Raw genomic sequence first — 57,671 nt, 5'->3', positions numbered from 1 at the left:
TATATAAATATATCTTTATCGATTCCTTTTTTAATATCTCTAACTAGTTTTAGTTTATAACTACCATTAATTTTTTTATGACTTATTAGAAGATATTTATATAAAGGTACTCTTCTAAATACATTTGTTCTACCTTCACGCTTAGTATAACTTCCTCTATTTCTAATAATAAAAAATACTAACTCATAGAGCTCTTTTGTATTAAACACATGCTCTTTAAAATTAAAAAGCAATGTATATAATGATGATTCCTCTCCTGTTTTTTCAATCTCTAATATATATGCTGATCTATTATTAACATACTCAACTTTGGCCAATATAAATTTCCTAGCTCGACCATTTCTAATTGCCCAATGAACTTTTTTACCATGGTTTGTAGTTGGAAAATCTATAGCTTTAAAATCTAATGAAGATTTCCCATCTTTATTAATACAGCAAACAGACAAAATTTCTTCACCATCCACAGTATCTTGTAAAGTTTTGTAAAAAGTTTCTAAATTAGTTTCATCTTCACAAGCTTCAGAATCTCTTAATTTTGCTAAATTTTCACTAGCCTTATCATTACTTTCATCACCAGTACCAACTCCCAAAGCTTCATTTTCTTTTAAAGGCTTTCTAGGCTGATTATTTTCTGATTCAACTAACTTTACATTTCGTATAATATTAACTGGTTTTCCTATATTATTTGATACTTCATTAGCCATATAAACAGTTCCTGCATTCATTCCTGGATTATCATTAGTTATAGGCAAGTTTTCTTTTATCTCACTGTTCTTTATTGCCCCAAAAGGTTTTTCATTTTGAAACTTTCCTTTCGAAACATGCAAAGTATCTTCATGATATATATCTTTTTCTGAAGGTAGTGAACAACCCGTGACTTGAAGAACCAAAAAATCATTATCATATGCTATTCCTCGAACACGTAATTCAACTTTTTGTGGGTGATATGGAAGTATTCCTACCATTACAGGGTCGAAAGTATATTCTTCTGACTTTACTAAATAACTATATATCTTAGAGATTTTTCTTTTAGTCTCAGAATTTAATGCTAAATAAGCTAACAAAACAAGATTACTATGCCTCTTCCTTTCTTTAAGTTTAATATGATAGCCTTTATGAGATCTCTTATAATATAGCAAATACTCCTTTAGAATATCATCTATAGACTTTTGCAATAACTTTGTCCTTAAAGTTTTATCTTTAGGACAAATCATTGAAGTCAACACCTCTAAACTCGGAATATGTATATTAACTCCATTTGTTGCACTCATGGAGACTATTTTACTTTTAGTAACTTTATTATAAGGCTTACTCGTATCTCCAAAAATAAATGAATATACACTATTATCAATATTTTTTTCTAATTTAGAAATGGTCCCATTCTCTTCTTGTGAGAAGTTTATTTCAAAGGATTTTTCAACGATTTCATTAAAACTATTATTACCAGTACGAATTTCATCCAAACACCTATATATCCTTTCTTGATTTTGCCATATAGAAGCTATACGACACTCATCAAGCACTCGTATAGGTACTCTTATTATTTCTGTTGATCTTAAATCAATCACTCCATCAATAATCTTTCTTATTAACACATATGTTTCTGGGTTTGTTATAGTATCCTTACAAATTCCTGTATACCAGCAGACCACTCTTGGAACATCATCTTTAGGGAAAGTTTCAATAGCCAAATAAATATATCCAATCACTAATTTCTATAAAAATATTAGCATTAATTATTGGAATTTAGAAATACAAAGGCTTTATTAGCTTACATTTGTTAAAATGGTAAAAAACAACTTTAGCAAAAATAATCATGAAAAAAGAAAAAACATGGGATGACTTATTTGAAAATATTTCTAAAGTTGGAGAAGACTTCGAGGACAAAAAAGATCTTCCTATTCAACAACGCGAAAATATTGATATAAATCTTGAGGAAATATTAAAAAATCAATATTCTGAAGCAAGTGAAGAAATTGATGAAAAGTTAGAGGACTTCAATTTAGATGGCATTGATGATCAAATCAAGAATTAACCCATTCCTTATCTTCTTCCGTTAACTTAAAACTTTCTTTTTCACTTTCGAGTAACAGCAACTCTAACAGAAAGATATCGTCCATGTCATATAAATCTCCATAATATGTATATAATTATTCTATCACATATTGCTTAAAATAGCATATCCTGGTAACCTGGAAGAAAAAATTACGAACAATTAATTCAATGACAGAAATCATAGATCTCTTTGCAGGACCTGGCGGGCTTGGAGAAGGCTTTTCATCATTTACCAACGATAATGAGAAACCTTTCAAAATAAAGATTTCCATTGAAAAAGAATCTTTTGCATATAAGACTTTAAGTCTTAGAGCATTTTATCGACAGTTTAAAACTGTACCTAAAGAATACTATCAGTATGTTAGAGGTGAGATATCAATTGATGATCTTTTTTCTAAGTATCCTGAGCAAGCAGCTTGTATAAAAAATGAGGTGCACCAAATAGAATTAGGATCAGAAGACTTTCCTCATAATGAAGTCATGAAAAAAATAAATCAGCAAGTGGTCAATCCTAAAAATTCAATCATTATAGGAGGACCTCCATGTCAAGCTTACTCACTTGCTGGACGAGCAAAAATGGCAAAAAATGAAAACTTTGAATCTGACCCTAGACATACACTCTATTTAGAATATTTAAAGATAATAGCGGATATAAATCCTGCTGTTTTTGTTATGGAGAATGTAAAAGGTATACTCTCATCAAAGCTAAATGGTGAATATATTTTTGATAAAATACTTGATGATATAAAAATACCTAGCAAGGTGAAAAAACCTACGAAGAAAAAATTTAATAAGAATGAAACATACTCTATCTATTCATTAGCTATTGATAAAGATCCTAGTGAACTTAAAAGGGAAGATTTTATTATCAAAAGTGAAGAGTATGGTATCCCTCAATGTAGGCATAGAGTAATACTACTTGGTATTCGTAATGATATTAATATCAAACCAAACACTTTAGAAAAGCAAGCAAAAATAATATCATGCAAAGATGTTATAAATGATTTGCCTAAAATCAGATCTGGTTTATCCAAAGGAGAAGACACTCTCAAAATTTGGAGAGAAAAAATTCTATCTAAATTCCCTACGGCTAAAATAGGAAATAACTTATCTAGAGGTAGTGAGTTCTTAAAATACAATACGGTTCGTACTCCAACAATTTATAAAGAATGGTTTTTTGATGAGAAATTAAATGGCGTGTTAAACCATGTATCCAAATCTCACATGGACTCAGACCTACATCGCTATTACTACATGTCTTCTTTAGCTAAAAAGAACAATATCAGTCCCAAGCTACATGATTTACCAACTGAATTATTACCAAAACATAAAAATGTAATGAATGCCGTAAAGTCTAGAGCATTATTTAATGATCGATTTAAAGTTCAAATAGCAGATAAACCAGCCACCACAATAACATCACACATAGCAAAAGATGGTCATTATTTTATACATTATGACCCATCTCAGTGTAGAAGTTTAACAGTAAGAGAAGCTGCAAGAATACAAACATTTCCAGACAACTATAAATTTGAAGGCCCTAAAACATCACAGTATCAACAAGTAGGGAATGCAGTACCTCCATTACTTGCTTATCAAATTGCTAATATCGTTCATGAGCTACTTAGAACATCTATCATATAGTCAATATAAGCATCTGCCATGACTGAAGGTTGGCCTACTCTAGATACATAAGCTCCGTATCTTTGCATTATATATGGCAAAATATGAGAGCTCACAGCAGCTACTCTTGATTTCTGAATATCTTTTCTTTTACTCTCAGAGAATTCAATTGTTCTTATTTTTTTAAACATAATATTTTGTGGACCCAGCTTATCATCCCAAGCAGGAAGATAGTGCTTTGATACTTCAGGAGCCGTAAATAATTTTATTATCTTCTCTTTTTTTTCTAATCTTTTTGCATCTGTAGTCGCACTACTAAAAGCACCTATCCTATTCTTTGTATCACTACCATCACCTTCACACTTTAATAAGGTTAAGTTTTCGGGATAGCAACCATTAGATAAGTCACATGGTGGTGTTACTACTATCCAAAAAGAGTCTTCATATTCAATAATATCTCCGGTATAAATACTTTCTCGAATTAATGGATATGTATAAAATTCAGTATGATGTATCTCTCCAAAAATATCATTCGCTAACCAGCTTTCCATCATATGAGCACAAAGATATCTTTTGAGAACTAATTTTTCTTTTTCTGAAGAGATTTTAAATCTCTTTTCTAGTACTTTCCAATTTGACCATAACTCCCAAAATCCTGTTGTGAAATCCTTACCTATATCCTCAATTGCTTCTGGTATTATAGTAGTTATATCTAATAGACCATTTATAGTATCAAATTTATTAAAAACCTCTTCATACACATTTGACTCTTTTATAAGAGGCTCTACATGTGGTGGAAGTTTGGTTTTATCTAAAGATTCTGCATTCCCAGATACTACAAATATTGGAAAACGCTTTTCTTCCAATATTTCTATTAATAAATCTTCTCCATTTTTAATCATTGTTTGCTCATCTTTATTTAAAGGAATTTCCAAATCTAAAATAGATGCATGAATAGTTGTGTTTGAAATTATCGTTTTTGCTTCTTCAACTGTTTTGGCATTGATTAAAGAATACTTATTACTTAAATCATCATCATAATCTAATACTTCTTTATAACGCTCAAATTGTTCCATTTGATCCTCTATAATTAAGATATTATATTTTTTCATATATCTTCCTTAGCTCCTATTTTAAAAACAGATCCACTTAGAGTATTCTCATGTGTTATATACGCTCCCATTCTCCCTAATGACTCTCGAGCAATACTTAATCCCAAACCAGAACCATTTTCCTTAGATGTGAATCCAACATTAAAAATTGAATCTTTAAATTTATCTGAAACGCCTCCTGCATTATCTTCAATAGTAATAAATATTAATTCCTCTACTTTTTGAATAAATATTTTAATAATAGGTTCCTTTATCTTCCTTGCTTCAAACCAGTATAGAGAATTATCAATAAGATTTATGATAGCTGTTGTCAAATCGCCCTCTAAGCCATTTATTACATATTGTTCGTCAGAGGTTTGTAAGTCGATATTCACACCTAATTCATTTAATTTATGCTCATATACTAAAATAGCTTTTTTTATAACCTCTCCTACAAAAAAGTCATATTTCTTACCATTTCTAACCCTAATTAACGGATTAAGCCTACGATAAAGATTTTCTAACCCACGAATATTATTTATCCCATCATTAATACTATTCTGTAATTCATCTAGAACTTCTGGTGTTATATCATTACTCCACTTCTTTTTTAATCTTTTAGATAATGAATTTAATCTACCACCTAATGAAGATGTATGATGTCTAGCTTCATGTAATACTTCTGCCATTATAAAACCTAGGGTTGAACGCCCCTCTAACATTGCTTGACGTTCTTTTATTATCTTTATCAAACTCTCTAAAGTAGTTTTATGTTCATATACAACTTTATTAAACTCTTCTTTCTTATCATCTGTCAGGTAATCAGAGAAGTTTTCAATCTTTTTAAGGCTGACTTCATGCTGTAATTTATTAAATGCGGAACTAACTTTATCACCTTGTGAATCTCTATTTTTTCCTACCTTTTGATTATAGTTATATCTAATCTCTTCTATTTTTTTTAATAATTTGAGAAGAAGCAATTTTAAAGATAAGTAACTATCATTATGTTCGAACCCTTCTCTACTACTTCTTTCTATAAGTCCAGAACTTTCTTCGTCATCAATAAGTATTATTCCAGATATTTGAGCTTGTTCTAAACGTAAAGATGGATTTTGCACACGCCTTTTATCCAAATTTAACCAATCAGCATCCTTATCCCCATATGGACGAACTCTAAAATCATCCCTATATATAGCTATTCCTGACAATTCATTTAAAAAGTTTCTAGCATCTCTCAGCCCTATTTCTTTTTTATCTGATAAATTTATCCCAGATTTACCAAAAGTATTTCTTATAGAATCTGCATCACGATCAAAAATACTTAATTTAATACTACCTTTCCCACAGCATACTGGTCTATCTATTGTAGCTACTAACTCATGCTTCACTCCCTCATCACTAATAATAAAAACGCCTTTAATAGCATTATCAGTAAAAACTCCATCAAAAGTATAATCACAAGAATCCAATATAGGAAAAGCTTCTATTAAATTTTCTTCTCCCTTTTTTGAATCCAAAACATCTAATAAACTTCTTTCTCCATTAATCAACTCGTGCCCACAAAAACCATACTCATCAACATTAAAAGCATCTAAATTTAAAAAAACTTTAAACTCACATTCTTTATCATTAACTTTGATTTTAATTGGTGATACTAGCTTTCTTAACTCTCTAATTAAATTAGTTAAGTTTTCCTTTGTCCAATCATTGCATAATTTCCGTATTTCAAGACGTGTGCCACTACTTTTTACACCATTTGTGAAACTATCTAGGTAAAACTTTATATCACTTATTTTTTCAACATCATCTGAGAATAAATCCCAATCAATATCACTTAAATGTATTGATTCACTTGAATTCAAACCAGTGTTAATAGTGCTATATATATCAAGTCTTGAGCCCAGCTTAGCGGCGGCCACACGTCCTATTCCTTTATTTCCTAGAACTTTTCTTTTACCTGATTGTGAAAATTTACTCTTGAGCTTATTAGTTGTCCCTAATTGAATCCATTTAGTTTTAATATCTTCTTTAGACATTCCATGTCCATTATCTTCAATAACTATAAGATCTTGTTTTGGATCAATGTTTATAAGACACTTAGAGGCATCCGCATCATAAGCATTTTTAACTAGCTCTACTATAGCGGCTATTTCATTACTTATAAGCTTATCTCCTAATGTCCTTATTATTCTGGCTTTAGATGTAAAATTAATTTCTTCTTTCATAGTCAAGATCCGAGTGATATTTGAGGATATACCTATATTTTATTTTAGACAAACAAAAATAGTAAGAACTATTTTATACTCTCTTTTAGAGCATATTATTATAATTTTTTATACTCATTTTTATGTTTCAAATAGTAATCCTTATATTCTTGATACCATGCCTGACCTCTATTACTACAGAATTTTTCTCCTAATTTTGTATTTGGTTGCTCCACTTTTATTTTATCTATAATTGATGCTCTATAATAAGCTCTTAAAGAGTTACAATATAATTCTTTTAATTGATTCTTTTTAAAAGAATCAACGACATCTTTAATTGATTCTTTGTTTTTATCTTTAATTTCAAACTCTAATTCAATAATAGGATTATCTACGGCTTGTATTTCAAAATGATATGTTCCATAAGTCTCCCAATTTATCCAAAAAAATGAGTATTCATAATGTGTTTCATATTTATATTCAAAATTCTCAAGCTTGAATGGCTGTTTATATTCCTCTTCAAGTAGTTTCATTACTTGACTTTTAACCTCTTGCTGCTCTTTATAACTTGCTCCTCCAAATAATGAACAGCTAGATAAATAAAAAGCCAAAACTAGCAACATAAATAATCTAATCATCATTTAATCCCTTAATCCAAAGCCCTAAATACCAGCTTATATCTTGCTATTTCAACTGCATCTTGAGTTTCATATAGTTTATCTACATTTGTCTGATTTATCTGAGTTGGTAATAAACTACCACTATCTCCATTATAGCCTTGATACTTATAATTCTTCATTGTATGTAGATTATAAAACTTATCTTTAGCAACAGTTATTGTTGCAGATGATACTCCTCTAAATATTGAATTACTCAATATACCTATAGAACTTAAATCATTTACCATATTATTAACTATAGATTTCGCAAATACTTCGCTCACACTATAATCAGTTTCTATTTTTTGTACATTTCCTAATATTGATTTTAATTCTTGTTCAGCAACAGCATCTCCTACACGATAAAAACTTGATATATATTGGTTATAATAACTATTACTTACATATCTTTCTCTTAGAAACATATTTGTTTCTTCCAAAGCATTTACATTTGTACTTGCTGATAGTGCCATACTATCAAAATTTAATGCTCCCATAGGTGGAGGATTTTTAAGCATTTGTGCTTGTCTATATTGTATAATCAAATTATTTAATATTGCACTTATACCAAAAGGCTCAAAGGCTTTTGACATACTTAACTTGTATTTTTTCTTTTTCTCTCCTTCAAAATATACAACTTGAGCTTGTGTTATAGAGCCTCCTAAACTATGACCACTAAAACCTATAAAACTAATATCTTCGTTTATGACTCTATCTTTAACAAAATTTATTGCTATTTTAAATATTTCTGGAGATTGACTAAGTGCCATACTAATATCTGATACAAATAAATTATGTTTACTATCTGTTCCCCTATTAATAACATAAACACCACTATTACTTTTATCTTTTGCATGAGCAATCACAATAGAATAATAATCAACACTATTACTTAATTGGCTATTACTTGTTGTTATTAATTTATATTTCTTCAGGACATTATAATAATAAACACGATAATTTTCTAAAGCATATTTAAAGTCATCAGATAAATTAAAGCCCTTATCATCTCTAACAGGATATATAACTTGCCCTTTATCATTTTTATATTTTTTTGTCACATCATAAAAAATATTAGCCAAAGAAACTTTTTTCATAAGTGGATCTTTAAAAGCATACTCCAAAGCACTCTTCTCATACACCAGCTCACAAAGTACAGAGGCATCTTTATCTGGTAAGTCAGTTAGTGGTTGATTTGTATCTTCTTGGTCTTCCTCTTTAAGATCATGTACTATGTCATCTGCTTCTCTTATGGCTGCTATTTCTACTGGTACAAAATCTAAGTACTCATGCTTGTAGAAAAGATCCTCATCCTTTCTAAGTCTAAGTACCATATCTTCACTATTAAGCTTATTATATGCTCCATTGATTAGTCTAGCTGTTTTATCATCACTTGAAGCAAATAGCATATCATCATTATGCCAAAGAGCATCTACACTATCTTCTGCTTTTACTTGGTCATATTCTGTCAGTGGTTGATAATGTTGTAGTGCTATCAGATAGCCTTTTCTAGTGTTAAATGTAGCTACTAATTTTAGTGCTAACTTAACTCTTCTTTCTGCTAAGTCTTGATTTGTTTGTACTAACTTTTGATCTTCCTCATTTAGATTATTAAGTAAGTATAGTAACTTACCTACAGAGTCAGGGACTAAAGCTAATATTAGCTCATCAGATGCTTTCTCTAACCCTTCTATTACTGCTTGTATACTTACTGTCTTACCATCTTCTTGTAAGCTTTCTAAATAGCTTTTCATTTTCTCATCTGATGATTGCTCATAAGTATCTAATAAGGATTCATAACACCCTCTACGACTTAGCTTTTGTTTTGTGTCTTTAGCAACTATATCTTCATCTAACTCAAATTGATGTCTAGCCTCTTGATAATAATAAAACTTCTCTAATATGTAATGTTCATCTACAGTAGCTTCAAATATCAAAGCATCTCCAATTGGATAGTCCAAATCATGATTATGTGTAGACAATAGATACTTCGAATCAGCATATACTAACCATTTATCATCTTTATAATCTATCTGATAAGGTTTTATTAGTTGCTTTGATTCTAAATCTTTGATTTTTAACCTGCCTAGATTTAGCTTTTCTATCTTTTTATCATGCTTTGTACTAACAGTCCTACTCCACAATAATAATCCATCTTTTATTTGATTATCTTTGTCAGTAGGATATTTACTATGATTATCTCCCTCTAAAGTATACTTATTACCCTTTATAGCTACTTTGACTGTCTGTGATAATAGTATCTCACTATCTACATATTCCTCTGTAGTAACCAAATCAAACACTCCATAATCTTCATCTATTTCATGCTGATATGATTTATATGCTATAGCTGTCTCATTATCATAGTCAATATCTGCTATCACATCTGGTTTATACGGTAGTCTTGCTTGTTTCTCTGATATCTGTTTGAAATTATATCTACCTGCCATTAGTAAGCCCATATATAGCAAACTAGCTTGATATGTCTTGCCTATATCCAACCATCTATTTATATTATTCTCTGATAAGCTCTGTAAATACTTAACTCCATCATCTACTGCATCTTGATTTGCAAACTTATATCCTGCCTTATATCCCAAGCCTTTTACTTTAGAGTCCAAATCTGAGTTTATAGTTCCCCAATTTATTAATGATGTATTACCATCTAATTTAGCCTTACTAAAATCTAGTGATACTATATTTGGATTACTAACTACCGACTGATCTAACATACACATACTAGCTCTTACAAAGCTTATATGAATATAATCCCTATTTGATAATAATACTTGTTCTAAATCCGGACTTGTATCAAATCTATTTGCTACTTGGCGTTTACCATAGTTATATTTATATACTGAGTTTGTCTTTGATTTATTTAAATACTTTTGTTGTGAGCTAAATACTTCTCTAACCAAATTTGTAGGTACAAAATATAGCTTTGATAACTTAGGGCTATATATAACCTCACCTATATAATAAACATCATCTGCAACATCATCAGGATGTTTGTATTCTGCTTGTTTGGTTTGATAATTTTGTAGCTTAAATGATGACTTACTGATATCAGCATCCATCATTAGCTTTTCGCTTACATTATATTTAACATCTCCTGCTTTGACATGCTTAAATGGTGCTTTCTCTGTATGCTTTTTTGCACTCATGCCAAAACTAGCACCTTTAACATCTAATTTCTCTGCTGATATCTTGGCTTGATTTGATTTGATATTAATATTCTTAGTGGCCGTGATAGCATGTTTACCGTGGCTAGTCTCTGTTAGCTTATTAGTACTAATAGTAGTACTATCTGCTATTATGCTTTCTGTTTTATTAGCAGTCTTTGTTACTATTGTTTCTTTTTTGATTTCACTTTTAAAATCATTTGAATGATAAGATTCTTTGGCTGTCTTTGATTGTTGGGTTAGCTTAGTATCATCTTCATAGGTTGTTGTAATATTACCCTTACTAGTCTCTCGAACTTCACTTGATGATAGTAGTTTCTTCTTTTGAGATTCTGCATAGTCCTCTTGAACTATACTATTATCATTGACTACATTCTTTTGGACTTTGCCACTTTTATACTCTGATACACTACTTTGGCTCTTCGCTCCTGATTCATCCTTATCATCCCAATCAACTGGGCGATTATCATATATTTTGGCCATAACTCACTTATTACCTCTATAATTTCTATTAGCAATAATTATTGGAAAAGAATGCATTTTAATTCCCATTAGCAATAATTACTGGAAATTAGCATTAATTGTTGGAATTGACAACCACCTCCAACCAAAGAAACACCTGAAGAAGTATGATGAGGATGACGAAATGGTCTTTTATAAAAACTTTCTGCTATCCCTGATTCACCTTTAATTGAAGCAATCATCGCTGATGAAAGGGCTTCTTTCTTGTCTAATGGTGGCAAAATAGAATTAAGCCTACTAGCAAGCATAGTCTTACCAGTTCCCGGTGGACCAACTAAAAGAATATTATGACCACCTGCTGCTGCAATTTCCAAAGCGCGTCTAGCCTGATATTGTCCTTTTACATCTTCTAAATCAGAATACAGTCTCTCAAAGTCAATTTCTTGTAATTGTTCTACCGAAGCTTTATCGTCACCAGATAAAAAATCTACGATTTCTTTTAGAGTCTCAAAAGAATAAGCACAAACATCTTCAACTAAAGCAATCTCTTTTTCATTATGAATAGGTATCACAAGCTTTTTGTTATTCGCAACACACTTAATAGCCATCGGTATCGCACTAGAAATTTTCCTAAGCTCACCACCTAGAGACAACTCTCCAGCAAACTCGAAATCTTCAACATCTCTAACAATATTTATTTGGCCCGATGCATATAAAATACCTAATGCTATAGGCAAATCAAATCTTCCACTACTCTTAGGTAAGTCTGCAGGGGCAAGATTAATTGTGATACGTTTATTTGGAAAATTAAATCCCGAGTTTATGATAGCACTTCTAACACGATCTTTGCTCTCTTTGACAGCTGCCTCTGGTAAGCCTACTATTGATAAGCCAGGCAGAGCATTTGACAAATGAACTTCTATCGAGACAAGCGGTGCTTCAATACCCAATTGAGCTCGACTTTTTAGAATTGCTAAAGACATCTCACTCTTTCTCAGCTATTAATTTATCCAACTTAGCTTCGATCTGCTCTAATTTTTGACGTGTTTTCAAAAGAATTTTTTTCTGTATTTCAAACTCTTCTCTACTCACCACATCAAGTTTTTTTAAACTTTTATTAATAATATTATCTTTCGAGTTTTTGATTACATCATTAATTGGACCTAAAATTTCTTTCATAGAAAAATAGCATTAAATTATCTTTACATAAAAGTATAAAAGTTATGACAAGAATAGGCAATAAACTATTGAAACTTAAATAACGTTAGTAACTTGAGTAAGAACACCAAGAAGAAGCATTGGCATAATACCTAAGAATAAAAGAACTAAACCATTGATACTTAGTGCTATAAGAGATGTCATTGGAGGCTTAACTGTCTCATTATTCTCTGGCTCATCAAAATACATAGTTCTAATAACTCTTACATAATAGAATGACGCCACAACAGCCATAAATAGCACAAAACATGCCAATACATAACTGCCATCATTAATTAAGCCCATAATAACAAATAATTTTGCTATGAAACCACCGAATGGAGGAATCCCTGCCATAGAGAACAAAACTATCAGCAGTATAAATGCTAACCAAGAGTCTTTTGTATTGAAACCTTTTAGATCTTTAAGATCTTGAACTTCATAACCGCCAACAGAGATTGTAGTTAACACCCCAAATGCTGCTAGAGTAGTAAAAACATAAACTATTACATAGAAGCTAGCTGCTGTTAAAGCATAGCCCTGTGGATTAAGTGTAGTAGCTAATAAAACAAAACCTATTTGTGATACTGTAGAATAACCCAAAAGTCTTTTAACGTTTGTTTGCGATAAAGCCACTAAACTACCAAAGAATATCGACAATATACCTATAACTCTAAATAAATATATCCAAGAATCTTTAAGCGATGGAAAGCCTACGAATAGAATATTAACAAGCATAGCAAATGCTGCTACCTTTGGAATAGTCGCAACAATATTGGCAACGGCATTTGGCGCCCCCTGATAAACATCCGGCAACCACATATGAAATGGGAAGGCTCCTAGTTTGAACAAAAATGTTGCTATCATCATGACTAAACATACAAGTAAGAACTGCTGCTCTAAGCCTGTAAAATTCCCTTGTGAAAGTGCAGTTGCAATATCAGTAATATCAAGTTGACCTGTCATACCGTATACAAATGACATACCAAATAACAATAAAGCTGAAGCAATAGCCCCTAATACGAAATATTTAATAGCAGCTTCAAGGCCTGTACTAGAATTTCTATAAATTGCTATTAGTGCATACATTGGTAATGACAATAACTCTAAACCAATATAGATTGTAACCAAACTATGTGCAGCTGTGAGAACCATCGCACCTAAAACACACAGCATCAAAAGTGTATAAAAATCACCGTCTGATATTTTTCTATCTTTCACATACTCTCTTGAATATAATGCCACGAATACTGCCAATACAAGTATCACTAACTGTAACGTGTAAGCAAAACCACTGAATACAACTTGCCCCTCAAAAACAGAGCTACTATTTTGGATTAAGTATTCTTTGGCAAAAGTAGCAACAAGAGCAAGTAGTGTAAATACTTGAAAGAATATGTAGTTAATATTCCTAATTTTACCGTGTAAAAAAAGTCCAGAAAACATTACAACTATCACACCTAGTGCTAATAGTATTTCTGGTAATATATAAAGAATTGATAAACTCATAATCAAAACACCACCCTATAGAGATAAACCAACAATATTAGCCGAAGCAGCTTCTGAAAGATGCAATATCGGCTCTGGATAAAAACCAAACAATAAAGTTGGTACCGCTAACAATATAAATACAAATAACTCCATCTTATTCAAATCAGTCAGGCTCGCTACTTGCGTAGATACCACTTCTCCAAAAAACACTCTTTTATACATCCATAGAGTATAAATTGGCGCTATAACCAAAGTTAAACCAGCAATTAATGCTATTAATGGAGAGTACTGGAATACAGCCAACAAAATCATAAACTCACCGACAAAGCCACTAGTGCCTGGTAAACCTACATTAGCCATACAGAAAAGTAAGAAAAACATTGCGAATATTGGCATGGTCTTAGCCACACCTGAGAAATCTGATATTTCTCTTGTATGCATTCTTAAGTATAGATAACCAATACCAATAAACATACCACCAGAAGAAAACGCATGAGCAATCATCTGAAATACAGCACCCTGTAGTGCTAATTGCGCATTAGTTGTACCAAGTACAGGATCGGCACTCTTAAGTATGAAAATAGAGAACAAACCTAATGTAACAAGACCCATATGCGAAATTGATGAATATGCTATCAGTCTTTTGACGTCAGTCTGAGCAACTGCAACCACACCAACATAGACAATAGCTATCAAAGACATAATTATCAGTACGTACTCTAATGATGCTGTAACTTCAGGTAGCATTGGTATTGCGAATCTTAAGAAACCATAAGCACCTAGCTTAAGCATAAGTGCTGCAAGTATAACAGAACCTCCAGCTGGAGCCTCTGAGTGAGCATCTGGTAACCATGAATGGAACGGCCACATCGGAATTTTAACAGCAAAAGCTAAGAAGAAAGCACCAAATATTAACCATTGAGCAGTAAGTGTAAACTTAACAGAGTCTGCCAACCCATTTGACTGAGCAGCCCATGCGATAAAGTTTTGGATTGAATAGGTGTCTGCACTTACCAATAAGTCAGCTGGAGATGCCGCTACTCTTGTTTGAATATATAAAATCGCAGCTAGTAAAAATACCGAACCAAAGAAAGTATACATAAAATATTTAACAGCTGCATACGCTTTGTTCTTACCACCCCAAATACCTATACCTAAACAAGTTGGAATCAATAACGCTTCCCAAAAAACATAGTAAAGTATAGAGTCTGTTGCACAGAAAACACCATTTGTCAGACCACAAGTAATCAAAAATATCGCCATGTATTGTCTAACTTTTGTTTTAATAGAAGTCCAAGCTGCTAGAACAATAACTAAAGTAGCAAAACTTGTTAAAACAATAAATAAAACTGAAAACCCATCAACACCTAGACCATAATAAATGTCATGCATGCCAAATACCTTGAACCATTTTGCTGATTCTTGGAACTGCATTGCAGAACTACTATAATCAAAAGATGCCACCAAAGGTATGCATAAAGCCAAAGTTAAACAGCTAAATACCAAAGCTACCCAACGTGCAGCATCACCATGCAACTCTTTTGTTCTTGTCGCTAATACAACAAAGCCACCAACTATTGGAAGCCAAATTATTAAACTTAATAAGTAATTACCTAAATTCATAATACTAGTTTACCCTCTACCTATACTGATATTAGCAAAATCATAAATAACAACACACCGACCATCATTACAAAAGCATAGTCAAACAGATATCCACGTTGAATTTTTCTAAAACTATCACCAGTATGATAGATCAGACTAGATGTGCCATGTACAATTGTTTTATCTATGATAAAGATATCTACTGCTTTCCATAGGAAAGTACTAATAGCCAAGAAGATATTAACAAATACAACATCATAAAGAGTATCAATAAAGTATTTCTTAACTAAAATGTGATAAACAATACCAAACCCAGACTTAGCATTTGCAAGCACTCTTGGTATAACTGGCAACCATATATACAAAATATAAGCCAAAGCCAAAGCGCTAAAAGCTAACCAGAATGGTACTGTTGATATTGAATGTTTTATAAATGCTATAGAACTAGCTGTAGCAGGTTCACTAGCAAGATGAGCTGTAACAGATTCTCCACCTAGTCCTGCCTGAATATATGAAGTTATAGTATCACCAAATAAACCATGATTTTGCGATAAAATACTTGTGAAGAAATACTCTCCAACGAATACTGAAGGTATAGCCAATAATACCAGTGGAATTAGTATACTAAACGGCGACTCTTTGATATGAGACTTCTCTTCTTCTGACATTCTCTCTTTACCATGGAATACCAAGAAAAACATTCTAAAAATATAGAAAGATGTCACAAATGCACATGCTAATACCATGTAGTATGCAAACTGGTGACCGTATACAGTCGTAGACTGCGCCGCTTCAATAATTAAATCCTTTGAAAAGAAACCTGAGAATGGCGGTAATGCTGCAAGTGCCCAAGCACCTATAAGCATACATAAATATGTAACAGGCATATACTTTCTTAAGCCACCCATTCTACGAATATCTTGCTCGTGATGCATCGCAACTATTACAGAACCAGCCGCCAAGAATAATAATGCTTTAAACATAGCATGCGTCATCAGATGGAACATCCCAATAGAAAATGCTCCTGCGCCCTGAGCTACCATCATATATCCAAGCTGAGAAAGTGTACAATATGCAATTACTCTTTTTATATCTGTCTGTACTATCGCAATTAAGCCCATAAACAAACATGTAATCGCACCAATAATAAGCACAAAACTTAGTGCAGCAGGTGATAGTACAAACATTGGAGAAAGTCTAGCAACCATAAATACACCAGCTGTAACCATTGTAGCAGCATGGATTAGTGCTGAAATTGGTGTCGGACCTTCCATTGAACCCTCTAACCATGAATGTAGCGGAAATTGAGCAGATTTACCCATAGCACCAATAAAAAGAAGCGAGCACATCAATGTAACAGGGCTGAAGCTCAAACCTAAGAAGTGGATAGTTTGAGTATTATCAATATTTGATAAAGCTGCAAATACCGTTGTATAGTCAACAGATCCAGTATATAAAATAACCGCCCCAATACCTAACAAAAAGCCTAAGTCACCAATCCTATTTACGATGAACGCTCTCAAGCTAGCAACGTTAGCCTTATCTCTATTAAAATAAAAGCCAATTAATAGGTATGAAAATAAACCAACACCTTCCCATCCAAAAAATAGCAATAAGAAGTTATTGCCCATAACTAGGCAGAGCATTGCAAAGGTAAATCCTGAAATATATGCAAAAAATCTTGCATAGCCTTCTTCACCTTTCATGTAACCAATAGAGTAAACATGTACTAATGTTGATACAAAAGTTACTATCAACATCATGTATACAGTTATTTTATTTACAGTAAAACCAACATCAAATGTAAACTTATCTGAAATCGGAGCCCACTGATAATAACTTACAGAATAAACTTCTGATCCAGCAAAAACACCATAGGCTAAAATTACACTAAGGACAAAAGAAAGACCACATAAAGAAATTGTAAAAAAGTTAACACCTGCATTCTTTACAGACTTGCCACCAAATCCAGCAATCAGAGCACCAAGCAATGGTGATAACACTATGACTGCTATTAGTACAGCTGCTACTTGAGTATTTATTATCATAGCTTGCTCTTAACCTCTTAGTGTATTGAGTTTACTTAAATCAATAGTTTTACGTTTCCTAAATATTGCCACAACAATTGCCAAACCAATTGCTGTCTCAGCTGCTGCCACAGCCATTATAAAGAAAACAAAAACGCCACCCATCGCTTGATGGTGCATATTAGCAAATATCAGAAAATTAGTATTAACTGCTAGAAGCATTAATTCTATAGACATTAAAAGTATAAGAATATTTCTTCTGTTAATAATTATGCCCGCAACACTTATTACGAATAGCAATGTACTAAAAATCAAACCATTCGTAACCGAAACTGAAATACTATTCATCTCTAGCGCCCTCTCTATTACTTGGTATCTTAACCATAGTTAGACGATCTTTTGCTCTAACTTTGACCTGTTGTGCAGGATTTACAGACTTGTTACCTTTACGCTTAGATCTCAATGTTAGTGTAATTGCTGCTGTCATTGCTGCTAATAAAATAAAATCAACCAACTCAAATACATATAGATTGCTATTATCAAACATAGTTAATCCTATAACCTTAAGTCCACCAACACCACCTTGCATAGAGTCTCCCGCGAATACTTTAGTAGCGGCATAGCTAATCACTGTAGCAAATATTGCACAAACTATAATAGCTGCAAAAGCATAGAAGAATCTCCCTACTCTACCTTGTTTCTCTACGTGTAGATCCAACATAAATACCACGAACAAAAACATTACTAAAACCGCACCTACGTATACGACTATCAACAATAATGCCAAGTATACTTGTTGAAAAATTATCCATACAGCTGCTGTAAAGATGAATGTAAAAATCATTGCTATTACAGAGTTTACTGGATTATTTGCCAAAACCAGCACTAAAGCAGAAATAATAGCCAGTGATGCAAATATGTAAAATAAAATATCTGTTACTACCATTTCTTTACCTAAAATCCTTATCTTGTAATCTGTCAGCTGCTATCTGTGCTTCATATTTATCACCAATAGCTAAAAGCTTAGCCTTTGTCATAATATTTTCACCACGTTCTTCAAAGTGATACTCAAGAATATTGGTCTCAACAATAGAATCCACAGGGCATGATTCTTCACAATAACCACAAAAAATACACTTAAATAAATCTATTTCATAACTAGATGTTCTACGTGATCCATCCTCTCTCTCAGTAGAGTTGATTGTAATTGCTAATGCTGGACATACAACCTCACACAACTTACAAGCAATACATCTTTCTTCACCGTTCTCATAACGTCTTAAAGCATGCAACCCTCTAAACCTATTAGAGATAGGAGTTTTCTCATCAGGATATTGCACAGTAACCTTACGTGTAAAAAAGTGCTTACCTGTGACCTTCATCCCTTTTAGAAGTTCCCAAAGTAGAAAGGTTTTAAAAAAACTTGTTATATTTCTCATAATATTATCCTTTTTACCACCAAGGTCCTACACCAAACCTAACCATACAAGCCACTACTACAACCCAAACAAATGTTAAAGGTATAAATATCTTCCAGCCTAAGCGCATAATTTGGTCGTATCTATATCTAGGGAATGTCGCACGCACCCACAAGAACATAAACATAAATATACCCGTCTTAGCAAACAACCATACAACTCCTGGCACAAAGTTAAATATAGCTTCTAAAGGAGTAGCCTCAAATGGTGAACACCAACCTCCCAGAAACATGATTGAAGTTAAAATACTAATCAAAATCATATTTGCATACTCTGCTAAAAAGAATAGTGCAAATCTAGATCCTGTATACTCAATATGATGACCAGCAATAATTTCCGACTCACCCTCAACCACATCGAAAGGTGCCCTATTAGTCTCAGCAATACCTGCGATAAAGTACACTACGAATAATGGGAACAAAGGTATAAAGTACCAATGCCACAGACCTCCGGCTTGAGACTCAATAATGCCTGTTATGCCCATAGAGCCAGCCGCAATTACAACACCAACTATTGCAAATCCCATAGCTAATTCATAAGACACAACTTGAGCACCTGCTCTGAGGGCACCAAACAAAGAGTATTTACTATTGGATGCCCATCCTGCTATTACAATCCCATATACTGAGAAAGATGTCATTGCCAATATATATAACAATCCAAGATTCATATCGGACAACACTACACCTTTCGAAAAAGGAATAACTGCCCATGCCGCATAAGCAGGTGCAAATGCTAAAATTGGTGCTACAAAAAACAAATATCTATTTGAATTAGTCGGAACAACAATCTCTTTAAGAAAAAGTTTCAAAGCATCAAATATCGGTTGCAATAATCCAAATGACCCTACTCTATTTGGGCCCAATCTATCTTGCATATATCCTATAACTTTACGCTCAGCATAAGTATAGTAAGCAACCACAAGTATAAGAGGAATAACTATTAGCAATACATAAAGTACTGTCCATAATATATATGCTAGCATACTACTTTCCCTCCTTCACAAGCTTAATACTTACATTATCACCTGATAAAAATGGCTTATACAATGATCTTGGTATCATGATATTCTTAGCTTGTAAACTAGAGTCAACCGTAACCTCTGGAGTTATCTCATTGTCAATATCATAAACTTTTACAACACCAGACTCAGCATTCAAACCTATTTCATCTGCTAGTTCCTGTGATATTCTAACACCAGCGAAACGCTTGGCATCATAGGTTTTTTGTAAAGGTTCTGCTCTTCTAAGTAAGCTACTCGTACCATACATAGAATTTGATGCTACAAGTGCAATTTCTTTCTGATAATCTAAATTTGCATTAAGAATCTGAGCCACATGATTAACACCAACTCTAGCTCTATGAGCATAAGCGTCAGTAGTCACTTCTGATATAGAATTATATTCAAAACCATCTAACTCAAGTAAATTACCAATAACTCTCAAGACACGCCATAGCTCTTTATTATCAGCATATGGTTTTACTACTTGCTTGAACTCTTTAGTATTACCAAATAAATCAACAAAACTTCCGCTTGTTTCATAGTGAGTCGCCACAGGCAAAATAATATCTGAAATATCTTTTGTAAACTTATCGGCAAACGCTGAGAAACTAACAGTTATATCAATACCTTCAAATGCTTCTCTCAATTTTTGCTCACCATACAAGCTATCCTTCGATAGCTCAGTATGAGCAGCAAATAAAAGCTTGGTGTTTGTTTGTCCATTTAGACACTTATACGTACTGAATTTAGATTTAGAAGAACTAAATATTCTCTCTGCAGCTACCGAGTTAACATCACTAGCTAAAATACCGCCTTTCACCCCAATAACTTTTTCTAATATTTCTAAAATACTAAATACTGTTTCAAAGCCACTACTATTAACGATATCTTGGCCAACTATAATTTTCGGATTTTCCGCTGCAACAATTCTATCGGCGGTCTCTCTAACCTCCGCTGCTGGATCAACCTTTCTTAGAATCACATCCAAGTCGCCGTATGGTAGGTTTGCCCTTACAAAAATAGCTTTTAATAGAGATAGTGCAATATATTGAATATTATCAGCAGCTAGTTTGACTTGTTTAACATCATAGTTAAAATCATAATCACAAACATTCCAAGCAACTACCTTGGCATTATTTTTTTCTACAGCATCTTTAACCGCAATATTAACTATTGGATACTCTTTTCTAATGTTTGACCCAAAAACCAAGATAAAATCACTTTCACGAATATCTTCTAACGAACAATTAAAGCCTTTACCAGCACTAATTCCTGGTATATCGGCATACTGCCTTACTCTACCATCAATGTTAGTAGATCCAACACTTGCCAATAGCTTTTTCATCAGATACATTTCTTCAGAAGTAGCAGACTCAGACACAATTGCTGATATTGCATCGACACCATCTTTTTCTTTAGTTTTTTCAATAGCTACTTTAACAAAGTCTAGCGCCTCTTCCCAAGATACCTCGACCCAACCACCAGATTTCTTGATCATTGGCTTTTCAATTCTTTCTGGACTATATAATCCTGTATATTCAAATCTATCTCTATCTGCTATCCACGTTCCAGTTATTTCATTCTCTCTAGGAACAGTTCTGACAATTCGATTTTGATAGATATGTGCGTTAATCTCTGTGACTAAAGCATCTCCTGAAGATACTGTAGGGAGCTGTTTTAGCTCCCATGCTCTAGCTTTAAACCTAAATGGCTTAGATGTCAATGCACCAACAGGACAAAGATCAATCACGTTTCCAGAGATTTCTGAATCGACCATATCTCCTGAAATATATGTGCTAATGGCAGAATGATCTCCTCTACCCATCACACCTAATTCTTTAACTCCAGCTACTTCTTCACCAAAACGAACACAGCGCGTACACAAAATACATCTAGTCATATCCGTAGCGACCAAAGGACCCAACTCAGGATCCTCAACAGCTCTTTTTGATTCTAAATATTCAGAAGTCGTATTGCCGTATCCCATAGCAATATCCTGAAGTTCACACTCCCCGCCCTGATCGCAGATTGGGCAATCTAATGGATGGTTTATCAGTAGAAACTCCATCACATCTTTTTGCATCTGCAAAGCTTTCTCAGAGCGAGTCTTGACCTTCATCCCATCCATAATTGGAGTAGCACATGCAGGGGAGGCACGTCTAGCACCCTCTACATCGACCAAACACATTCTACAATTAGCAGCTACAGATAGCTTTTTATGATAACAAAACCTAGGAATATAGATACCATTAGCATCTGCTACTTCTATTATTGACTGATTTGGCAAAGCTTCGTAGTTTTTACCATCAATCTCTACATTTATTTTTTTGGATTCTTTATTGTCTGACACTGAACTACCTCAATCAACTATTGATCCACTATACTCTTACCACCATTCTCAATCATATACACAAACTCATCTCTAAACTTATGTATATAACTTTGGACTGGCCATGCTGCAGCATCTCCAAGACCACAAATAGTGTTACCTTCTATGTTTGTTGCTACTCTCACTAAAGTATCAATATCTTCAGGCTTTCCTTCACCAGCAACAATCCTGTGTAGCGTACGAGCCAACCAGCCAGTACCTTCTCTACACGGTGTACACTGACCACATGACTCTTCATAATAAAAATCTGCTAGCCTAGCCAATGTCTTGACCATACAGGTCGTTTCATCCAAAACAACAACTGCACCGGATCCAAGCATCGAACCAGCCTCAGCAATGGATTCATAATCCATAGTAACATTAAGCATCTCTTCACCTGTAAGAATTTTAGAAGAGCTTCCGCCCGGTATCACAGCCTTTAGCTTATGTCCATTACGAACACCACCGCACATCTCTAAGACATCTTTGAATGGAGTGCCTAGACCTATTTCCATGACTTTTTGATGCTTAACATGACCAGAAATACAAAAAAGTTTAGTACCACCACTTTTTTCAGTCCCAAGACTTTTGAACCATTCTCCACCATGCTGTAAAATTGCTGGTGCAGACGCATAAGTCTCTGTGTTGTTTATATTCGTAGGTCTTCCATAAAGACCTTTGAATGCAGGAAATGGTGGTTTAAATCTTGGACGGCCTTTTTTGCCCTCCAAAGAATTAAGCAATGCCGTCTCTTCTCCACATATATAAGCTCCAGCACCAACTGCTGAGTATAAGTCAAATGAAATACCAGAAGACTTAATATTTGAACCTAGCAACCCTGCTTGATAAGCCTCTATCAAGGCATCCTCAAACCTTGCAATAGGTTCGTAAAATTCTCCTCGCGTATAGTTATAACCTGCAGTAGCGCCAACTACATATCCAGCAATTGCCATACCCTCTATTAACTGATGAGGATTATTGCGCATTATTTCCCTATCTTTGCAAGTCCCGTGCTCACCTTCATCAGAATTACATACAACATATTTCTGCCCCGGTGTATTGCGTGGCATAAAGCTCCACTTAAGACCAGTGGGAAAACCAGCACCACCACGACCTCTAAGACCTGATATCTTGAGCTCTTCAATAATTTGCTCAGGCGGGATCTTTTCTGTCAAAATCTTATTCCAATAAGAATACCCACCCACCGATAAGTAAGACTCTAAGCTGTACGGCTTATCTAGATGCAGGGTACGAAAACAAACTTCATTTGCCATATATAACTACTCCAACGAATCAATTATTTGATTCACTTTTTCTATAGTTAGATTTTCATAAAAAACTTTATCAACCTCAAGCATAGGTGAGCCACAACATGCTCCTTGACACTCTACTTCTTTCAGAGTTATACGACCATCTTTGGTAGTCTCTCCAGGCTTGATTCCAAGCTTTTTCTCAATATGCGTTAAGATATCATACGCACCATTTAACATGCACGAAACATTCGTGCATAAATTCAATTTGTGTCTACCCACAGGCTTTAGTTCATACATACAGTAAAATGTAGCGACTTCATAAACATCAACCTTACTAACTTGCAAGTATTCAGCAAGAGCAGTTTGCAAATCATCAGTTAAGTAGCCATCGTTTTGGTCTTGTAAAATATGCAACCCTTCTAAAATTGCAGATCTACGCTGATCTGCCGGGAACTTACTCAAAACCCTATCTATATCTTCTTTCGCTTGTGGCGATATCAAATCTACTAAAGACATCTTTTTCCTCTATCTATCTACATCACCAAACACAACATCTATTGTAGAGATAATCGCTGGAGTATCTGCCAACATATGCCCTGACAACAATTCATCCATAGCACTTATGTGAGTAAATCCTGGCGCTTTCATCTTAAGCCTATAAGGCTTGTTCGCTCCATCAGACTTAATATACACACCAAACTCGCCTTTAGGATGCTCAGTACCAACATAAACCTCTCCCTCAGGAGTACAATAACCTTCAGAAAAAAGCTTAAAATGATGGATAAGCTCTTCCATATTGTTTTTCATTGCATTTCTTTTTGGAGGCGCAACTTTGTGGTTATCTGAAAGAACTGATCCTGGATTAGCTCGCAACCAATCAACACATTGTTTGATTAACTTATTAGATTCACGCATCTCTGCCATTCTAACAAGATATCTATCATAACAATCACCATTAGCGCCAACAGGAATATCAAAATCAAGCTTGTCATATACTTCATAAGGCTGAGATTTTCTAAGATCCCAAGCAACACCACTCCCCCTCAACATCGGCCCAGTGAAACCAAGCTCAACCGCTCTTTCTGCTGTAACAACACCAATATCGACAGTTCTTTGTTTCCAAAGCCTGTTATCTGTTAAAAGCGTGTCTATCTCATCTAGAGATTTATCAAAATCAACAACAAAAGAATCTAAAAAGTCCAACATACTACCTTGTCTGTTAGCATTGATTTTTTTGGTTTTTCTTTTGCTTGTAAATCTAGTTTGCTTATATTGTGGCATTTGTGTTGGTAAATCTCTAGCAACACCTCCTGGTCTAAAATACGCAGCATGCATACGAGCACCAGAAACAGCTTCATAACAGTCAAATAAGTCTTCTCTAACCCTAAAGGCATATAGAAATACTGTCATAGCACCCAAGTCGATACCACACGCAGCAACCCAAAGCAAATGGTTAAGAATTCTTGTCATCTCGGCGAACATTACACGGATATACTGAGCTCTTTCAGGAACTTCAAGTTCTAAAAGCTTCTCGATCGCCATTACGTAAGCATGCTCATTACACATCATCGAAACATAATCTAGCCTATCCATATAACCAATACTCTGATTATATGGCTTAAACTCAGCAAGTTTCTCTGTCCCTCTATGAAGTAAGCCAACATGCGGATCAGCTCTAACAACTGTCTCTCCATCTAGCTCTAAAATAAGTCTTAGAACACCATGCGCAGCAGGATGGACTGGACCAAAATTTAGTGTATAGTTTTTATACTCTGCCATTGTTACAAACCCATAATTTTATTGATTGCGAATCACTCTTGGTGCATTGACCCTATCATCGATCTCTACAGGTTCATAGACAACCTTACCAAGATTTTCATCATAACGCATCTCCACATAACCTGTCTGAGGAAAATCCTTTCTCAGAGGGTGGCCTACAAATCCATAATCAGTAAGGACTCTACGTAAGTCTGGATGATTATTAAAATAAATCCCAAACATATCATAAACCTCTCTCTCAGCCCAATTAGCTGAAGGCCACAGATCCTCAACCGAATCAACCATAATAATTTGAGCATCTCTCAGCTTACATTTCACACGAACTCGAACATTATTAGCCATACTTAGCAACTGATAAACAATCTCGAATCTGTTATTAACATCAGCGGTCTTAAAACCTTGCTGGCGCCCTCTCGAAAAACCTGTTTGAGAGACAACCTTACCTACCTGCCAGTCTGACTGACCATAAGTTAAATAATCAACTACCGTAATGTCAGTAAGTTGCTTAAAATGATACTCTTTCTTAAGTTTTTTTAGGACAAGATGTATATCACGCTGATCCTTTATAGAGACATTAATCTCTCCATAAGAAATACGACACTCAACACCAAAGCCGTTTAATATCTTTTCTACATTATTAAAATGATCTTGTAACTTAGCATTCACGATCACTTCCTCGCTATAGTGTCTTTTCTAATAATTTTATTCTGCAACTGTATAATCCCGTAAACTAAGGCTTCTGCAGTTGGAGGACAACCAGGAACATATATATCTACAGGAACAATCCTGTCACACCCTCTCACCACAGAGTAGGAATAGTGATAGTACCCTCCACCATTTGCACACGAACCCATAGAGATTACCCACTTAGGATCCGGCATCTGATCATACACTTGACGTAGTGCCGGAGCCATCTTATTACAAAGTGTACCAGCAACGATAAGGACATCCGACTGCCTAGGAGAAGGCCTAAAAACAATACCAAACCTATCCAAATCATACCTAGCAGCACCAGCATGCATCATCTCAACCGCACAGCAAGCCAACCCTGTAGTTACAGGCCACAACGAGCCCGTACGCACCCAATTTATAAGCGCGTCAGCACTTGCAGTTATAAAACCTTTATTTTCGTTACCTATTCCCACTCCAGAGCTCCTCTCTTCCGTGCATATATTAAACCTAAAAATAGTACCACTAAAAATATAATCATCGCAAAGAAAGCGTGATCTGAAATAGCTGGCATTCCAGCACTAGCTCTCAAATTTATACCCCAAGGAATAATGAACGCTAACTCTAAATCAAACACTAAAAATAGTACCGCAATTAGATAAAAACGAACATCTAGCTTTTCCCTAGCGTCACCAAAAGTAGGAAAACCACATTCAAATGTTTCTCCTTTTGTTGCACTTGGGTTGTTAGCACCAACAATCATTGACAAAATCTTACCAATCATTGCAAATGCCACACCCAAACCAAAAGCTATTATGAGGAATATAAGTATAGGCGCAAATTGTGCGTAAATATTAGTATTCATAAGAAAGATTGATTTAAAATCACCAGTCTGACAATGATATCACAATTACATATCAATTACAAAAACCTAAAACATACATAGTAGACAAGGATGAAAGCCACAAAAACAAGAATCTTCAAACCTATTTCTATTATCATAATTATAAATATTATTAGAAATCAATTCCTGAAGATGTATCTTCATATTAAAAAAATAACGTTGACTCAAGATAGACTGATGATAAAGATTTCTCTAAAACTTTGTCTATTAATACACTTATAAACACCTTAACTCTTGATATATCGTTTACACAAAAGATAGTGTTTTATTGATATAGACAATATATAAATTGCAATAACAGCCATACTTATGTCAAAATCTAAGTAAAGTAGGAAATTAATTATGAACAAAATGTCGGGAAATAGTTACAACCTGAAAGAGTTTGGTTTTAAAGTTACTCAACCACGTGTTGAAATACTTAAGCTTTTTGAAGAAAATAAAGATAGACACCTTAGTCCTGATGATGTTTTTTCTAAGCTCAAATCTCAAGGAAGTAGTACGGGAATAGCTACAGTTTACAGAGTACTAAATCAGTTTGAATCAGCAGGAATAATAAACAAACTTAAACTCGACTCTGATCAAGTTATGTACGAACTAAATCAAGGAGATCACCACGATCATATCATATGTATTGAGTGCAATGAGATACAAGAATTTTATAATGAAAAAATAGAAAAGCTACAAAAGGAAGTCGTAAAATCAATGGGTGCAGAAATGGTGGATCACAGTTTAAACATCTATATCAAATGCTATAAAAACTGTAAAAATAAAAACAAACCATCACAATCTTAAAACAAAGCCTTATAGACTTTTTCAAATGCATAGTCAGCTGTTATCAAGCACCAACTTTTACCCCTAGAGCTATATCCTGAGTATTTAACATCCAAATCACCAAGTCCATTTAATAGTTCATTAAAGAATTGTGGTATCGTGTCCAACTTATCGCCAACCAAAGCAGTCAAAGAAAGATTTTTCTCGAATTCAAACTCATCTTCACACAAATCTATTAACTCATTATTTATAGACTGGTATGTAATATTATTAGTGTCATCAATTACAAGAATTAATTCAACATCTGTGAGATTAATAACATCAGGTGTGATGTCATACTTTCTTAAAACAGCCAGAACTTTATAAACTATATCTGATAAATCTAAACTCACCAAATTAACTTTGATTAGACTCTGCCCTCGCCTCTCAGCAATAGCTCTTACCCCCCTTGTTACAATACCTTCATTATCGTTTGTAATATAAGTACCACCACTAGCTGGATCAAATGTCGATCCTACAAATACTTTAGTACCACTTCTCATAACTGGCCAAAGTGTATCAGGATGCAAAACTTTTGCTCCAAAACCTATAAGCTCTATAGCCTCTTCAAAATTTATCTGCTTTATTACTTGTGATTTAGGTATCAATCTTGGATCAGCTTGATGTATACCCGCCACATCAGTCCAAATGTAAAGCATATCTGCACTGACCGCCTCAGCAACCAATGCAGCAGAATAATCACTTCCTCCACGACCTAGCACTACGGTTTCACCATCTAAATTTGAACCTATAAAGCCACCCATAACGTATAGCTTTCGTGAATCAGAAAAATATTTCTTTGCCTGAGACTTTATATCTTTTAACAAAGGTCTGGCCTTAATATAACTGCCATCTGCTTTTATAATTTCTCTAGCATCGATGTGTGCTGAGCTTATACCCTGTTGTTTTAGAGCATGATCGAAAATATAAGCGGAAATCCTCTCACCAAAAGACAAAATTTGTGATTGTAACCGAAACTTTGATTTATTATCAAGGTATAATTCCTGACAAAGTTTTTCAAGCTCTCTAAACAATGATGCTATCTTCTCATTTCTTGTTTGTATAATACTTTGAACAATAGGATCTACAATACAATACAAGTCTGCAAATATTTTTTTGTAAGTATAAACATCACTTTTTATAAGCTTTTCCAATAAGTTAGTAACTCCTGCTTGAGCACTGACAACAACAACTTTTATATCTTGATTATTTTTGACTATATCAACACATTTATATATTGATGCGACTGTTCCCACACTAGTTCCACCAAACTTAGCCACACCGATTTGATTTTTCATATATTTTTTTGCTAATTAATGTTGCTTTTTAATATAATGTAAATGATAATCATTATCAATATTAAATAGCAAAGATTAAAATATGAATTTACAACCTCAACAAGCCATGTTAAAAAATCAAACAATCTGGGAATCAAACGCAAGAAGCTATCCAAGAAAAAATCCTTTAGTCATAAAAAAAGCACAAGGTATTTATCTAACAGATATTGAAAATAAGAACTACATAGACTGCCTAGCAGGAGCTGGAACTATTGCTCTTGGACATAATGATCCTGAAATTACAAATGCGATATCACAAACTCTGGATAAAGGAGTCCCAATACATACATTAGACTTGCTTACAGAAGAAAAACATAGCTTTATGGAAGAGCTGCTAAATACTCTACCCCAGTCTTATCATGGCAAAACAAAAGTTCAATTTTGTAGCCCAAGTGGTTCTGATGCAGTTGAAGCAGCAATCAAACTATGCAAAACGGCAACAGGTAGAGAAAATATAATTGCTTTTCATGGTGCCTATCATGGTATGACTCATGGAACACTTTCTCTTATGGGTAATCTAGAACCAAAACAAGATATTGCCGGACTTACTCCCTATGTACATTTCCTACCCTACCCTTATTCATATCGTTGCCCTTTTGGTCTAAAAGATGAACAAAGCCTAGACGTAAATATTCAAATGATCTCTCGCTTATTAAAAGATCCTGAAAGTGGTATAAAAAAACCAGCCGCAATCATACTGGAACCCGTCCAAGGTGAAGGAGGTGTAATCCCAGCTCCTGTAAAATGGTTAAAGGCAATAAGAGAGCTAACTAAAGAGCTAGATATACCTCTAATTGTTGATGAAGTTCAGTGTGGTATTGGCAGAACGGGATACTTATATGCTTTTGAAAAAGCCGGCATTGATCCAGATGTAATTGTTCTATCTAAAGCACTTGGTGGAGGATTGCCAATATCTGTAATACTATACAAAAGTTATTTAGATACCTGGAAGCCTGGTGCTCATACAGGAACATTTCGTGGTAACGTGCTTGCAATGGCTGCAGGAAGCGTTGTTCTAAAAAGAGTAAATAATACTGCTTTCCTAGAACAAGTAAGTAAAAAAGGTAATTATCTACTAGACAAACTCCATAGCCTAAAAAACAAATATAACATTATTGGTGATGTTCGCGGTTCGGGCTTGATGATTGGTATGGAAATAGTTGATATATCTTCAAAGCCGGACTCAATCGGTAGCTTGCCTGCTGACGGAAAAAAAGCTCTAGCAATCAAAAAAACTTGTTTTGATATGGGATTAATAGTTGAGTTAGGAGGTCGCTTTGGAGGAACTATTAGACTATTACCTCCTTTAACAATAACTATCGAACAAATCAATGAAGTAGTTCAAATATTAGAAGACTCGATTAAGGAGAATATATGAGTCTAAATCTTGATAATTACTTTCTAAACAGCTCTATAGAAAGTACCAATGTATATAAACAAAGTATAAAAGATACGTTAGAAATAATCGCAGCTAACTTAAAGAGCTCTAACATTTTTAGTGGGCAAGAGGCAAGCCAACTAGAGGGACTAACTGCTCAATATAAGATAGACAAAGAACCTAAAAAGTTAGAAAGTATAATCCAGAATCAGCTTGGTGAGTTTTTTAAACATTCGCTGAATGTTAATTCTCCAACTTCTATGGCTCATTTACATTGCCCTGTAATGTTACCCTCATTAGTTGCTGAAATATTTATCTCAGCTCTAAATCAATCTATGGATTCATGGGATCAAAGCCCTATTGCCACATATATTGAACAAGCTGTTATTAACTGGTTTAGCTCTTTAATTTACAAAAATAATCCATGCTCAGATGGTATATTTACAAGTGGTGGAACTCAGTCAAACCTAATGGGACTACTTTTAGCAAGAGATCATTATTGTGAAAATGTTCTAAATCATAAAATAGCAGATTTAGGTTTGCCAAATATTGCTAATAAATTTCGTATCTTATGCACAGAAAAAACGCACTTCTCTGTGCACAAATCTCTATCGATATTGGGATTAGGTAAAAACTCAATCGAACTAATAAAAACAGATGAGAATCTTAAATTAGATGTTAAAGATTTAGCCTCAAGAATAGGCTCTCTGAAAGTACAGGACTTAATTCCGATATGTATAGTTACAACTATTGGAGATACTGACTTTGGCTGTATTGATAATATCAAGTCAATAGCAGAAATAGCAAATAAACATAACATCTGGCTTCATGCAGATGCCGCTGTTGGTGGAGCTCTAATACTTTCAAATAAACACAAAGATCGACTAGTAGGTCTTGAACTTGTTGATTCTGTAACTATTGATTTTCATAAGCTATTTTTCCAACCTGTAAGTTGTGGGGCTTTTTTCTGTAAAGATAGACAAGCATTCAAGCTTCTAAGTTACCATGCTGACTACTTAAACCCTGATGAAGATGGCTTTGATAGTATAAATTTAGTAGATAAATCGATACAAACAACTCGTAGGTTTGATGCTCTAAAAATATTTATCTCATTGCAAAATAGTGGTACTGAATTATTTGCAAAATGGATTGATCATATTATTGAGATTACAAATATAACAATTACAACTATAGAAGAAGATAATAGCCTACAACTAGCCTTTGAAGAGCAACAACACTTAAACAATCATCTAAATACAATTGTTTTTAGGTATTATGATAAAAATTTGAATTCTAACACTCTAAATTTGATTAATAGAGAGATTCATAAGCTTATATTTCATAGTGGCAAATTTGCTATAGCTCAGACAAAAATAAATAAGAATATTTACTTAAAAATCACCTTAGTTAATCCAATGATAACATCAGAACTGATAAGTGCCTGTCTCAAGCAAATAAAACACTATGGCAACTTAGTCAAAAATCAAATAGAGGCAAGCCAACAATGAATAAGTACGCAAATAGAATAACTCTAAAAAATTTTTTAAATTGTTACTACCGTGAGTTTAACAATTATGAATTATCCCGAAACAATGATGGTGGTTATAGGTTTAATATCTTTTTGAAATCTATAGATTCTAGTTTTGAAACAAATGTAAAAATTTCTCCAACATTGAAATCACCAATATGGGAGTTACCATGCTATTTAGTAAAACAAGATGAAAAAATAAAGCTCGATCCTCTTGAGGCTGTATTTTTAATTAGCAAGGAGTTAGAAAGCTCTAATGTAATTGCCTTCGATGAGTTATTAGAGAGGATAACCAACTCCGCAACAAATATTGCTCAAATATTACATTACAGAAAACACAAAATTGATGATGCCTTTGGATATGAAAACTCATTTATCACAAATGAGCAAAACCTAATAAGAGGTCATCGATTACAACCAGATCCTAAGAGTAGAGAAGGCTTTTCTAAGGAAGAGTTTGTACAATACTCTCCAGAAACAAATGGCAGATTTCAGCTTTATTATATGTATATAAGTAAAGATATTTTAGAGTCACAATCATTACTTGAAAAAAATACAGATGAGATTTTTTCAGACTTCCTGAAAAATGAGAGTATATACTATAAATCTGATAAAGATTACCAATTATTTGCTGTACATCCTTGGCAAGCAAAATACTTGGCAAAACATGATGAAATCCAAAAGTATAAAGCTCAAAAAAAGATAATAGATATTGGCATAACAGGCCCTTGGTTTTATCCAACAACCTCTGTTAGAACTGTGTACTCTCCACAAGCCAACATTATGCTGAAATTCTCGCTAAATATCGCCATAACAAATTCAGTAAGAACGAATTTGGCCAAAGAATGTAACAGAAGTTTGACGGTTCATAAACTATATACAAATCATTTACAGACTATCTTAAATAATGAGTTCCCATTCTTTAAGCTAATTACAGATCCTGCTTATTGTGCAATAAAAGTTAATAATAAAATTTTTGATCCAAGTATCTGCATTATACGCAGTGCTAACTTTAATCCTCAAGATGATATTGCATGTATTGCAAGTCTAACTGAACCCAACCCATTTAATGAAGCTACGCGTATTGGCTCATTAATTCAGTACTTCAGCGTACACAATAATATCTCTACTTATGAAGCTACTATCTACTGGTTTGAGACTTACTTAACAGTTGCTATTACCCCTATACTATGGCTGTACTCAAAATATGGTATTGCTCTTGAAGCTCATCAACAAAACTTGCTAGTCAAACTAGAGCATGGACTACCAGTTGAAAGCTACTATCGTGATAGCCAAGGATATTATTATATAAAAGATCATCCAGAACTCAAAAAAGCTAATTTTGGAAATATCAGTAGTCTATGTGAAGAATCTGAGGACTTTATAGATCATCATTTTTGCTACTATTTCGTTGTAAATCAACTTTTTTCTGTAATAGAAGCCATTACAAATACTGGCTATATTAGCGAACAAGATTTAATAAAAATAACTATAGATTTCTTAGAGGGCTTCCTAGAAAAGTATAAAACCTGCGATAAATTTATCAAAAAGATTCTAAATATAGATCAATTACCTCTAAAGGCTAATCTACGCACAAGACTTAGTGGGCTTGATGAACTACAGGCTCCTTTAACTAATCAATCTATTTATGTAAATACAAATAATCCTTTTAAGGAGGTTATATGAAAATCTATGACATTATTGGCATAGGAATTGGTCCTTTTAATCTTGGACTAGCGGCATTATTAAACGATAAACCTATCAACTGCCTTTTCTTTGATAAAAAAGATAATTTCTCTTGGCACCTCGGATTGATGATAAACTGGACAACATTACAAGTACCATTCTTAGCTGACTTAGTAACTATGGCTGATCCAACTAGTGAGTTTACTTTTCTAAATTACTTACATCAAAAAAACCGTATGTATAAATTTTACTTCAAAGAAAATTTCTTTATACCTAGACAAGAGTATAACGACTATTGCTTGTGGGTATCACAAAAGTGTAATTCTTGTAAATTTGGCTATGAAGTTATAAATATAGAGCATCAGATAGATTCCCTGAACGAGGCTTGGTGCATCACTGTAAAAGATAAAGATAATCTAGAGCAACAATACTTAACAAAGAACATTGTACTTGGGTTAGGCACATCTGCATATTTACCAAGTAAACTTCAGAATAAAGCGAACATTCACCATAGTAGTGAATATCTAAATATAAAAGATCAAGCTCTAAAAGATCAGCACATAACTCTGATAGGTTCTGGTCAAAGTGCTGGAGAGATATTTTTAGATTTGATGAAGTCAAAAGATGATTCTACAAAAATTAGCTGGCTGACTAGAAGCAAAGGCTTTTTCCCAATGGAGTATTCCAAACTTGGTCTAGAACACTTCTCACCTGATTATATTGAGTATTTTTATAACCTACCTAATTTAGAAAAGCCTAAACTTCTAAGTGAACAAGATCTACTCTATAAAGGAATTAGTGCTGAAACAATATCAGATATCTATGATGTCCTTTATGAGCAATCCATCGAAGATAAAAACAATGCTGAATTGATTGCAAACTGTGAATGCCTAAATGTTGATAACTCACAAGATAAACTTCTCTGCTCTTTTTATCATAGTCAGCAAAATCAAGAGTTCTCAATCGCAACAGATAGAGTTATTGCAGCAACCGGATATAAAGCAAATATAAATAATGTCCTCAAAAATATAGAAGCACTAATTCAACGAGATGATAGCAATAATCTCAAAATATCTCGTGATTATAAAATAATCACGCAAAATACGTCTTTAAACATTTTTGTACAAAATGCTGAGATCAACTCTCATGGTGTAGGTACTCCTGATTTAGGATTAGGGGGTTATAGAAATACTGTGATAGTAAATACCCTTCTCAACGAAGAGATATACAAAGTATCTTCTCGAACGATTTTCTCAACATTTGGTGTTCCAAGAAAATACTTAACACAAAGAGCAAATATTAAAGTCGCATAAATTACAGGAGACTATTTATATGAAAAAGGAAATAAACTACTACAAGATAGCTAGCACAAGACTATTGGAAAAGATAATTTCAGAATTTAGTTATGAAGGAATTTTTAAGCCACTACAAAAAGATATAGATCAAGAAGTATATACCTTAGAGATAAACCCAGATCTATGTTACAAATTTAAGGCTGTACAAAGAATATACGGTAACTTAACTATTGAAAAGGACTCTGTAACAAGACATGAGAGCAATAGTATGGAACCTGCTGATGATGCTATAAGACTTATCATAGATACACTACCTGTAACAAATATTGATTCTGTCACAACGGCACATTTCATAAAAGAGCTAAATAATACGATATTTGCAGATATCGCTATCTTACAAAAAGACAATATCTCAGCAAAGGACATCTATAAACTTCCATACGCTTATATAGAAGGGAACATGACTGGTCATCCCCGGTTTGTGATTAATAAAGGTCGTATTGGCTTTAATGCATCAGACTATACAAACTACGCCCCAGAGATGCAAAAAATCATCAATTTAGTGTGGATCGCCGTAAGCAAAGATTTAGTAACGTTTTCATCTGTAACAACTACTAACTATCTACAAATTACCAATAAAGAAATCAATTCAGAAACTTTAGCTAGCTTCAATAAAACTATAAAAATGAATAACAAAGACCCTAGTGATTTTTATATTTTACCTGTTCATCCATGGCAGTGGAAAAATGCTGTAATGCAACAATTCACGAAATATATAGCTGATAAAGATATTATATTTCTTGGTAAGTCAACTGATCAGCATCTAGCTATGCAATCAATAAGAACTATGTCTAATATTTCTTATCCTGAAAAACATAGTATAAAACTACCTCTAAACATACTAAATACTGCGGTTTATAGAGGTCTACCCAAAGATCAAACAATTAATGCTCCAATGCTTACACAATGGATTAAGAATATAGTCCAAAAAGATGAGTTTTTAGCTAAATATAATTTCATACTTCTAGGAGAGTTAGCTAGTGCATACTGCCATCATCCTTATCAGTCAGAAGTTCCTCAGGTACCATACTACTTCACAGAGCAGTTAGGTGCAATCTGGAGAGAAAGTATTCACACTAGACTTAAAAGTAGTGAGCAAGCTATAACAATGGCTGCTTTAACTTATGTTGATGCTAATGATAAAAGTATCATTTGCGAAATGATCAAAGAATCATCTTTAGATATTGATAAATGGCTAGAAATGTTTTTTGAAAATACTGTCCCTGCCCTACTACATTTCTTATACAAATATGGCATGGTTTTCTCTCCTCATGGAGAAAATAGTATATTAATCATAGAGGACAATCTCCCTGTTGGTCTGGCTATGAAAGATTTTGTCGATGATATAAATATATGCAAAAATCCTGTTGATGAACTCAGATCGCTTCCACAACAGGTAAAAGACGCCATTCCTCAAGTTGAAGATGATTATCTTCTGCAATTTATTCATACAGGATTATTTGTTGTTCACTATAGATATATCTCTTCGATACTAGCAGACAAACTAAACTACCCCGAACTTTACTTCTATCAAAAATTAGATGAATGTATACAAAAATATCAGACAAGCAATCCTGAGCTAAAATCTCGTTTTGAACGTTTTGATCTATATAAACCAACTTTTACAAAACTATGTCTGAATAGACTAAGAATTTTTGAAGTTGGATATAGTGATTATTCAGCAAGACCTAAGGTAATATCTACAGGTCAACTTGATAATCCTCTTTATCTTGCTCAAAGTACCAAAAATATAGATAAGGACTTATTCAAGCATAATAGAGTGTCTTTTAGAGCATTTGACTTAGAACATGATTTAGATACTATTCACTCATGGATGAATAAACCTCACGTAGCAAAGTTCTGGAACTTGAATAAATCAAAGTCAGAGCTAAAAAAACATTTTTGCAATATGCTTTCAAAGCCTAACCAAAAATTACTTATATTATCGATAGATAATTCAGAAATCGCCTATGCTGAAATTTATAACACACAGACTGATCGTATCGCTAATTATTTTTCCACTGATGATAATGAATATGGATGGCACCTGCTAATTGGCCCTGAAAAAGCTATAGGCAAAGGATATTCTAAATTACTTGTAGAAGCTCTTAGCAAATATTGCTTTGATATGCTTGGTGCTAATAATGTTATCTTTGAACCTGATGTTAGAGTGATCCCTTTTCAAAAAATCGCTCCTAAAATCGGATATTCAAATCTTGGTGAGATAGCCTTACCTGAAAAACAAGCATATCTATTTAGTTGTTCAAAGAGCTCTTTTATAGAGGGTGAAACATTATGATAGACTGTGATATTTCAAAATGGCCAATAGTTAAAATGCATTTTGGTAGCTCCCCAAGCTATAAAGATGTACTTAGCTGGTTAGACAAATGCTCTCAAATACTAAAGAAACAACAAAAATTCTTAGTAATTAGTACTTTTTCTGAACAGTATCAGTTTGAGCATAAAGCACGATTAAAACAAGCAAAATGGTTTAAAGAGTCTAAACCTGAGCTTGCTAAATGGTGTCTAGGTATGATTCGTGTCACAAATGATCCTATTATGATCAAAAAGATTAATGCTCCAGCAATGGCTAAGGGTATGCCTTTTAGCTGTATTGCTGTTGGTAATATATGCTCAGCATGGGAAAAAGCTCAACAAATTCTAATTGAAGATAACTTGATATGAAAAAACAACTTGATATAACCATTCTTTATTTAGCACAAGCTATATCACTATATTTCTGTACTTTTGGATTACCAACGATTCTACGTTCTGAAGGAGTCTCTTTAGAAAAAATAGGCCTTTTTAGTATCTTACTATTACCTTGGGTTATCAAATTCCTATGGGCTCCTTATGTAGATAGGTTATATATCAAAAAAATAGGCCGAAGAAAAAGCTGGTTTATTGTAATGCAATTTTTGACCATAAGTCTATTTTTAATATTCTCTATTTATACTCCAAAAGACTATAGCAATTATATTTTCTTATTTGCGTTTTTATTGTCCTCCATTGCAGCAACTCAAGATATAGCAATTGATGGATTTTCAATAGAACAAACAAAAGCTAAAAGCTTACAGTGGAGCAACTTTTGTAGAGTAATTGGCACTACTCTAGGTAGCATGATTGGCGGAGCATCTCTAATTGCGCTATACAAAATTTTAGGCTGGCATCAAATTACTCTATATATGACTTTGATAAGTTTATGTATTTGTGCTTATATGTTTCTCATAAGAGAAAACCATCACAATGAACAATACAAGCACCACATACCATCTCTAAAGTCTTTCTTTAGTAGAAAAGAAACCAGAATATTGTTACTTATGTGTTTGAGCTACAGAGCCTGTGAAGGTTTGGTTATGGGAATGCAATCATCATTTTTGGTAGATTCTCACATTCCGCTAACAACGATAGGCATAGTTATGGGAACTGGTAGTGCATTAATAGGTGTTTGTGGTGCAGCTGTTATTAGTTATCTCTTTAACTTTTATAAAGAAACTATTCTTTTGACAATATTGGCAGTAATCAGAGGCTTTTGCTATTTCTCTCTAGGATTTATAAGTTTTTATGGCATTGATAATCAAATATTTATCTTTGGAATTGTATTATTAAATATGGCTTCTCGACTTATGGAGATGATAGTTCTATATACTATATTCATGAAATTTAGCTCAAAAGATCAAGCAGGCACTGACTTTACGGTTTTAGTATGTGCTGAACTTCTAATCTATATACTAGGAATGTCACTTAGTGGTTTCTTAGCTGCGAATATTGGTTACTCAATGCTTTTCACACTAGGTGGTATTATTTCCATACCGGGGTATTTGATAGCATTACTATTATTACAAAAACTATTCCCTAGCGAGAGTGCTAAGCCTATTCTATTGAATAGATAATCTAATTTATTCATTTGCCATAAATGATATTGATTATCATTATCATAGTGATATTATCTAAGTTCTAATTTGTTACTCCCAATGCAATAACATTATCATGAATTCTAAAATCACAGCTCCTATAGTTATATATATACTTATTTTATTATCTTACAGCACATCTTTCTCAAACACTAATGGTCAAGAGCTTAGCTTAAATGAAGAAGCTATCATTGAACTACAGCATCAGATACGTAAATTACAAACCGATATTAGTGATATGGAAGAAAGCTCGCAAAATGCTAACCAATTAACGACATACGAATCAAGAATAACGAAGCAAGATCCTAATGATATAAATTTGGTATTTGGAGATAGTGCAAATGCTTACGAAATTAGCACTAGTATAAATTCAAATAACTCAATCATCGATTTAAGAAATAGTCCAGTTGGTGGTATTTTTGGTCACAATGGTGCTATCAACGTTGGAGATGCTCCTGCTATCACGACAAGAGGACAAGTAACATTTTTAGGAGCTTATTCAGGTAATAATAGTATACCTATAGGAATGATATCAGGCAGTCTATTCTCATCTACGGTAATCGGACAACGCAACAAATTTAATGACTATGCTATATTTTTAGGTGGAAAAATAGAAGTCGATGCTCAAGTATGGTCTGGTAGTGAAGGAATCTCAAATGGTTACACTCTCTCTGGCAATGGTCAAAATATTTCTCTGACATCCTCCACACTATACTTTTTAGCCAATGTCGGACACTACGTTACTGCTCAGTTTGATATCAGTACCAGTGAGCTTAACAATTTTGGTTTAGGTAATGCTTTTGTTATATTTGGAAACCTAGATACATCGCCACTATTTGTAACTGCTGGAAGAAGTAGGCTTTCTGTGGGTGCTTTTGGAGGTGGTGGTCCATGGACTGGTGGTATAACAGGATTTCTGGCACTAGGTAGAACAACGAATATATCATTAAACTATAAAGATGACATTCTAAATGCTAATATAGCAGTCTTTGGATCTGATGATAATCGTATAAATTTTTCAACCGGACTATTCTATGCTGAGCGTTGGACTGAGAGCCTAGCTGTTGGCTTTAATACAGGTTATGTCTTTAATATTGCTGGAGCTGGTAATGCTTCTTTTAGCAAGTTTCTGGAGAATCAAAACTCTTCAAAAGATAATATTGGCAGCTTCAACATTAATGGTAACCTTACTTACACCATAGGCGGCGGTTTTTTAAACCTAGGAACAGGTTGGGCAAGTACTACAAATAGAAAAGACTTTAACGGTAGTAATCAAAATGTCTTAGCTGGAGGTTGGTATGCTGCAGCAAACTATTCATTACAACTTGGCGGTAGAAACACAAACTTTGGCGTATCATATGGGCAAACATATAATTCTGCTAATATACCGATGTCATTACCAGCATCTCCACTGTTATTTGGCCAATCTCCATCTGGAATCAAAAACCAGCTAATTTTATCAACTCAACGTGCATATTTTGACAACAATGTCTTAATAGGCCCAGAGTATTCATATCAAAAGTTATATAACAATAAACATATGAATACTTTCACTATAGACATTGCTGTATACATGTAGTTACTAAGTTAACACTAAGCTAAAGTATTACTATTATTTAGTTTATTTTTTCTAGACATGAGAAAACTTAGTCTGGTTTTTTTGACGTTAACCACTTCCTTAACTGAATTATGTTATGCCGATGCAAGATCACAAATTATTATAGAGAATAACTGTTCAGTCCCAATATCATTCAGTATATCTCCAGGAAATAGCACTGGAAACGCCATAAATAACCAAGTATTAGATACAAATCAGTATATCAATGTTGGACAGTATACCAATGATAAATTTGTAGATTACAACTCAGCTATAGATATAAATTTCCATTCTGAGAATTTACAATATAATGGTTCAATACAATATAATCTAAAAAATGGTTGGACTATTAATAGTGCGAATTTTGATAATTTGAATGGTGATATAGCTATAGAGCATCAAAATAATGATTTTGACTATAGTTGGCATAGCTACACAACAACACTAAAATATCGTATACCTATATTTACAATTTCCGCATGTCCAAAATTCACAAGTCCACAAAATTCAAAACTCAAAGACATAGAAAGAATACTTATATTTGGAGATAGTCTAAGCGATACAGGCAACTTATATGGTTATACAAATGGAATTATCCCAAGATCAACTCCTTATTATAGAGGTATGTTTTCTAATGGCTCAGTTTGGACAACGATGTTAAGTGGAACTCTAGAAAATAAAATCCCAATCAGTAATTATGCTGTTGGAGGAGCTACTGCTGTCTTTGAGCCATCTTGGACAGATCTTGGCCTACCCTATACAATAGGTACTGAGCTTCAAGCATATTCTCTAGATGATGGAGCTCACGATACCAATAAAAATCTAGCAATATTTTTTATTGGTGCGAATGACTATTTAACAATATCAGCCAATCAAGACCCTAGCTTACTCAAGAATATTGCTAGCGAGGTTACTGACAAGATTATAGCAGCTATCAAAACTGTGAATGCACAAAAAACTCTAGTTATAGGACTGCCTAATCTAGGATTGACACCAGAGTCAAAAAATATAGGAAACCAAAACCTCTTAAAAGAAGTATCTTCGCTACATAACCAAATTCTAAAACAGTTTGCTGAAAATCAGACTAATATAGATTTTGTAGATATGAATCCAATATTCGAGATGCTTGTTAATGATACTGATAATTTCAACAAAAAATATCACACTTCGATAAACCCAAACAAAACCAACCAAAGTTGTTGGAGTGGTGGTTATTTCTCTTATAATCCAGATGGTCAAAATCCAAAAGATTTTTATGAAAACCTATTAAGAAGCAACTCCAAGCCCGTTCTACTTCAAGAGTCTGAGAATATTTCATCAGGAGAGCTAGATATGAGTAAAATTCCTCTGACTCCAGATATTACTAGTGCAATTTTAGCTGCTGAAACTGGTAAATTATGTGATAATCCTCAAGAATATATATTCTGGGATGGTGTCCATCCAACCTATCAAGTGCATAAAGCGCTATTTGAATATATCGCTAACGAGTATTTAGGAATAAATATATAGATAGAAGACTTAATCGAAATAGCCACCAGCAACAAAACGATCAATAAAATGTTGGCTAAAGTGCATTTTATTCAATTTAACATTTTCCAAAAGTTGTTGGTATTGGCCTGACTTAAAAATATAATCAAGGACATAAAAAACATTTCCCTTACCAACTACCTTTTCAACCTTTTCTTCAAACTTAGAAAAGTCCGTTTTCTCATCAATATAATCATCTAATAAAGAACAAAGCTTATCTATAGTTTTCTCATCAGCTCTGTCAAAGTATTTTGCAACCTCATAATGAAACTCATACTTACTATCATGAAAAAATGGGTATACATTTCCTTTCCAAGCAACTTTATAACTATCATCAACATAGTCACTACTCAAAACATTTAGCTTCATAAGATGATAGTAAAACTTATTTGTATTCATTTGATTTTCCTATTTTATTTATTAAGCTCTTCTTGAACTATCTGGTTAACTTGCTTAGGATTTGCCTTGCCTTTACTAGCTTTCATAGCCTGACCTACGAAAAAGCCCATAAGCTTAGTTTTACCAGCTTTAAAGTCAGCAGCTTGTTGAGGGTTCGCAGCAATTATACCTTGAACTAGCTCTCTTATTGCACTCTCATCTGATACTTGTTTCAAACCTAGTTTCTCGATAATATTAGCAACAGATGTAGCTGACTCAATATATTCTGCTATGACTTTCTTAGCACTCGCTTGTGAGATAACATCTTTTTGGACATTATCAATAATCTCTAATAGAATCTCAGCAGGGATTATATCTGCTGAAAACTCTTTTTCCGCTCTATTAAGAGTTGATATTAGATCAACTGTTATCCAGTTATACGCCGGCTTATAACCTATCACAGTCGCTACCTGATCATAGTAATCTGCTATCTCAAGATTTGATAATAAAAACTCAACTTCTTGATCAGCTAAATGCTCACGATAGGCTGCTTCACGCTCTTCTGGCTTGAGTGGCATCTGCTTTTTGATACTTTCGATATATTCATCAGTTATTACCAACGGTAATAAATCTGGATCTGGGAAATAACGATAATCAAAAGCATCCTCTTTTGCACGCATTGAACGTGTTTCATTTGCATCAGCATCATATAGACGAGTTTCTTGAACAACTTCTCCTCCAGACTCTAGCACAGCTATTTGACGAGCATATTCATACTCAATCGCTTTATCAATAAATCTAAAAGAGTTTATGTTTTTAAGTTCTGCCCGAGTACCAAACTTATCTTGGCCTTGTGGTCTAATTGACAAGTTGACATCACATCTAAACGAGCCTTCTTGCATATTACCATCACATATACCCAAATGTTTGACTAGCTGATGAAGCTTCTTAAGATAAGAAACCACCTCTTCAGATGACCTAAAATCAGGATATGTAACTATTTCTAAAAGTGGTGTACCCGCACGGTTATAATCTAATCCTGTCTCGCCAGCTACATAACCATGAACTGATTTCCCAGCATCTTCTTCTAGATGAGCTCGCTCAATTCTGATAGTTTTGGTTCCATTAGAAGTTTCAATCTCTAGATTACCCTCTTGTACTATTGGATTATGAGATTGACTAATCTGGTAGCCTTTTGGTAAATCTGGATAAAAGTAATTCTTACGTGCGAAGAAACTATCCTTTGATATTTTAGCATCTACAGCTAAACCAAATATAACAGCTTTACGAATAGCTTCTTTATTTACTACAGGCAAAGTTCCCGGCAAACCTAAATCTAAAAATGCAGCCTGAGTATTTTGATGCTGCCCATATTTTGTTGCAGAAGTCGAAAACAGCTTAGATTTAGTACTTAACTGAATATGGACCTCTAGCCCTATCACCATTTCCCAATTCACTATTAAATCCTCGCTTGTTCTAAAATAAATTCTTCAATACCATAACTATTTTGATATTGTGTGACCATTTGTGTCAAAACATTATCATTAAATGCTTTAGCCATGAACTGACCACCAACAGGTAAATCATTAGCAAAACCAATCGGAAAAGCTATTGCTGGTAGACCTGATATATTAGCTGGTATAGTATAAATATCTGATAGATATGCCGAAACAGGATCTAACTTATCGCCTTTTTTGAAAGCTTCACTTGGAGCTGCAGGCATAAATACAACATCAACTTGCTCAAATATTTGATTAATTTGATCAGTCATCACCTTACGTAGCTGTTGAGCCTTATTATAATAAGAGTCATACTGACTTGATGCTAACACATAGTTACCTATCATAATTCTACGTTTAACCTCTTCACCAAAACCATCAGTACGAGATTTTCTGTATAATTCATCTAAGTCTCTAGCTTCTGGGTTACGGTAGCCATATCTAATACCATCATATCTAGCTAGGTTAGCAGCTGCTTCTGCTGGTGTTATGATATAGTAAGTTGAAAGAGCCTCTTTTAAGTCAGGGACCTTAACTGACTTTATTTCGGCTCCTAGCTTTTTGAAATTATCAAGAGTTTTTGACACAGCTTCTTGTATTTGTGCTGGCAGGTCTTTGATCAAACTTTCATCAACACCAATTACTTTACCTGAGATATCTTTCTCTAAGTCTTGTGTAAAATGATTTTCTTTTACACCAACACAGGTAGAATCATACTGACACTCTCCAGAGATAGTATCCAACATAATAGCTACATCTTCTGCATAATGTCCAAAGATACCTGCTTGATCAAAAGATGATGCGAAGGCTACCATACCAAATCTTGAAGTACTTCCATAAGTTGGCTTCATAGCTGTTAGACCACAAAAACTCGCTGGTTGTCTCACAGATCCACCTGTATCTGAACCTGTGCTGACAGGAGCAAAGCCTGCAGCAACCGCAGCTGCTGAGCCACCTGAAGATCCTCCCGGTACTCTCTCCAAGTCCCAAGGATTACTAACAGCTCCATAATAGCTATGCTCATTAGTTGAGCCCATAGCGAACTCATCCATATTTAACTTACCAAGTGTTACCATACCTTGATCTTTACAGTTTTTTGTAACTGTTGAATCATATGGAGCTACGAAGTTATCTAACATCTTAGAAGCTGCTGTTGTTTTGATACCTTTTGTACAAAAAAGATCTTTATGCAAAATAGGTATACCAGTCAACAAACTTTGCTTACCTGCAGAAATAATAGCATCAGCATTTTCTGCTTCTTTTAGTGCCTCTGCTTCACATAGTGTAATTACAGAGTTTATGGTTTTATCTTGGTCTTTTATTTTTGCTAGATATTGCTTAGTCAGCTCAACTGTTGTGACTTCACCACTATCTAACCTTGCTCTCAATTTTTTAATATATGACATTGCTCACCCTATTTAACAACCTGTGGCACCATAAAATAATCATCAACTACTTCACAAGCAAATTTATCAAAACTTGCTCGATTATCTTGATCTTGAGGAATATCTTCACGAAATTTAAAATCAACACTAATTGGAGAAACCATCGGCGTAACTCCATTAGCATCAAAATTCTTGACGGCATCAAGAATCTCACAAATATTGGTAAGATCTTGAGTATATTGCTCTAACTGCTGCTCATTCAAATCAAAACAAGATAGCTTAGCAATATGTTTTACTAGTTTTTTATCCATTTAAACACCTAAATAAATCATTAGAAACAAATACTCCTAAATTATAGAATACTCATAATGATAAAGAAAGATATACGACTACTATTTTATATTAGATGGTTGGTTCTGAATTTGTTCTTTTATCGTTGCTGGCTTGAGCACCGGTTCACTTTTTTTGACACCTATATGTAGCTGACTACTGTTTAGATTTATAGGGAAACCATTATATCTACGCCATAACTCATAACCCAGACTAACATCATTAAGCAATACCCAACCATGTACTTTGGTACCTAACCTTAATACATCTGGCGATGGCCAATCTCTACTTCCGCTTTGCTTAACAAATATTTTAAACTGTCCTTGAGCATTATTTTGAGGAGAAATGAATATAACCTCTCCTTCAAAAGTACCTATAGCGACTTGTGGCCAACCACTAAACTGAACTGCTGGCCATCCCTCAAATTGTAGCATTACCTTATCACCAACTTTGACAAGAGGAACATCCATACTATTGATCCACAACTCAACTATTCTAGACTTACTCTCTGGCACAATTGTCGCTAGCACATCAGTATCTTTTACAATCACTCCACCCATACCATGGATACGATCCATTATTACCCCATCAGTAGGCGCTTTAACTAATCGACTTTGTTGACGAGCTATCTGGACCTTAACTTTTGCTAGATCCACATTAAGCTTTGATAATTCTTGTGTGTAATTAACCATCTCCATCTGAGCTTGCTCATATATCCTCTGAGTACTCGCCCCTTTATCTATAAGATACTTATGTCTTTCGATATTGTTTTGAGTATTTTTAATAGCCAGCTTAACAGATTTAACACCTAACTCTATCGCTGCTTTTTCTTCTTCTAAGCGTGAGACAACCTCAGGATCAAGATCTAGTACCTCAACAATAGGATCTCCTTTTTTAACAGCATCGCCCTCAAACACATACCACTTGCCTAATCTACCACCTATTGGAGCAGAAATATTTTGTTGACGTTCAGACGGTGATAAGGTTGTCACATCTCCATAACCATCAACAGTTTGCTGCCAAGGAATAATAGCCAAGATAACACCAACTGCTATGATGCTTAATAAAACTAAAAATATAATCTTTTTAAAACTAGGATCTTTCCTAAGCATTTCAGATGATTTTAACTGCATAATAAGTCACCTACTGAATAGATATAATTAAGGTTGGTAACGCTATTTTACGAAGTATGTTCGTAATCGCCATATCACCGTTTCTATTTGTTAAACCATACGAGTCAACCAATATCAACAATTTAGGCTGCTTCAAAATGGCTCTTATCAAGTTCATTTTCAATACTACTAAGGTATTAAATTCTAGATTATATTTTATAGTCTGAGAATCAATTTCCATTTCAAAATATTTCTCAAGAAACTTCACATCAAAAGCATCAAGAAGTTCGCTTAGATAGCTCAGTCTCTCTTGAGAAAAGTCACTTTCGCAGAGGTTATCTAATACTGTACCGGCAATAATTTCAATACCGCTAGCTATATGAATTTTTTTAGCTACTTCTTTTTTACTATAGTTGTTCAAACAAATGCTATTAAGCTTTATCACTCCCAAAGAATCATCATCAAAGAATGAATCTAGTATTTTTTGAGCACCACCTACTGACAAACATAGCTGGTGAAAGTTGTCTTTTTCATAATCAAGATAATATCTTTGATCGTCAGAGACACTGATATCAATCGATGAAATCGTATTAACTATACTAGCCTCTTTGTGTTGTATACTATCTTTTTGTCCTTCAGAAATCTCAAGTAGATCTAATATTTTACGTACAGCTACCATGAAGCCATAACAATCATAGAGATATTGACTAAATTTCAATAACCCCAGTAGAACTATATTTACCAATATTTCTGCAGCGATTAATTGACCAATAGATAGCTGACCGTTTATGATTAGGTAACTACCAATACCCAACAACAATATATTTATGAAGATGTACGTTAAGCCTATATAGATATGCTGTCTAAGAACCACACCAAAAAAACTTGATCTAGCTTCGATATAGCCACATAACTTAGCATCTACTTTGTTTATAGAATTTTCTAAAGGACGCTGCTTGAATGACAGAAACTCAGCTGTCTTCTCTTCCAAAGAGTCAACTATACTATATATTTTGCTAGACTCTCTCACCCCCGCATTATAGCCTGCCCTCATAGGAACAAAAATGGATAATACAATACAGGTAATAAGCAAAATATCAAAGACCAAAAATAGCGGATGATAAAATGCTAAAATAATCACACAAAAAAGAGTTTGCAGAAATATATCAAGAAGTATTATAAATATAACTGATACGGATTTTTGCAAGAACTTGAGTTCAAACGCTCTATTAATCTTTTCCCGAACATTTATCTTATCTAACTTGTTAAAATCAACTCTATAAATAGCTGTCATCACGCGTAAGACAACATCTACGAAGACTTTTCTTTGGATATCTTCAACAAGTTTTAACTGTAAAATTCTCACAAAAAAAGCTGCTGTTAGTAAAATAAATAAAATAGTAATAAGTGATATAACAGGTCTAATAGACAAACTGACACCAACAAGATTAACTAGTGTCTGAACTGATACAGGTATTGTCAGCGATAAAAAACCTAGTAATAAACTATATATTATGAGTATATAGACAGTATGCTTAGGAATTTTTAAAACCGTTTTAATTTGTTTATACAACATAATAAGCAGAGTACAACATCAAGGTGAATATACTACTTTAGTATAATATTGTTTTAAATAATGTCTATACTGGGATATTAATTTTATGTAATGATACTACTTGTATCTAACAAAGATATATTTATAGTTAAGAGACGATTAGAAAAGTGCTATAGATTATCCTTAACTTTTGATTGATCTTTCAAATACATTATCAATTTCTTTTAGATAAGTCTTTTTGATACCCTCGAAGTCCATTTCTGGAACATTTAGGATAATGTTGTGTTCATCTTGCATTACTTTCTGCAAGTTTTTAGAGAATGATTCTCCTTGTTTAAGATCAAAAGCAACCTGTTGAACAATCTTGTAGCAATCTTCACGCATAAATGGTGTGTTTGCTACTAGGAAGTGTAGATAGAAACTTGATAAGTATGCGCTTGTGCTTCTAACTCTATCCTCGATGATATCTTTTTGAACTACAAGGTTATCAATAGTGTTTTTCATTCTACGCAAAGCATAAACCATAATACCAAAGTTATCTGGTAAGTAAAAACGCTCAGCTGAAGAGTGAGAGATATCTCTTTCATGCCATAATACACAGTTCTCTAATGCAACAGATACATGCGATCTTAACATTCTTGCCATACCCGTTAGATTTTCTGTAGAGATAGGGTTCTTCTTATGTGGCATAGTTGAAGAGCCTTTTTGACCTTTAGAGAAACCCTCATACACTTCAAAAACATCACTTCTGTGTAAATGTCTAATCTCAACCGCCAATCTCTCAATAGCAGATGCAATAAGCCCATGAATAGAAATTAATTTAGCGATTCTATCTCTTGGGATAACTTGAGTAGAAACTTCTTCAACTGGTAGACCTAAGATATCTGCAGCCTTTTTCTCATCTTCTGTAGTTAAAATACAGTAGTTACCTACCGCACCTGAGAACTGCACTGTCAAACCATCTTTTTGGAAGTCTTTAAGGTCTTTTAGTCTACGTTTAAACTCAACATAAGCTCCTAAAAACTTCTGACCGAAGCTCATAGGCTCTGCAAACATACCATGACTTCTACCCATAGTAATGATTTCTTTTGTTTCTTGAGCCTTTGCTAGTAACGAATCACACAATGCTTCTAGATCTCTAACAACGTAGTCCATAGACTCACGAATCTGCAAGCTAAGTGCTGAGTCAATAATATCTGAAGATGTAACACCAAAATGAAAAAACTTACCAGTCTCAGCAGTGAACTGCTCAGCAATAGAAGTACAAAAAGCTATAATATCATGCTTAGTAACTTTCTCGATCTCATCAACCCTGTCAGGTCTAATTTCTGCTTTAGCACGAATCTCTGCTGCAGTGCCTTTAGGCACCATTTTGTCTTCCAAAGCTTCAAGAATTGCTAACTCAACCTCAAGCATTTTTGCATACTTATTTTCATCTGCCCAAATCTTTGAGATTTCTGCTACATCATACCTTTTTATCATTTTACTACCCTATTTGACAAACATGTATAAGCACTCTGATCAGCTCGGACTCAAAACTAAATACTAAAACTCAGAAGACACTGTATACAATGATTTACTTGATTGAACATAAATATATCTTAATTTTCTCAAATAGAACTATATTGTCAACATTTTTATAAATATTACTCTTCGACGATTTTACTAATTTTTTTCAACTCATTTGCTATAATATTATCTTAAAGATTATGATTAAAAATACCTATTGTATTCAATATACAAATCAAAATGGATTGCCTAGCAAAAGGAGATAGCATGAAAAAGCTTATATTATCATCAGTCGCAATTATGACTCTAGCATCTACAGGCTATAGCTCAGAGCTAAAAGGTAGTGACTACATTTCAAAGGATGTTGGTACAACATATAATTTCCAACGTATTGAAGCCAATGATGAGGATAATTTTCTAGTTCAAACAAAAATAGAAAGCTGTAACAATGATAAAACATCATGCAAATATGTCAGCGAAATTAAAGATCCTTCTGGAAAAGAAATAACTCAATCAAAATATGAGTATAGTTATACCGTAAAAAACAATGGTGATGTCTATATTCAGCATCCTAATACTGACAAAGAAACTCTGCTTTTACCAGCCAATATAAAGTTCAACAAGCTTAGAAAAGAAAATATAACTATAGGCAATAGCCAGTTCTCAAATACTTATGAATTTAAAAAAGAAATTCCTAAACTGACTGTTAACGGTAAAGACTATGAGAACTGTATAGAATTAGAAGCTAACTCAGTTGTCACATACAAAAAACAAGTCGAAAAAACTCAAAGCTTAGAAACCTATTGTAAAGGAGTTGGGCTTGTCAAAGAAAACTTGAAAGAAACTCTTAACTCAGAGGCTCCTATAATCTATAAGAATGTTCTTATGTCTATCACAAAATAAGACTTATGAAAAAAGTAACCTTCGCTTTAATTTCAATAATATTATTATCCGGCTGTTCTACAACTATAATTAACGGCAGTGATTACATATCTATGCAACCAGATACTAAGTATCACTACAAAAGAACTGCATTAAAAGCAAATAAGTCTATTTTTATTGATATCGATATAGAGTCTTGCAATAGTGGCGACTCAAAATGTAAATACTTTGTAACAATAAAAAACAATAAAAACAAAATATTAGAGCAATATTACGAAACATATTATGTAAATTTCTTTGGTGATGTATATCTAACCGACAAAGTATATCCTAACAGCACTCTACTTTTACCAGCTAGAATTACTCTAAACCAAGAAATGCTTTTGAATAATGGTGATAGATATGGTGCTGTTCAAGAAAAACTACTTGCTCATAAGCTTATCCCTAAAATACAGGTGAATAATCATAAATATGAAAATTGTGTAAATATTCTGTTTGTATCGACAACTCCAGCAGAATCTGTTGACCTAAAACTAATAACTGATGAGATCACTTGCAAAGGCATTGGCTCAGTCCAAAAAGAAATGCAAATGTCATATAGACCTAAACATCCTAATACTAGTACAGAAGAGATAAATGATAGCGTGATGAAGTTCGCAGCTACCAAAAGCATCGGTAAAGATATGGCACCTGTAGGTTTTCTTAGACCTTTTGGACAAAAGAATGTAAAAACTGATAGTGAAGGGTTTATTCTTATAGATACATATTTAGATATATTAGAATCTGTCACTCAAAATTAGATTATCTATATACCGACTATATTTTGGATACTAAGCTAGCTACTAACAGCTCTCTTTTTCAGATAGTTGTATAAACTCCAACAACTAATAGCAACCCATGAAGTCTCAATAATAAATGACGGTAGGTTCCAGTAATACATCAGTGAGAATAGTACTCCTAGAGAGCCTATTATATTTAAAAGTAAGTAACTTAAATCACTAGATTTGACACGATTTGTTTGTAATAGGAAGAAGGCGATTATCACGAGGATATCTCCACCAACTCCTAGAGTGTTCGCTAACACACTATCTCCTTATTTTTTAGCTTAAAAGTTAATAATTCAAATGAATATCCAAACAAATTACCAACTAACGCTTAGATATTTTTAAAAAAGATACTAGAATAGCCCCAACATTACAACATTATCGTAAATAAATATAATTAGTAACCAAACTCTATAGTATATGAGCGAGAAAAAGCCTGTTTAGGCTCTATCTCAACATTACCTATACGATACTCAATATCAACATCCATACCTAATGTATCACTTCTACCACACCACGGCTCAATACATACGTAGGGTGCATTAGCCTTAGGTTTTGACCATAAGCCAAGATATTCAAAGCCATCAAAAGTAACTTCAATATAACGCTCTGAGCCTTTCTCAGCTAATCTGACTCTTTTATCTGTGAAACCACTATACACAAGAGCATCATTATCAAAAGTATGATTATCTAGTTCAATTTTAGATAGTTTGAAATGCTTGGTTTCTCCAGTATAAAAAGCCTCTGGTGTAATAGGATGAAAATCTAATTTCTGCTCAGAGAATGTAATCTCATAATCATTTATCTGATGCTTATCATCGAATGGACAAGCAAACGCTGGATGAGCTCCAAAGCCACATGATGCAACATTATCCTCTAGGTTTATAATATTGTACTCTGTGAGAAGTTTATTCGCTTCGAGTGTATATGAAATCTCCAATCTTAGTCTAAATGGATAGTCTTCTTTGGTAGTTTCCATAGCTAAAATAACACTATTTTCACTATGTAAAACAATATCAAATACAGTATGACGAGCAAGTCCGTGATTACCCATAGGGTATTCTTTACCTTGATATTTGATCTTATTACCATGAGATTTCCCAACTACTGGAAATAGTACCGGAGATACTCCAGCCCATACGCGACCATCACCAGACCACATATACTCATGCTCTGTTGCTGTATTGATAACAGCGCGAACTTCAGCACCTAGCTCACTAATCTCTACTAATAAATTATCATTTTTGATTGTAATCATAACAACACCCCATCGTTATTAGTGAAGAGGTATAACTATATTAAAATGGTATGTCATTCCGTCAGGCTTGACTGCGTAATCTAAGAAGTAGGTTATTAAAATCTACCTCTGCAATTACCACTTACCAAACTATACCCTCTTCAGGGTTAACTTCAATATCTTCATTCAAAAACGAGCAATTTAAAATACTCTATTAGTATTTTAGCACAATATAAATGAATAGATTAAATAGTAAAACCTTAACTTTCCACTCTGACACATCTTCACTATTGAAGCAGCCGTGTTGAATCATAGATTTTTAAAACTCGTATGTCGCCTCATACAAACTGTCAAGCTTATCCCCATTATACAACCAATATGGTGCAGGCCTAATAGGATGCTTTTCATCTAGTTCTTTAACAATTCTAGTTGCCATTGTTAAACTCATTTCACGACCATCATAAGAAACTTTCTTTGCTCCGATAACTTTGACTTTAATAGAAGTATCATCAACAAAAGAAAGTTCAGCATTATTAGGAATTCCCATCTCAATAAAATTCATGTTAGGTCTTTTTGAAGCAGCCTTTTCGGCAGATTTAAGATCTATTTTGTCAGTATTCTTCTCAATCTCATCTTCAAAATCTTTTGTAACATCTTTTAAACTACAGTCAAGTAGCTTTAATATTGCTATCACCTGATCAGGTTCTATATCAAAGAATTCTCTATTAGGATTTATTCTGTTATTTCTAAAAGCTGTATGTAAAGCCCTTTCAACAACATGACAATCTTCAACTTCGACAGCATATTCACATTTAAAAGGAAGAGGCACGCCCGTTGTATATAACTGAGAAACTCTACTCTCAACACTATTTTGAGTTGTTTTGCCAATTTTGATAAGTCCGTGCATGGCTTCATTAGATAAAACATAGATAATGCTTTTCTCATTAATCATCTCATCAACCAACCCACTTCCTAGCATTTCTAAACATTCTCATCCATACAGAATACTCATCATCATACTCTGCTGGGATATGCGAATTTGTAATCGCTCTATAGACACGCTCTGGATGTGGCATCATTGCAAGGACACGACCACTTAGAGCTGTCACAGCTGTTAGACCATTTACTGCACCATTTGGATTATATGGATACATTTCTGTTGCTTGACCTTGCCCATCGATATATTTAAGAGCTACTTGCGAGCTTGCTAGCATAGCTTGTTGCTGACTGTCATTTTCAAATAATGGACGACCCTCACCATGAGCTACTGCAATTGGTGCTTTTGTACCTGCCATATCAGCAAACCAAATAGAGTCAGACTCTTGTATCTCAACCATAGACACTCTAGCCTCAAATTGCTCTGATTTATTCTTGATAAATATCGGCCAGTTTTCAGCGCCTTTAATTAAAGATTTAAGCTGAGCAAGCATTTGGCAACCATTACACACGCCTAGTGCTAGAGTATCATTACGACCAAAGAATCTACTAAACTCATCTCTTAGCTTCTCGGTAAAGAGGATATTCTTTGCCCAGCCGCCGCCAGCACCTAGAACATCACCATATGAGAAACCACCACAAGCTACCAACACTTTGAAATCTGCCAAAGTTACACGCCCAGCATGCAAATCTGACATATGCACATCATGAGCCTCAAAACCAGCTGTAGTAAATGCTGCTGCCATCTCAACTTGACCGTTGACACCTTGCTCTCTTAGGATTGCAACTTTTGGCTTCTCAACATTGACAAACTTAGCTGTAATATCTTCTTCAAGATCAAAGGTAGCCTCAACATGAATACCCTTATCATCAGTATTTAAAATACTATCAAACTCTTGTTTAGCACACTCACTATTATCACGGATTGATTGGATTTGATAAGATGTTTCAGCCCACCATCTTTGTAAGTTTACACGTGTATTTGAGTATACTTTCTCACCATTTGCAAAGATGTTTAACTCATCACTAGAATTTAGTTTAGCTATTGCACACAGGTGAATTTGAGTATCTTTGAACACCTCTTCAACTATTACTGCATCACTATTTTTAACTTGGATAACAACCCCAACTTCTTCAGCAAAGAGTTTTGCTAATATATCTTGAGTTTGTAGATTGATATCTAGACCTTTACGCCCTGCAAACGACATCTCAGCTAAAGTTGCAAACACACCGCCATCAGATACATCATGATATGCTAAGATTTTATTTTCAGCTTTGAGCTTAGTGATATTTTCAAATAGCACTTTCAACTTACTTGCTTCAACATCTGGTGCAACATTGCCAACTTGATTATAAGCTTGAGCTAAACATGAAGCTCCAAGTCTACCAGCACCATTAGATAGGTCAATGTGCAAAAGAGTTGTATCATTATCATCAACTAAAACGGGGGTAAGAGTCTTACGTGCATTTGTCACGGGTGAGAAACCTGAGATCACTAACGATAAAGGCGATGTAACAGATTTAGCTTGACCATTATCTGACCATTTAGTTTTCATTGACATTGAGTCTTTACCAACTGGTATTGCAATGCCTAACTCTGGTGCAAATTCCATACCAACAGCTTTTACAGTCTCATATAACTTTTGATTTTCATCGCCCTGATTTGCAGCAACCATCCAATTTGCAGATAGGCGAATATCACTTAGTTTCTCAATATCAGAAGCTAGTAGATTTGTTACAGTCTCAGCAATTCCCAATCTACCAGAAGCAGCTGCATTAATAGCTGCAACAGGAGTTCTTTCACCCATTGCCATTGCTTCACCTGCTTGACTATCGACTGTAGCAGTTGTCACAGCACAGTCTGCAACCGGCACTTGCCATGGACCAACCATTTGATCGCGTGCAACCATACCTGTAATACTTCTATCGCCAATTGTGATTAAGAAAGATTTAGAAGCTACAGCCGGTACTTTTAGCACTCTTTCAATCGCATCATCAAGCTTGATACTACTCGTATCAAAAGCATCCTGTTCTACTTTGACAGTTTTAACATCAATATGCATTTGCGGAGTATTACCGAATAATAACCCCATTGGTAAATCAACTGGCTTATTATCGAAATACTCATCATTTAGCGTAATATGCTTCTCAGATATTGCCTCACCAACTACTGCAAATGGACATCTTTCTCTGTTACAAAGCTGTTCAAAAAGCTCTAATGACTCAGGATCTACAGATAATACATATCTTTCTTGTGACTCATTTGACCATATCTCTAATGGCGAAAGTCCTTCTTCACCAACATTTACTTTTCTAAGCTCAAAATGACCACCAACATTACCATCTTTGACAAGCTCAGGAAACGCATTTGAAATACCGCCAGCACCAACATCATGGATAAATGTGATTGGGTTATGCTCACCCATTTGCCAACATCTATCAATCACCTCTTGGCAACGACGCTCCATCTCAGCATTATCTCGTTGAACAGAAGCAAAATCTAACTCAGAGTTAGCATCAGAAGATACAACAGATGACGCAGCACCACCACCAAGACCAATACGCATAGCAGGACCGCCAAGACAGATTAGCTTAGCACCGACTTTGATATCGCCTTTCTCAACATGCATTCTCTTGATATTACCCATACCGCCGGCAATCATAATCGGCTTATGGTAACCAAACATCTCTTTACCAGCCGAAGTATTTACCTCTTGCTCAAAAGTACGGAAATAACCGTTTATATTAGGTCGGCCAAACTCATTTGAGTAATGTGCACCACCAATAGGTGCCTCTAGCATGATTTGTAAAGGTGTTACAATATGATAAGGTTTACCATATTTAGTAGACTCCCAAGCTTGTTCAAATCCCGGGATATTAAGATTTGAAACTGTAAAACCAGTCAAACCAGCTTTTGGTTTAGCTCCTAAACCAGTCGCTCCCTCATCACGAATCTCACCACCAATACCAGTCGCTGAACCACTAAATGGTGCAATTGCTGTAGGGTGGTTATGAGTCTCAACCTTCATCAAGATATCAACTTCTTCTTGATTGAAGTTATAAACACCTGTTTGAGTATTTGAGTAAAATCTCTGAGCCGTTGTACCCTCTATCACAGCAGCATTATCTTTATATGCTGAAAGCACACCTTTAGGAGATTTTTCAGTAGTGTTACGAATCATCTTAAACAATGATTTGTCTTGCTCTTGATTATCAATAGTCCACTTAGCATTAAAAATCTTATGTCTACAATGCTCCGAGTTCGCTTGAGCAAACATATATAGCTCAGTATCTGTAGGATTTCTATTAAGCTTTGTATATTCATCTGCTAGATAGTCAATCTCTTGCTCACTTAGAGCTAAACCAAGTTTCTTATCGGCATCTTTGATAGCTTGAATACCATTCTCTAAGACATTGACATACTCAAGTTCTTTTGGAGCTGTAACACCAAATAATCTATGTAAGTCATCTCTACAGCTAAAGACTTCCTCAACCATACGATCATGTACTAAATTTTCTATAGCTCTTAGCTCACTATCAGAAACCTGTCCCTCAACACCGAATAAAACTACTCTTTCTACTCTCTTGACGGTACTGATACCCGTATTACGGATAATATCTGTCGCCTTTGATGACCAAGGAGAGATCGTGCCTGCTCTTGGAGCCGTAATAAAAGTATGACCCTTAGGCTCTGTCGAACCATACTCTATATTGTAGTTAAGTAAAGATTTAATTATTTTTTCTTGCTCACTACTTAACTCTGACTCAAGTTCTACTACATGGATATATTGAGTAGATACAGACTCAACTTTATTAGATATCTTTTTAGCATCTGCTAAAAT

Annotated in this window: 47 protein-coding genes (2 of these 47 cut by a window edge); 14 read left to right on the top strand and 33 right to left on the bottom strand. The window is 34.1% G+C overall.

Annotated features, from left to right (window positions below):
* Positions 1 to 1,691 carry the 5' portion of a hypothetical protein gene (locus F0R75_RS09605; protein ID WP_149368879.1) on the bottom strand. The gene continues 1 nt to the left of window position 1, outside the view, so 1,691 of the gene's 1,692 nt are visible here — the first part of the coding sequence; it begins with the start codon at positions 1,689 to 1,691; only part of the stop codon is in view: it crosses the left edge, with 2 bases visible at positions 1 to 2.
* A gap of 125 nt (positions 1,692 to 1,816) precedes the next feature.
* On the opposite strand from F0R75_RS09605, the gene F0R75_RS09600 reads away from it, so the two are divergent.
* On the top strand, positions 1,817 to 2,035 hold the full coding sequence (locus F0R75_RS09600) for a hypothetical protein (protein WP_149368880.1): 219 nt from the start codon (positions 1,817 to 1,819) through the stop codon (positions 2,033 to 2,035).
* A 188-nt stretch (positions 2,036 to 2,223) separates the two neighbouring features.
* Complete coding sequence (locus tag F0R75_RS09595; protein ID WP_149368881.1) at positions 2,224 to 3,699, top strand: DNA cytosine methyltransferase; 1,476 nt, start codon at positions 2,224 to 2,226, stop codon at positions 3,697 to 3,699.
* Here F0R75_RS09595 and F0R75_RS09590 read toward each other — a convergent pair.
* From F0R75_RS09590 to ndhC, 20 genes are all read right to left on the bottom strand, one after another.
* Positions 3,669 to 4,790 carry a response regulator gene (locus F0R75_RS09590; RefSeq protein ID WP_149368882.1) on the bottom strand — a complete coding sequence of 374 codons (1,122 nt, stop codon included), beginning with the start codon at positions 4,788 to 4,790 and terminating at the stop codon, positions 3,669 to 3,671. The genes F0R75_RS09595 and F0R75_RS09590 overlap by 31 nt on opposite strands.
* Positions 4,787 to 6,994, bottom strand: coding sequence for a sensor histidine kinase (locus F0R75_RS09585; protein ID WP_149368883.1), 2,208 nt, complete (start codon positions 6,992 to 6,994; stop codon positions 4,787 to 4,789). The genes F0R75_RS09590 and F0R75_RS09585 overlap by 4 nt, the downstream gene beginning before the upstream one ends.
* A 98-nt stretch (positions 6,995 to 7,092) precedes the next feature.
* Positions 7,093 to 7,611, bottom strand: coding sequence for a hypothetical protein (locus F0R75_RS09580; protein WP_149368884.1), 519 nt, complete (start codon positions 7,609 to 7,611; stop codon positions 7,093 to 7,095).
* Positions 7,612 to 7,622: 11 nt separating this feature from the next.
* Positions 7,623 to 11,297 carry a hypothetical protein gene (locus F0R75_RS09575; protein ID WP_149377295.1) on the bottom strand — a complete coding sequence of 1,225 codons (3,675 nt, stop codon included), beginning with the start codon at positions 11,295 to 11,297 and terminating at the stop codon, positions 7,623 to 7,625.
* A gap of 68 nt (positions 11,298 to 11,365) precedes the next feature.
* Positions 11,366 to 12,259, bottom strand: coding sequence for a YifB family Mg chelatase-like AAA ATPase (locus F0R75_RS09570; RefSeq protein ID WP_149368886.1), 894 nt, complete (start codon positions 12,257 to 12,259; stop codon positions 11,366 to 11,368).
* Position 12,260: 1 nt separating this feature from the next.
* Entirely contained in the window at positions 12,261 to 12,455 is a 195-nt protein-coding gene (locus F0R75_RS09565) for an accessory factor UbiK family protein (RefSeq protein ID WP_012280351.1), read from the bottom strand.
* Positions 12,456 to 12,530: 75 nt separating this feature from the next.
* Positions 12,531 to 13,982: an NADH-quinone oxidoreductase subunit N gene (locus tag F0R75_RS09560; protein WP_149368887.1), complete on the bottom strand. Its 1,452-nt coding sequence runs from the start codon at positions 13,980 to 13,982 to the stop codon at positions 12,531 to 12,533.
* Positions 13,983 to 13,997: 15 nt separating this feature from the next.
* Entirely contained in the window at positions 13,998 to 15,587 is a 1,590-nt protein-coding gene (locus F0R75_RS09555) for a complex I subunit 4 family protein (protein WP_149368888.1), read from the bottom strand.
* Positions 15,588 to 15,607: 20 nt separating this feature from the next.
* The gene (gene nuoL, locus F0R75_RS09550; protein ID WP_149368889.1) at positions 15,608 to 17,617 is read right to left on the bottom strand and encodes an NADH-quinone oxidoreductase subunit L; all 2,010 of its coding nucleotides are present in this window, start codon (positions 17,615 to 17,617) and stop codon (positions 15,608 to 15,610) included.
* A 9-nt stretch (positions 17,618 to 17,626) separates the two neighbouring features.
* Positions 17,627 to 17,944 (bottom strand): NADH-quinone oxidoreductase subunit NuoK, encoded by a 318-nt coding sequence (gene nuoK, locus F0R75_RS09545; RefSeq protein ID WP_004286961.1) that lies wholly within the window; start codon positions 17,942 to 17,944, stop codon positions 17,627 to 17,629.
* Entirely contained in the window at positions 17,937 to 18,542 is a 606-nt protein-coding gene (locus tag F0R75_RS09540; RefSeq protein WP_013922313.1) for an NADH-quinone oxidoreductase subunit J, read from the bottom strand. The genes nuoK and F0R75_RS09540 overlap by 8 nt, the downstream gene beginning before the upstream one ends.
* A 4-nt stretch (positions 18,543 to 18,546) precedes the next feature.
* Positions 18,547 to 19,035, bottom strand: a complete 489-nt coding sequence (gene nuoI / locus F0R75_RS09535) for an NADH-quinone oxidoreductase subunit NuoI (RefSeq protein WP_012280348.1) — start codon at positions 19,033 to 19,035, stop codon at positions 18,547 to 18,549.
* A gap of 13 nt (positions 19,036 to 19,048) precedes the next feature.
* Entirely contained in the window at positions 19,049 to 20,059 is a 1,011-nt protein-coding gene (gene nuoH / locus F0R75_RS09530; RefSeq protein ID WP_146420918.1) for an NADH-quinone oxidoreductase subunit NuoH, read from the bottom strand.
* A 1-nt stretch (position 20,060) separates the two neighbouring features.
* Complete coding sequence (nuoG, locus tag F0R75_RS09525; RefSeq protein ID WP_149368890.1) at positions 20,061 to 22,427, bottom strand: NADH-quinone oxidoreductase subunit NuoG; 2,367 nt, start codon at positions 22,425 to 22,427, stop codon at positions 20,061 to 20,063.
* Between the two features lie 17 nt (positions 22,428 to 22,444).
* Entirely contained in the window at positions 22,445 to 23,719 is a 1,275-nt protein-coding gene (nuoF, locus tag F0R75_RS09520; protein WP_149377294.1) for an NADH-quinone oxidoreductase subunit NuoF, read from the bottom strand.
* 6 nt (positions 23,720 to 23,725) lie between these two features.
* Positions 23,726 to 24,214 (bottom strand): NADH-quinone oxidoreductase subunit NuoE family protein, encoded by a 489-nt coding sequence (locus F0R75_RS09515; RefSeq protein ID WP_149368891.1) that lies wholly within the window; start codon positions 24,212 to 24,214, stop codon positions 23,726 to 23,728.
* A gap of 9 nt (positions 24,215 to 24,223) precedes the next feature.
* A complete protein-coding gene (locus F0R75_RS09510) occupies positions 24,224 to 25,477 on the bottom strand; it encodes an NADH-quinone oxidoreductase subunit D (protein ID WP_013922308.1) in 1,254 nt (417 codons plus the stop codon).
* Between the two features lie 18 nt (positions 25,478 to 25,495).
* Positions 25,496 to 26,143, bottom strand: coding sequence for an NADH-quinone oxidoreductase subunit C (locus F0R75_RS09505; protein ID WP_187985979.1), 648 nt, complete (start codon positions 26,141 to 26,143; stop codon positions 25,496 to 25,498).
* Positions 26,144 to 26,145: 2 nt separating this feature from the next.
* Positions 26,146 to 26,622 (bottom strand): NuoB/complex I 20 kDa subunit family protein, encoded by a 477-nt coding sequence (locus tag F0R75_RS09500; RefSeq protein WP_003017394.1) that lies wholly within the window; start codon positions 26,620 to 26,622, stop codon positions 26,146 to 26,148.
* Positions 26,613 to 27,011: an NADH-quinone oxidoreductase subunit A gene (gene ndhC / locus F0R75_RS09495; RefSeq protein ID WP_149368893.1), complete on the bottom strand. Its 399-nt coding sequence runs from the start codon at positions 27,009 to 27,011 to the stop codon at positions 26,613 to 26,615. The genes F0R75_RS09500 and ndhC overlap by 10 nt, the downstream gene beginning before the upstream one ends.
* 390 nt (positions 27,012 to 27,401) lie before the next feature.
* On the opposite strand from ndhC, the gene F0R75_RS09490 reads away from it, so the two are divergent.
* Positions 27,402 to 27,842, top strand: coding sequence for a Fur family transcriptional regulator (locus tag F0R75_RS09490; RefSeq protein WP_146420975.1), 441 nt, complete (start codon positions 27,402 to 27,404; stop codon positions 27,840 to 27,842).
* Here the strand turns inward: F0R75_RS09490 and F0R75_RS09485 are convergent.
* Complete coding sequence (locus tag F0R75_RS09485; RefSeq protein ID WP_149368894.1) at positions 27,839 to 29,158, bottom strand: aspartate kinase; 1,320 nt, start codon at positions 29,156 to 29,158, stop codon at positions 27,839 to 27,841. The two genes, F0R75_RS09490 and F0R75_RS09485, sit on opposite strands and share 4 nt — an antisense overlap.
* An 82-nt stretch (positions 29,159 to 29,240) precedes the next feature.
* Here F0R75_RS09485 and F0R75_RS09480 point away from each other — a divergent pair, with 82 nt between their 5' ends.
* The 9 genes from F0R75_RS09480 (at position 29,241) to F0R75_RS09440 (ending at position 42,164) form a co-directional block, all read left to right on the top strand.
* Positions 29,241 to 30,575 carry a diaminobutyrate--2-oxoglutarate transaminase family protein gene (locus F0R75_RS09480; protein ID WP_149368895.1) on the top strand — a complete coding sequence of 445 codons (1,335 nt, stop codon included), beginning with the start codon at positions 29,241 to 29,243 and terminating at the stop codon, positions 30,573 to 30,575.
* Positions 30,572 to 32,083, top strand: coding sequence for a pyridoxal phosphate-dependent decarboxylase family protein (locus tag F0R75_RS09475; RefSeq protein WP_149368896.1), 1,512 nt, complete (start codon positions 30,572 to 30,574; stop codon positions 32,081 to 32,083). The genes F0R75_RS09480 and F0R75_RS09475 overlap by 4 nt, the downstream gene beginning before the upstream one ends.
* Positions 32,080 to 33,789, top strand: coding sequence for an IucA/IucC family protein (locus F0R75_RS09470; protein ID WP_146420926.1), 1,710 nt, complete (start codon positions 32,080 to 32,082; stop codon positions 33,787 to 33,789). Before F0R75_RS09475 ends, F0R75_RS09470 begins: the two co-directional genes overlap by 4 nt.
* Positions 33,786 to 35,102 carry a lysine N(6)-hydroxylase/L-ornithine N(5)-oxygenase family protein gene (locus F0R75_RS09465; protein WP_149377293.1) on the top strand — a complete coding sequence of 439 codons (1,317 nt, stop codon included), beginning with the start codon at positions 33,786 to 33,788 and terminating at the stop codon, positions 35,100 to 35,102. Before F0R75_RS09470 ends, F0R75_RS09465 begins: the two co-directional genes overlap by 4 nt.
* 19 nt (positions 35,103 to 35,121) lie before the next feature.
* Entirely contained in the window at positions 35,122 to 37,443 is a 2,322-nt protein-coding gene (locus F0R75_RS09460; RefSeq protein ID WP_149368898.1) for a GNAT family N-acetyltransferase, read from the top strand.
* On the top strand, positions 37,440 to 37,829 hold the full coding sequence (locus F0R75_RS09455) for a hypothetical protein (protein ID WP_146420929.1): 390 nt from the start codon (positions 37,440 to 37,442) through the stop codon (positions 37,827 to 37,829). The genes F0R75_RS09460 and F0R75_RS09455 overlap by 4 nt, the downstream gene beginning before the upstream one ends.
* Positions 37,826 to 39,037, top strand: coding sequence for an MFS transporter (locus F0R75_RS09450; protein WP_146420930.1), 1,212 nt, complete (start codon positions 37,826 to 37,828; stop codon positions 39,035 to 39,037). Before F0R75_RS09455 ends, F0R75_RS09450 begins: the two co-directional genes overlap by 4 nt.
* A gap of 97 nt (positions 39,038 to 39,134) precedes the next feature.
* Positions 39,135 to 40,637 (top strand): rhizoferrin import outer membrane protein FslE, encoded by a 1,503-nt coding sequence (gene fslE / locus F0R75_RS09445; RefSeq protein WP_149377292.1) that lies wholly within the window; start codon positions 39,135 to 39,137, stop codon positions 40,635 to 40,637.
* Between the two features lie 57 nt (positions 40,638 to 40,694).
* The gene (locus F0R75_RS09440) at positions 40,695 to 42,164 is read left to right on the top strand and encodes an SGNH/GDSL hydrolase family protein (RefSeq protein WP_146420932.1); all 1,470 of its coding nucleotides are present in this window, start codon (positions 40,695 to 40,697) and stop codon (positions 42,162 to 42,164) included.
* A 9-nt stretch (positions 42,165 to 42,173) separates the two neighbouring features.
* Here F0R75_RS09440 and F0R75_RS09435 read toward each other — a convergent pair whose 3' ends face one another.
* The 7 genes from F0R75_RS09435 to purB form a co-directional block, all read right to left on the bottom strand.
* Positions 42,174 to 42,581 carry a hypothetical protein gene (locus F0R75_RS09435; protein ID WP_013922293.1) on the bottom strand — a complete coding sequence of 136 codons (408 nt, stop codon included), beginning with the start codon at positions 42,579 to 42,581 and terminating at the stop codon, positions 42,174 to 42,176.
* A 14-nt stretch (positions 42,582 to 42,595) separates the two neighbouring features.
* Complete coding sequence (gene gatB / locus F0R75_RS09430) at positions 42,596 to 44,017, bottom strand: Asp-tRNA(Asn)/Glu-tRNA(Gln) amidotransferase subunit GatB (RefSeq protein WP_149368899.1); 1,422 nt, start codon at positions 44,015 to 44,017, stop codon at positions 42,596 to 42,598.
* Positions 44,018 to 44,019: 2 nt separating this feature from the next.
* Positions 44,020 to 45,465: an Asp-tRNA(Asn)/Glu-tRNA(Gln) amidotransferase subunit GatA gene (gatA, locus tag F0R75_RS09425; protein WP_149368900.1), complete on the bottom strand. Its 1,446-nt coding sequence runs from the start codon at positions 45,463 to 45,465 to the stop codon at positions 44,020 to 44,022.
* An 8-nt stretch (positions 45,466 to 45,473) separates the two neighbouring features.
* On the bottom strand, positions 45,474 to 45,755 hold the full coding sequence (gatC, locus tag F0R75_RS09420; protein WP_013922290.1) for an Asp-tRNA(Asn)/Glu-tRNA(Gln) amidotransferase subunit GatC: 282 nt from the start codon (positions 45,753 to 45,755) through the stop codon (positions 45,474 to 45,476).
* Between the two features lie 81 nt (positions 45,756 to 45,836).
* On the bottom strand, positions 45,837 to 46,907 hold the full coding sequence (locus F0R75_RS09415) for an HlyD family secretion protein (RefSeq protein ID WP_013922289.1): 1,071 nt from the start codon (positions 46,905 to 46,907) through the stop codon (positions 45,837 to 45,839).
* A gap of 10 nt (positions 46,908 to 46,917) precedes the next feature.
* Entirely contained in the window at positions 46,918 to 48,462 is a 1,545-nt protein-coding gene (locus tag F0R75_RS09410) for an ATP-binding cassette domain-containing protein (RefSeq protein WP_146420936.1), read from the bottom strand.
* Between the two features lie 162 nt (positions 48,463 to 48,624).
* Positions 48,625 to 49,923: an adenylosuccinate lyase gene (gene purB / locus F0R75_RS09405; protein WP_013922287.1), complete on the bottom strand. Its 1,299-nt coding sequence runs from the start codon at positions 49,921 to 49,923 to the stop codon at positions 48,625 to 48,627.
* Positions 49,924 to 50,217: 294 nt separating this feature from the next.
* Between purB and F0R75_RS09400 the strand changes: the two genes are divergently transcribed.
* Positions 50,218 to 50,853, top strand: a complete 636-nt coding sequence (locus F0R75_RS09400) for a hypothetical protein (protein ID WP_149368901.1) — start codon at positions 50,218 to 50,220, stop codon at positions 50,851 to 50,853.
* Between the two features lie 5 nt (positions 50,854 to 50,858).
* The gene (locus tag F0R75_RS09395) at positions 50,859 to 51,632 is read left to right on the top strand and encodes a hypothetical protein (RefSeq protein WP_149368902.1); all 774 of its coding nucleotides are present in this window, start codon (positions 50,859 to 50,861) and stop codon (positions 51,630 to 51,632) included.
* 35 nt (positions 51,633 to 51,667) lie between these two features.
* On the opposite strand, the gene F0R75_RS09390 is transcribed toward F0R75_RS09395, so the two are convergent.
* The 4 genes from F0R75_RS09390 to purL all read right to left on the bottom strand — a co-directional run.
* A complete protein-coding gene (locus tag F0R75_RS09390; RefSeq protein WP_013922284.1) occupies positions 51,668 to 51,916 on the bottom strand; it encodes a CBU_0592 family membrane protein in 249 nt (82 codons plus the stop codon).
* A gap of 137 nt (positions 51,917 to 52,053) precedes the next feature.
* Positions 52,054 to 52,914: an aldose 1-epimerase family protein gene (locus tag F0R75_RS09385; protein ID WP_149368903.1), complete on the bottom strand. Its 861-nt coding sequence runs from the start codon at positions 52,912 to 52,914 to the stop codon at positions 52,054 to 52,056.
* A gap of 298 nt (positions 52,915 to 53,212) precedes the next feature.
* The gene (locus F0R75_RS09380) at positions 53,213 to 53,872 is read right to left on the bottom strand and encodes a GIY-YIG nuclease family protein (protein WP_223144701.1); all 660 of its coding nucleotides are present in this window, start codon (positions 53,870 to 53,872) and stop codon (positions 53,213 to 53,215) included.
* Positions 53,850 to 57,671 carry the 3' portion of a phosphoribosylformylglycinamidine synthase gene (gene purL / locus F0R75_RS09375; RefSeq protein ID WP_149377291.1) on the bottom strand. The gene runs 54 nt beyond the window's last position, so the window shows 3,822 of its 3,876 coding nt (coding positions 55-3,876); its start codon lies beyond the right edge, outside the window — the gene reads right to left on this strand; the stop codon is at positions 53,850 to 53,852. The genes F0R75_RS09380 and purL overlap by 23 nt, the downstream gene beginning before the upstream one ends.

The sequence above is a fragment of the Francisella marina genome (assembly GCF_008369785.1).
GTDB classification, from domain to species: domain Bacteria; phylum Pseudomonadota; class Gammaproteobacteria; order Francisellales; family Francisellaceae; genus Francisella; species Francisella salimarina.
Note: the sequence above shows the minus strand (reverse complement) of the source record. Positions and strands in the feature narration are given on the sequence as shown.

Coding starts and splice junctions, on each gene's coding strand:
- purB (WP_013922287.1), bottom strand. CDS start 49,923: ATGATAAAAAGGTATGATGTAGCAGAAATCTCAAAGATTTGGGCAGAT.
- F0R75_RS09595 (WP_149368881.1), top strand. CDS start 2,224: ATGACAGAAATCATAGATCTCTTTGCAGGACCTGGCGGGCTTGGAGAA.
- F0R75_RS09570 (WP_149368886.1), bottom strand. CDS start 12,259: ATGTCTTTAGCAATTCTAAAAAGTCGAGCTCAATTGGGTATTGAAGCA.
- F0R75_RS09590 (WP_149368882.1), bottom strand. CDS start 4,790: ATGAAAAAATATAATATCTTAATTATAGAGGATCAAATGGAACAATTT.
- F0R75_RS09585 (WP_149368883.1), bottom strand. CDS start 6,994: ATGAAAGAAGAAATTAATTTTACATCTAAAGCCAGAATAATAAGGACA.
- F0R75_RS09540 (WP_013922313.1), bottom strand. CDS start 18,542: ATGGTAGTAACAGATATTTTATTTTACATATTTGCATCACTGGCTATT.
- F0R75_RS09470 (WP_146420926.1), top strand. CDS start 32,080: ATGAATAAGTACGCAAATAGAATAACTCTAAAAAATTTTTTAAATTGT.
- fslE (WP_149377292.1), top strand. CDS start 39,135: ATGAATTCTAAAATCACAGCTCCTATAGTTATATATATACTTATTTTA.
- F0R75_RS09485 (WP_149368894.1), bottom strand. CDS start 29,158: ATGAAAAATCAAATCGGTGTGGCTAAGTTTGGTGGAACTAGTGTGGGA.
- nuoK (WP_004286961.1), bottom strand. CDS start 17,944: ATGAATAGTATTTCAGTTTCGGTTACGAATGGTTTGATTTTTAGTACA.
- F0R75_RS09515 (WP_149368891.1), bottom strand. CDS start 24,214: ATGTCTTTAGTAGATTTGATATCGCCACAAGCGAAAGAAGATATAGAT.
- F0R75_RS09415 (WP_013922289.1), bottom strand. CDS start 46,907: ATGCAGTTAAAATCATCTGAAATGCTTAGGAAAGATCCTAGTTTTAAA.
- ndhC (WP_149368893.1), bottom strand. CDS start 27,011: ATGAATACTAATATTTACGCACAATTTGCGCCTATACTTATATTCCTC.
- F0R75_RS09490 (WP_146420975.1), top strand. CDS start 27,402: ATGTCGGGAAATAGTTACAACCTGAAAGAGTTTGGTTTTAAAGTTACT.
- nuoI (WP_012280348.1), bottom strand. CDS start 19,035: ATGAGAAATATAACAAGTTTTTTTAAAACCTTTCTACTTTGGGAACTT.
- nuoF (WP_149377294.1), bottom strand. CDS start 23,719: ATGGCAAATGAAGTTTGTTTTCGTACCCTGCATCTAGATAAGCCGTAC.
- F0R75_RS09410 (WP_146420936.1), bottom strand. CDS start 48,462: ATGTTGTATAAACAAATTAAAACGGTTTTAAAAATTCCTAAGCATACT.
- F0R75_RS09560 (WP_149368887.1), bottom strand. CDS start 13,982: ATGAGTTTATCAATTCTTTATATATTACCAGAAATACTATTAGCACTA.
- F0R75_RS09465 (WP_149377293.1), top strand. CDS start 33,786: ATGAAAATCTATGACATTATTGGCATAGGAATTGGTCCTTTTAATCTT.
- F0R75_RS09580 (WP_149368884.1), bottom strand. CDS start 7,611: ATGATTAGATTATTTATGTTGCTAGTTTTGGCTTTTTATTTATCTAGC.
- F0R75_RS09460 (WP_149368898.1), top strand. CDS start 35,122: ATGAAAAAGGAAATAAACTACTACAAGATAGCTAGCACAAGACTATTG.
- F0R75_RS09395 (WP_149368902.1), top strand. CDS start 50,859: ATGAAAAAAGTAACCTTCGCTTTAATTTCAATAATATTATTATCCGGC.
- gatC (WP_013922290.1), bottom strand. CDS start 45,755: ATGGATAAAAAACTAGTAAAACATATTGCTAAGCTATCTTGTTTTGAT.
- F0R75_RS09555 (WP_149368888.1), bottom strand. CDS start 15,587: ATGAATTTAGGTAATTACTTATTAAGTTTAATAATTTGGCTTCCAATA.
- F0R75_RS09455 (WP_146420929.1), top strand. CDS start 37,440: ATGATAGACTGTGATATTTCAAAATGGCCAATAGTTAAAATGCATTTT.
- F0R75_RS09510 (WP_013922308.1), bottom strand. CDS start 25,477: ATGGCAGAGTATAAAAACTATACACTAAATTTTGGTCCAGTCCATCCT.
- gatA (WP_149368900.1), bottom strand. CDS start 45,465: ATGTCATATATTAAAAAATTGAGAGCAAGGTTAGATAGTGGTGAAGTC.
- F0R75_RS09575 (WP_149377295.1), bottom strand. CDS start 11,297: ATGGCCAAAATATATGATAATCGCCCAGTTGATTGGGATGATAAGGAT.
- nuoH (WP_146420918.1), bottom strand. CDS start 20,059: ATGCTAGCATATATATTATGGACAGTACTTTATGTATTGCTAATAGTT.
- F0R75_RS09475 (WP_149368896.1), top strand. CDS start 30,572: ATGAGTCTAAATCTTGATAATTACTTTCTAAACAGCTCTATAGAAAGT.
- F0R75_RS09450 (WP_146420930.1), top strand. CDS start 37,826: ATGAAAAAACAACTTGATATAACCATTCTTTATTTAGCACAAGCTATA.
- F0R75_RS09385 (WP_149368903.1), bottom strand. CDS start 52,914: ATGATTACAATCAAAAATGATAATTTATTAGTAGAGATTAGTGAGCTA.
- F0R75_RS09435 (WP_013922293.1), bottom strand. CDS start 42,581: ATGAATACAAATAAGTTTTACTATCATCTTATGAAGCTAAATGTTTTG.
- F0R75_RS09440 (WP_146420932.1), top strand. CDS start 40,695: ATGAGAAAACTTAGTCTGGTTTTTTTGACGTTAACCACTTCCTTAACT.
- F0R75_RS09480 (WP_149368895.1), top strand. CDS start 29,241: ATGAATTTACAACCTCAACAAGCCATGTTAAAAAATCAAACAATCTGG.
- F0R75_RS09600 (WP_149368880.1), top strand. CDS start 1,817: ATGAAAAAAGAAAAAACATGGGATGACTTATTTGAAAATATTTCTAAA.
- F0R75_RS09380 (WP_223144701.1), bottom strand. CDS start 53,872: ATGCTAGGAAGTGGGTTGGTTGATGAGATGATTAATGAGAAAAGCATT.
- F0R75_RS09400 (WP_149368901.1), top strand. CDS start 50,218: ATGAAAAAGCTTATATTATCATCAGTCGCAATTATGACTCTAGCATCT.
- F0R75_RS09565 (WP_012280351.1), bottom strand. CDS start 12,455: ATGAAAGAAATTTTAGGTCCAATTAATGATGTAATCAAAAACTCGAAA.
- nuoL (WP_149368889.1), bottom strand. CDS start 17,617: ATGATAATAAATACTCAAGTAGCAGCTGTACTAATAGCAGTCATAGTG.